At 60.8% G+C, this 56617-nt stretch carries 51 protein-coding genes and 1 pseudogene (2 of these 52 only partly in view); 30 read left to right on the forward strand and 22 right to left on the reverse strand.

Annotation, left to right across the window (positions count from 1 at the left end; all coding sequences use genetic code 11):
* Positions 1–344: the end of an enoyl-CoA hydratase gene (locus GVN17_RS06610; protein WP_166594434.1), read on the forward strand. It extends 430 nt beyond the left edge of the window; only the last 344 of its 774 coding nucleotides appear in the window; the start codon falls outside the window, past its left edge; it ends in the stop codon at positions 342–344.
* Between the two features lie 16 nt (positions 345–360).
* On the opposite strand, the gene GVN17_RS06615 is transcribed toward GVN17_RS06610, so the two are convergent.
* Positions 361–1944, reverse strand: a complete 1584-nt coding sequence (locus tag GVN17_RS06615; protein WP_166594435.1) for a type VI secretion system Vgr family protein — start codon at positions 1942–1944, stop codon at positions 361–363.
* 86 nt (positions 1945–2030) lie between these two features.
* Entirely contained in the window at positions 2031–2282 is a 252-nt protein-coding gene (locus GVN17_RS06620) for a hypothetical protein (RefSeq protein ID WP_166594436.1), read from the reverse strand.
* On the opposite strand from GVN17_RS06620, the gene GVN17_RS06625 reads away from it, so the two are divergent.
* Positions 2281–2982, forward strand: coding sequence for a YebC/PmpR family DNA-binding transcriptional regulator (locus GVN17_RS06625; protein WP_166594437.1), 702 nt, complete (start codon positions 2281–2283; stop codon positions 2980–2982). The two genes, GVN17_RS06620 and GVN17_RS06625, sit on opposite strands and share 2 nt — an antisense overlap.
* Positions 2983–3092: 110 nt before the next feature.
* Here the strand turns inward: GVN17_RS06625 and GVN17_RS06630 are convergent, their stop codons facing one another.
* Entirely contained in the window at positions 3093–4379 is a 1287-nt protein-coding gene (locus tag GVN17_RS06630) for a leucine-rich repeat-containing protein kinase family protein (protein ID WP_166594438.1), read from the reverse strand.
* A gap of 57 nt (positions 4380–4436) precedes the next feature.
* Positions 4437–4985, reverse strand: a complete 549-nt coding sequence (locus tag GVN17_RS06635) for a TetR/AcrR family transcriptional regulator (protein WP_166594439.1) — start codon at positions 4983–4985, stop codon at positions 4437–4439.
* Positions 4986–5103: 118 nt separating this feature from the next.
* On the opposite strand from GVN17_RS06635, the gene GVN17_RS06640 reads away from it, so the two are divergent.
* Positions 5104–6297 (forward strand): MFS transporter, encoded by a 1194-nt coding sequence (locus tag GVN17_RS06640; protein ID WP_256665140.1) that lies wholly within the window; start codon positions 5104–5106, stop codon positions 6295–6297.
* Positions 6298–6408: 111 nt separating this feature from the next.
* Positions 6409–8007: a lactate dehydrogenase gene (locus GVN17_RS06645; RefSeq protein WP_166594441.1), complete on the forward strand. Its 1599-nt coding sequence runs from the start codon at positions 6409–6411 to the stop codon at positions 8005–8007.
* Positions 8008–8053: 46 nt separating this feature from the next.
* Here the strand turns inward: GVN17_RS06645 and GVN17_RS06650 are convergent, their stop codons facing one another.
* Positions 8054–8812 carry an anti-sigma factor gene (locus GVN17_RS06650; RefSeq protein ID WP_166594442.1) on the reverse strand — a complete coding sequence of 253 codons (759 nt, stop codon included), beginning with the start codon at positions 8810–8812 and terminating at the stop codon, positions 8054–8056.
* Positions 8809–9321, reverse strand: coding sequence for a sigma-70 family RNA polymerase sigma factor (locus GVN17_RS06655; protein ID WP_166594443.1), 513 nt, complete (start codon positions 9319–9321; stop codon positions 8809–8811). The genes GVN17_RS06650 and GVN17_RS06655 overlap by 4 nt, the downstream gene beginning before the upstream one ends.
* Before the next feature lie 177 nt (positions 9322–9498).
* On the opposite strand from GVN17_RS06655, the gene GVN17_RS06660 reads away from it, so the two are divergent.
* The 3 genes from GVN17_RS06660 (at position 9499) to GVN17_RS06670 (ending at position 11751) form a co-directional block, all read left to right on the forward strand.
* Complete coding sequence (locus GVN17_RS06660) at positions 9499–10584, forward strand: catalase family peroxidase (RefSeq protein ID WP_166594444.1); 1086 nt, start codon at positions 9499–9501, stop codon at positions 10582–10584.
* Complete coding sequence (locus GVN17_RS06665; RefSeq protein ID WP_166594445.1) at positions 10581–11129, forward strand: cytochrome b; 549 nt, start codon at positions 10581–10583, stop codon at positions 11127–11129. The genes GVN17_RS06660 and GVN17_RS06665 overlap by 4 nt, the downstream gene beginning before the upstream one ends.
* Positions 11130–11205: 76 nt before the next feature.
* On the forward strand, positions 11206–11751 hold the full coding sequence (locus tag GVN17_RS06670) for an MgtC/SapB family protein (protein WP_166594446.1): 546 nt from the start codon (positions 11206–11208) through the stop codon (positions 11749–11751).
* A gap of 35 nt (positions 11752–11786) precedes the next feature.
* Here GVN17_RS06670 and GVN17_RS06675 read toward each other — a convergent pair whose 3' ends face one another.
* On the reverse strand, positions 11787–11963 hold the full coding sequence (locus GVN17_RS06675) for a hypothetical protein (protein WP_166594447.1): 177 nt from the start codon (positions 11961–11963) through the stop codon (positions 11787–11789).
* Between the two features lie 329 nt (positions 11964–12292).
* Here GVN17_RS06675 and GVN17_RS06680 point away from each other — a divergent pair, with 329 nt between their 5' ends.
* From GVN17_RS06680 to folE2, 6 genes are all read left to right on the forward strand, one after another.
* Positions 12293–14329: an alpha-1,4-glucan--maltose-1-phosphate maltosyltransferase gene (locus GVN17_RS06680; protein ID WP_166594448.1), complete on the forward strand. Its 2037-nt coding sequence runs from the start codon at positions 12293–12295 to the stop codon at positions 14327–14329.
* Positions 14330–14345: 16 nt separating this feature from the next.
* Positions 14346–17666, forward strand: coding sequence for a maltose alpha-D-glucosyltransferase (gene treS / locus GVN17_RS06685; protein WP_166594449.1), 3321 nt, complete (start codon positions 14346–14348; stop codon positions 17664–17666).
* Positions 17667–17668: 2 nt separating this feature from the next.
* Positions 17669–19903, forward strand: coding sequence for a 1,4-alpha-glucan branching protein GlgB (gene glgB, locus GVN17_RS06690; RefSeq protein ID WP_166594450.1), 2235 nt, complete (start codon positions 17669–17671; stop codon positions 19901–19903).
* A 353-nt stretch (positions 19904–20256) separates the two neighbouring features.
* Positions 20257–20937, forward strand: a complete 681-nt coding sequence (locus tag GVN17_RS06695) for a TIGR04211 family SH3 domain-containing protein (RefSeq protein ID WP_166594451.1) — start codon at positions 20257–20259, stop codon at positions 20935–20937.
* Positions 20938–21289: 352 nt separating this feature from the next.
* Positions 21290–23014: a gamma-glutamyltransferase gene (ggt, locus tag GVN17_RS06700; RefSeq protein ID WP_166594452.1), complete on the forward strand. Its 1725-nt coding sequence runs from the start codon at positions 21290–21292 to the stop codon at positions 23012–23014.
* 171 nt (positions 23015–23185) lie between these two features.
* The gene (gene folE2 / locus GVN17_RS06705; protein ID WP_166594453.1) at positions 23186–24082 is read left to right on the forward strand and encodes a GTP cyclohydrolase FolE2; all 897 of its coding nucleotides are present in this window, start codon (positions 23186–23188) and stop codon (positions 24080–24082) included.
* Positions 24083–24092: 10 nt separating this feature from the next.
* Here the strand turns inward: folE2 and GVN17_RS06710 are convergent, their stop codons facing one another.
* A complete protein-coding gene (locus GVN17_RS06710; RefSeq protein WP_166594454.1) occupies positions 24093–25238 on the reverse strand; it encodes a MalY/PatB family protein in 1146 nt (381 codons plus the stop codon).
* A gap of 79 nt (positions 25239–25317) precedes the next feature.
* Positions 25318–26475, reverse strand: a complete 1158-nt coding sequence (locus tag GVN17_RS06715; protein WP_166594455.1) for an aminotransferase class V-fold PLP-dependent enzyme — start codon at positions 26473–26475, stop codon at positions 25318–25320.
* A gap of 206 nt (positions 26476–26681) precedes the next feature.
* Between GVN17_RS06715 and GVN17_RS06720 the strand changes: the two genes are divergently transcribed.
* The 8 genes from GVN17_RS06720 (at position 26682) to GVN17_RS06755 (ending at position 33959) form a co-directional block, all read left to right on the forward strand.
* Positions 26682–27143: an Lrp/AsnC family transcriptional regulator gene (locus GVN17_RS06720; RefSeq protein ID WP_166594456.1), complete on the forward strand. Its 462-nt coding sequence runs from the start codon at positions 26682–26684 to the stop codon at positions 27141–27143.
* A 118-nt stretch (positions 27144–27261) separates the two neighbouring features.
* Positions 27262–28992: a fumarate reductase/succinate dehydrogenase flavoprotein subunit gene (locus tag GVN17_RS06725; protein WP_166594457.1), complete on the forward strand. Its 1731-nt coding sequence runs from the start codon at positions 27262–27264 to the stop codon at positions 28990–28992.
* A 59-nt stretch (positions 28993–29051) separates the two neighbouring features.
* The gene (locus GVN17_RS06730) at positions 29052–29297 is read left to right on the forward strand and encodes a ferredoxin family protein (RefSeq protein ID WP_110950700.1); all 246 of its coding nucleotides are present in this window, start codon (positions 29052–29054) and stop codon (positions 29295–29297) included.
* 218 nt (positions 29298–29515) lie between these two features.
* Positions 29516–30925: an ABC transporter substrate-binding protein gene (locus tag GVN17_RS06735; protein ID WP_166594458.1), complete on the forward strand. Its 1410-nt coding sequence runs from the start codon at positions 29516–29518 to the stop codon at positions 30923–30925.
* Between the two features lie 142 nt (positions 30926–31067).
* Positions 31068–31850 (forward strand): ABC transporter permease, encoded by a 783-nt coding sequence (locus GVN17_RS06740; protein ID WP_371928493.1) that lies wholly within the window; start codon positions 31068–31070, stop codon positions 31848–31850.
* On the forward strand, positions 31850–32698 hold the full coding sequence (locus GVN17_RS06745; protein ID WP_166594460.1) for an ABC transporter ATP-binding protein: 849 nt from the start codon (positions 31850–31852) through the stop codon (positions 32696–32698). The genes GVN17_RS06740 and GVN17_RS06745 overlap by 1 nt, the downstream gene beginning before the upstream one ends.
* Positions 32695–33666 carry a HEAT repeat domain-containing protein gene (locus tag GVN17_RS06750; protein ID WP_371928494.1) on the forward strand — a complete coding sequence of 324 codons (972 nt, stop codon included), beginning with the start codon at positions 32695–32697 and terminating at the stop codon, positions 33664–33666. The genes GVN17_RS06745 and GVN17_RS06750 overlap by 4 nt, the downstream gene beginning before the upstream one ends.
* On the forward strand, positions 33663–33959 hold the full coding sequence (locus tag GVN17_RS06755) for a gamma-butyrobetaine hydroxylase-like domain-containing protein (protein ID WP_166594461.1): 297 nt from the start codon (positions 33663–33665) through the stop codon (positions 33957–33959). The genes GVN17_RS06750 and GVN17_RS06755 overlap by 4 nt, the downstream gene beginning before the upstream one ends.
* Before the next feature lie 181 nt (positions 33960–34140).
* On the opposite strand, the gene pcsA is transcribed toward GVN17_RS06755, so the two are convergent.
* On the reverse strand, positions 34141–34860 hold the full coding sequence (pcsA, locus tag GVN17_RS06760) for a phosphatidylcholine synthase (RefSeq protein WP_166594462.1): 720 nt from the start codon (positions 34858–34860) through the stop codon (positions 34141–34143).
* Between the two features lie 295 nt (positions 34861–35155).
* Here pcsA and GVN17_RS06765 point away from each other — a divergent pair, with 295 nt between their 5' ends.
* Positions 35156–35485 carry a hypothetical protein gene (locus GVN17_RS06765; protein ID WP_166594463.1) on the forward strand — a complete coding sequence of 110 codons (330 nt, stop codon included), beginning with the start codon at positions 35156–35158 and terminating at the stop codon, positions 35483–35485.
* Positions 35486–35495: 10 nt separating this feature from the next.
* Here GVN17_RS06765 and GVN17_RS06770 read toward each other — a convergent pair whose 3' ends face one another.
* The 3 genes from GVN17_RS06770 to GVN17_RS06780 form a co-directional block, all read right to left on the reverse strand.
* Positions 35496–36065 carry a GNAT family N-acetyltransferase gene (locus GVN17_RS06770; RefSeq protein ID WP_166594464.1) on the reverse strand — a complete coding sequence of 190 codons (570 nt, stop codon included), beginning with the start codon at positions 36063–36065 and terminating at the stop codon, positions 35496–35498.
* Positions 36066–36232: 167 nt separating this feature from the next.
* On the reverse strand, positions 36233–38227 hold the full coding sequence (locus GVN17_RS06775; protein WP_166594465.1) for a U32 family peptidase: 1995 nt from the start codon (positions 38225–38227) through the stop codon (positions 36233–36235).
* A 263-nt stretch (positions 38228–38490) separates the two neighbouring features.
* Positions 38491–38871, reverse strand: coding sequence for a RidA family protein (locus GVN17_RS06780; RefSeq protein ID WP_166594466.1), 381 nt, complete (start codon positions 38869–38871; stop codon positions 38491–38493).
* A gap of 143 nt (positions 38872–39014) precedes the next feature.
* On the opposite strand from GVN17_RS06780, the gene GVN17_RS06785 reads away from it, so the two are divergent.
* The gene (locus tag GVN17_RS06785; RefSeq protein ID WP_166594467.1) at positions 39015–39785 is read left to right on the forward strand and encodes an SDR family oxidoreductase; all 771 of its coding nucleotides are present in this window, start codon (positions 39015–39017) and stop codon (positions 39783–39785) included.
* Positions 39786–40029: 244 nt separating this feature from the next.
* Here the strand turns inward: GVN17_RS06785 and GVN17_RS06790 are convergent, their stop codons facing one another.
* Positions 40030–40899, reverse strand: a complete 870-nt coding sequence (locus GVN17_RS06790) for an oxaloacetate decarboxylase (RefSeq protein ID WP_166594468.1) — start codon at positions 40897–40899, stop codon at positions 40030–40032.
* A gap of 481 nt (positions 40900–41380) precedes the next feature.
* On the opposite strand from GVN17_RS06790, the gene GVN17_RS06795 reads away from it, so the two are divergent.
* Positions 41381–41659 (forward strand): DUF2790 domain-containing protein, encoded by a 279-nt coding sequence (locus GVN17_RS06795; RefSeq protein ID WP_166594469.1) that lies wholly within the window; start codon positions 41381–41383, stop codon positions 41657–41659.
* A gap of 112 nt (positions 41660–41771) precedes the next feature.
* On the opposite strand, the gene GVN17_RS06800 is transcribed toward GVN17_RS06795, so the two are convergent.
* Both GVN17_RS06800 and GVN17_RS06805 read right to left on the reverse strand, forming a co-directional pair.
* On the reverse strand, positions 41772–42899 hold the full coding sequence (locus GVN17_RS06800) for a metallophosphoesterase (RefSeq protein WP_166594470.1): 1128 nt from the start codon (positions 42897–42899) through the stop codon (positions 41772–41774).
* A gap of 187 nt (positions 42900–43086) precedes the next feature.
* Complete coding sequence (locus GVN17_RS06805; RefSeq protein WP_166594471.1) at positions 43087–44145, reverse strand: NAD(P)-dependent alcohol dehydrogenase; 1059 nt, start codon at positions 44143–44145, stop codon at positions 43087–43089.
* Between the two features lie 294 nt (positions 44146–44439).
* Here GVN17_RS06805 and GVN17_RS06810 point away from each other — a divergent pair, with 294 nt between their 5' ends.
* The 5 genes from GVN17_RS06810 (at position 44440) to GVN17_RS06830 (ending at position 50786) form a co-directional block, all read left to right on the forward strand.
* Positions 44440–45384 carry an AraC family transcriptional regulator gene (locus GVN17_RS06810; protein ID WP_166594472.1) on the forward strand — a complete coding sequence of 315 codons (945 nt, stop codon included), beginning with the start codon at positions 44440–44442 and terminating at the stop codon, positions 45382–45384.
* 278 nt (positions 45385–45662) lie between these two features.
* Positions 45663–46127: a (2Fe-2S)-binding protein gene (locus GVN17_RS06815; RefSeq protein WP_166594473.1), complete on the forward strand. Its 465-nt coding sequence runs from the start codon at positions 45663–45665 to the stop codon at positions 46125–46127.
* Positions 46127–48373: a molybdopterin cofactor-binding domain-containing protein gene (locus GVN17_RS06820; protein ID WP_166594474.1), complete on the forward strand. Its 2247-nt coding sequence runs from the start codon at positions 46127–46129 to the stop codon at positions 48371–48373. The genes GVN17_RS06815 and GVN17_RS06820 overlap by 1 nt, the downstream gene beginning before the upstream one ends.
* Before the next feature lie 17 nt (positions 48374–48390).
* The gene (locus tag GVN17_RS06825) at positions 48391–49737 is read left to right on the forward strand and encodes a cytochrome c (RefSeq protein ID WP_166594475.1); all 1347 of its coding nucleotides are present in this window, start codon (positions 48391–48393) and stop codon (positions 49735–49737) included.
* An 11-nt stretch (positions 49738–49748) separates the two neighbouring features.
* Complete coding sequence (locus GVN17_RS06830) at positions 49749–50786, forward strand: XdhC family protein (protein WP_166594476.1); 1038 nt, start codon at positions 49749–49751, stop codon at positions 50784–50786.
* Positions 50787–50880: 94 nt separating this feature from the next.
* On the opposite strand, the gene GVN17_RS06835 is transcribed toward GVN17_RS06830, so the two are convergent.
* On the reverse strand, positions 50881–51807 hold the full coding sequence (locus GVN17_RS06835; protein WP_166594477.1) for a LysR substrate-binding domain-containing protein: 927 nt from the start codon (positions 51805–51807) through the stop codon (positions 50881–50883).
* 126 nt (positions 51808–51933) lie between these two features.
* On the opposite strand from GVN17_RS06835, the gene GVN17_RS06840 reads away from it, so the two are divergent.
* Positions 51934–53154 carry an MFS transporter gene (locus GVN17_RS06840; protein WP_166594478.1) on the forward strand — a complete coding sequence of 407 codons (1221 nt, stop codon included), beginning with the start codon at positions 51934–51936 and terminating at the stop codon, positions 53152–53154.
* Between the two features lie 10 nt (positions 53155–53164).
* On the opposite strand, the gene GVN17_RS06845 is transcribed toward GVN17_RS06840, so the two are convergent.
* The 5 genes and pseudogenes from GVN17_RS06845 to GVN17_RS06865 form a co-directional block, all read right to left on the reverse strand.
* Positions 53165–54469 carry a site-specific integrase gene (locus GVN17_RS06845; protein ID WP_178115707.1) on the reverse strand — a complete coding sequence of 435 codons (1305 nt, stop codon included), beginning with the start codon at positions 54467–54469 and terminating at the stop codon, positions 53165–53167.
* A gap of 215 nt (positions 54470–54684) precedes the next feature.
* Complete coding sequence (locus GVN17_RS06850; protein WP_256665114.1) at positions 54685–54957, reverse strand: hypothetical protein; 273 nt, start codon at positions 54955–54957, stop codon at positions 54685–54687.
* Positions 54958–55299: 342 nt separating this feature from the next.
* Positions 55300–56238 carry an AraC family transcriptional regulator gene (locus GVN17_RS06855; protein ID WP_166594479.1) on the reverse strand — a complete coding sequence of 313 codons (939 nt, stop codon included), beginning with the start codon at positions 56236–56238 and terminating at the stop codon, positions 55300–55302.
* Between the two features lie 24 nt (positions 56239–56262).
* Positions 56263–56376 (reverse strand): annotated as a pseudogene (locus GVN17_RS29590) (short-chain dehydrogenase/reductase); the annotation flags it as partial.
* Between the two features lie 52 nt (positions 56377–56428).
* A protein-coding gene (locus GVN17_RS06865; protein ID WP_371928495.1) for a LysR substrate-binding domain-containing protein crosses the window boundary here: on the reverse strand, positions 56429–56617 show its end. The gene runs 711 nt beyond the window's last position; 189 of the gene's 900 nt are visible here — the last part of the coding sequence; its start codon lies off the right edge, out of view; its stop codon occupies positions 56429–56431.

The following is a 56617-nucleotide window of genomic DNA, read 5'->3' on the forward strand; positions in this document are numbered from 1 at the left end:
AGCGCTTGACCCGCGCCGTTGGCAAGGCAAAGGCCATGGAAATGTGCCTGACCGGGCGCATGATCGACGCCGAGGAAGCGGAGCGTTCCGGACTGGTGGCGCGCATCGTGCCTCAAGCGCAATTGCTCGAAGAGGCGCTGAAGGTCGCTGAGAGCATCGCCGCCAAGTCGTTGCCGGTGGCGATGATGGTCAAGGAAAGTGTCAATCGCGCGTTCGAGGTCAGCTTGTCCGAGGGCATCCGCTTCGAACGTCGGGTGTTCCATTCGGCGTTTGCCAGCGCGGATCAGAAGGAAGGCATGGCGGCATTCATCGAGAAGCGTGAGCCAAGCTTCAAGCACCGCTGATCAGCGGCGGCTTACCTCACATGCCGTCGTCTCCCGTGGCGTGCGGCGTATACCGGATGCCCTGCGCGTTGATGTGCAAGGTGGCGCGGGCGCCGCGCAGGGTGAGGGGTACCTTGCTGTCGACGAGCACAGGCGCTGGCTCGGGCGGTTTCGTCGGTGGCGACGCACCGTCCCGTTCGGTGGCTTCAAGGACCGAAATCCGCTCAGGGCCCTCGGCCATGCCACAGACCAGCGGCTGGTCGGGGTCACCTTCGAAAAATTGAATACGCAACGCCATTCCAGCGCGCGGCTCGGTGAGGCTGGTGACGACGCGTGCCCAGCTGTCCCTGAATGGACTCGCCGGACCTTCGACCTGCCATCCATACCGAATCCTGACGCGACCGGCTTCGTCCGCTCGTCCGTCGATCAGGGTGGCGGTTTCCAGCGACGCCACGACGGGTTTCGGATGCTCCACGGACGGCCTGAACGGCATCGTCCACGGCAGCACGCTAAAACTGTTTTCGTAGCCCGCCAGCGCTGGCCGGTCTGCGCCCGGCTGGACAAGCAGCCATTGTGCAATGCCCATGTCGGCGGCGCCCGCTGACGCCATCGCCTGCAAAATATGGATGACGTCGTTGGAGGTGCAGCCCCTTAACGGCGCCAGTTGCCAGGCGCTGTGGCACACCTCCGTCAACAACGATTGATCATTGAGCAATGGGTCTGGCTGTCCGGCCACGCGCACGACCAGGCCTGCGCGAAACCAGGGCAAGCGGCTGCGGCCCCTGATTTCCCGCCGTTCACAGCGCAGCCGTTCCAGAAGGCGGACGCTGATCTGTTTCTGCTGCTGTTGTGCAAGGGGGCGATTGGCGTGCTGCACCGCGCAAAGGCGCTGATTGTCGGCATCGGAGGCGTGATGTTGAGGTGCAAAGGCCTGAGGCGTGTAATGCTCGCCCGCATGGCTGCTGTAGCTGGCCTGCACGGACAGTTGCTCGGCGAGGTGATCGATCGGGGCGGGCGCTGCCCCTTCCGGGAAACCCATCGGGTCGTCGGAAAACACCAGGGTATGCCGTTGTAGAGCGTGTTCATGGCGAAAGGCAATGCCTTCTTCTTCGCACAACCTCTGCAGGAAGTGCAGGTCGCTTTCGTCGTATTGCAGGCAGTGAGTTCGGCGGGGATACACGCCGATCAAGTGATCGAAGCGGAACGCGCCGTCAGTCAGCCCGTGGTCGTGCAGCAGCCGCGTGAGAATTTGCGGCACTGTCAGACCGTTGAATGCGCGACGCCGGGTCGGGCCGCACAGTTTCTGGAGGGCAGGGGTCAGGCGTAGCCGGTACACGCTGAGGTCAGCGCCGCGATACAGTTGTCGGGCGTCGCTGATCTGCCCATGCAAGCCATGCAAGCCATGCAAGCCATGCAGCGGGGCAGGCGTGCCGCCGATTTCCAATCCAGCGTTGCACTGCCGCAACGACGCCAGATCCAGCGCGGGATCAGGGCTCACAAGGTCGATGTCGAAGCAGAATGGCGCATTGAGTCGATCACGACCCTTGACGCCGACGACCAGCAGGTCGCTGGGGCGGCTGGCGATGGACAGGGTCATCGTCACTGGCGAGTCTTTGCGCATCGAGTGGGGCACCGTGAAATTTCGGGGTGCAGAGGGTACGAAAAGCGGCGCCACAAAGGGGCTAGTTCTGTATTTTCAGAAAGGGACTACAGGTCGCGTCGCCATATCCAGAGCCTTGTGTTGACGTTTTCCGGGAAACTTATCCGCGCTCGTTTGATCGACGGCAGCACGTCAGGGGTTTCATATGACGCCAGCGCGTATAAAATGCGGCGGGCGCCAGCGTTCTGTCCTGGCGCGTCATCATCGTTCACCTTTTCAGCATTCGCCGTCTTCGGTCCGACGCGCCACGCCGGATCGGCCCCGACGGTGTACTGCCACCGGAACAAGAGAGTAATCATGGGCGCACAGTGGAAGGTCAAACACAAAGAAGCAGCAGCCAATGCCAAGGGCAAGATTTTCGGCAAGCTGTCCAAGGAAATCATGATTGCCGCGCGTTCCGGCGCTGATCCCGACATGAATTCGCGCCTGCGTTTGGTGGTCGAGCAGGCGAAGAAAGCCTCGATGCCCCGGGAGACGCTGGAGCGCGCGATCAAAAAGGGCGCTGGCCTGCTGGGCGAGCACGTGCACTTCGAGAAAGTGACCTATGAAGGGTTCGCGCCGCACAAGGTGCCAGTGATCGTCGAATGCCTGACCGATAACGTCAACCGCACGGTTGCCGAGATCCGTGTGCTGTTCCGCAAGGGGCAAATGGGCGCTGCGGGTTCGATCACGTGGGATTTCGATCATCTGGGCATGATCGAAGCGGCGGGCGACGGCAAGGCCGACCCGGAAGAAGCCGCCATCGAAGCCGGGGCGCAGGACGTCGAGCCGGGCGACGAGGGCGTGACCCTGTTCTACACCGAAGTCACTGACCTGGACGCCGTGTGCAAGGCGCTGCCAGAACAAGGCTTCACTGTGGAATCCGCCAAGATCGGCTACCGCCCGAAAAACCCGGTGTCGGGCTTGAGCGACGAGCAGATGGCCGAGGTTGAAGCGTTTCTGGAAGCGATTGACGGCCACGATGACGTGCAGGACGTGTACGTCGGTCTGGCCGGTTGATACCACGGTGGGTCAGTGACTGATTGGAGTGATTGACCCACCGCATCGCTGCGGTCGCGCCTCCGGCATCCCCCAAGAGCCCGAGGCCGCCGCAAGCCAGTGATGTTTGCCTAGCGATCCAGTAGCGCCAGCACCTCGGCAAACCCCGGTCGTTTCATGACCTGTGGCTGAATGCAGCGCGCCGCAAGCCCCCGCAGCACAGCCGTTTCTTCGTCAGACCCGTCGCAACACGTCAGCAACTCATCCAGCAATATCCCGAACGCCCGCACCTCGATGCGCTCCAGGGTCTGGCCCGTCGTTTCATCGGGATAAAACGCGGCAGCGCCGAAATCCCCCAGCAGACTCTCGCCCTGTTCCGCCCAGAGAACGTTATGGGCGTACAGGTCGCCGTGATTGATGCCTTTGCGATGCAAATGCCCGCAGGCGTCGGCAAGGCCGTGGGCCATGCGCCGCACCGTCGCAAGGCTCAGGCGCGTACTGCCGTAGACGTCACGCGTGCAGGATTCGAGGCTGGGCGGGCGGGCCAGGGTGATGAATCGCGGGGAAATCAGCTCCATCATCAACCCTCTCGCCTGCTGCGGGTGATCGAACACTTGCCCCAGGACGGGAATCAGGTTCGGGTGCTGACCGGCGGCGATGCACGCAGCCATTTCATTCAATGGGGAGCCATCGCTGGTCAGCTCGCCCTTATAGAGCTTGACGGCCACCTCGTCGGTCACTCCGTCGTCGTGCTGCCATTCCGCCTGCTGAATCACCCCGGAAGCGCCTTCTCCCAGCACCTGATGCAAGGTCAGCGCTGACCAGGGAATCTGCCGGATGGGCTCCTCAATGTGAATGTCGTTCAGCGGGTTGCCGGAAAACGCCAGCCAGGCCAGCGCGGGCATCTGCAGCAGCCAATCCGGCAATCGGCGAATCTCGTTGGACGCTATGCGCACCAGCTCCAGCCGCTGACACGCCGCCAGTGACGGGGGCAGGGTGCGCAATCGGTTTCCGGCCAGCATCAGTTTTTGCAGGTGTTCGAACCGACCCAGCTCATCTGGCAGTGATTCCAGGCGGTTATCCGTCAATACGAGGGCGCGCAGACGGGGTGGCAGCGAGCGGGGCGATACGTCGGTGATCCGGCACGCCTTGAAGCCGACGAAAAACAACTGCTCGCACTGGCCCAACGCTTCGGGCAGGTGGGTGAACAGGTTGTTGGAACAGAACAGAATCTTGAGGTGTTTGAGCCGGTGCAGATCGGCCGGCAGCTCGCTGAGTTGATTGTCCGACAGGTTCAACACCTCCAGCGAATCGCTGAGGTTGAAAATCTCGTCGGGAAACGCCGTGAGGCCGCAGCTGAGGTCCAGCCGTTTGCTGCCCGCCAGTGTGCCGGCGCGCAGGTCTGCGAGAGTGTGCATGGGGAAAAGGCCCGTGGTTCAGGGCCAGTCATGATAGCGAGTTCGTGAGCGTCGCGCTCAACCGAGGCAGCGATCCAGCAGCTGATGCATGCGTTCGAGGGTAGGGGCCGACTCGGCGTAGAGAATCCGGTACACCATGGGCGCCACGACGGCATCGACCAGCTCATCGGCGGATGGGCTGCGCTCGCCGCGCAAGTGGGCACGGTCGATGATGATCTGCAACTGATCGCGGACCATGTTCAGGCACTTGCCCGAGCAGAGGGTTGCGCTGCTGGCGACCACGTCGCGCATCATTTCGCGGCCCGGTGCGGAATTGGTTTCTTCGAGGTAGACCTCGACCCAGGTACGCAGGTCTTCGCGCAGGCTGCCGCAATCCACCGGTTCATCGGGGCGCAACCGTTCCACTGCCGCATCGGCCAGCAGCGACGTCAAATCGCCCCAGCGACGGTAGATGGTCGAGGGCGTGACGCCCGCACGGGCAGCGATCATGGGCACGCTCAACGCGGAACGGTCCTGCTCTTCAAGCAAGTCGCGCACGGCGGCGTGGATCGATGTCTGCACCCGGGCGCTACGGCCGCCGGTACGAATGCCTTCTTTGATAGCCATGAATCGGACCTTAACACAAAGTATTTGCTTTAAGCGGTTTCTGCTCGCACACTCCCTAACGCAAATTAATAGCTTTTATGGTGTGCTTTTTCGGGAGAGTGTACGCGTGTCTGAATCGATGCAGAACCCGCAAGTCGATGGTCGGAGCCGAGGGCACCTCGGGTATTTCGCGTTTGTGATGCTGTGCTTCTTTGCCGCTTCCAGTGCACCGACGCCGCTCTACCATGTGTATCAGCAGGCGTGGGGCTTTTCTTCCGCGCTGCTGACGCTGATTTTTGCGGTGTACGCCTTGAGTTTGCTGGCGACGTTGTTGGTGTTCGGTTCGCTGTCAGACTATTTGGGTCGGCGTCCGGTGATCCTCGTCGCTCTGCTGCTGGAGGCCTTGTCGATGCTCTTGTTCATCGGCGCCAGCGACGTCAGTTGGCTGATAGCCGCCCGCGTCTTGCAGGGGGTGGCGACGGGGATCGCCAGCAGCGCATTGGGCGCGGCGATGCTCGACACCGATCAGAATCAGGGCCCGTTGATCAACAGCATTGCGCCGATGTTCGGCATGGCGTTGGGCGCGCTCGGCACCAGCGCGCTGGTGGAATACGCGCCGATGCCGTTGCTGCTGGCCTTCATTCTGCTGCTGGCGGCATTCGTGGCGCAGATTCTGTACCTCTGGCGCGTGCAGGAAACCGTCAGCCCGCAACCCGGTGTGTTGAAGACCCTGAAACCCAGGCTCTATGTGCCGCAGCGTGCGTGCAGTACCTTGCTGCTGGTGTTGCCAGCGGACATCGCCGCCTGGGCGCTGGGCGGGTTCTTCCTGTCGCTGGCACCTTCATTGCTCGCCGCCGCGACCGGCTCGAAATCCGTGCTTCACGGTGGTTTGGCGGTGGCGGCTCTGACGATCAGCGGGGCGATTTCCATCATGAACCTGCGCCTGCGCCCGCCGCAATTGGCGCTGTTGGTGGGGTGCAGCTTTTTGGCGTTGGGCGTGTCGGTGATTCTGCTGGCGGTCAACGTGGGCTGGCTGTGGCTGTTTTTCAGCGGCGCCGTGGTGGCGGGGATCGGGTTTGGCGCCAGCTTCCTGGGGGCGTTGCGGTTGCTGCTGCCGCTGGCTCACGCCCATGAACGGGCGGGGCTGATGTCGACGTTTCTGGCGTTGAGCTACCTGGCGTTCTGCGTCCCGGCGCTGCTTGCCGGGCTGGCGATCAAAAGCGAGGGGCTGGTGGTCACGACCAACGTGTATGGGGCCGTAGTGGTCGTGTTGGCGTTGCTGGCCTTGGGCGGGTTGCTGATGCAGCGCATGACCAAGGCGCGCGCGGCCTGACCCCGGATAGCACTGGAAATGGGCGCGGCGCCGCCCATTCCCTAAAGTCAGGGGCCGCAGTGCCGATAAACCGGCTGGGACACACTCGACTCAATTGAGCATGGATCAGCTATGACTTCGATTTCCTCTATCACCTCCACGCAGCCTCTGGTGGTCACCCCGACAGTGGCGACTCAGCCGGTGGCCACCTCAGCGGTGGGGACGACTCCGAGCACCGCATCGCCTTCGTCTGTCGTGATGCTGGGGCAGGACACCCTCGTCACTAACGCACAGACCTACACCGCCCGTGGTGTGATTGCCGACGCCGATGTGCCGCCCGCCTGGGAATACACGCGGCAGGATTCGGTGACCCTGGCGATGCAAGGCAACTTCAGCACGACGCATGGCGTGGGCCGTTTCCAGGGCCTTGGCGCCACGCTGCTTGCGCAACTGGCGCAGACGGGGAAGGGTGTTTCCCAGTCGGTGATCAGCTCGCCTTCCGGACGAACCCTTGAACCCTCCGAGCTGGCGGCCGCCCAGAACAAACTGCACAGCAGTGCCGCCGATAACAGCATCAGCCTGACCCTGAAGACCGCCAGCGGCAAGACCGTGCAATTGACCCTTTCCAGCAGCGAAAACGGGCTGGCGGTACAGGCACAGGTCAGCGGTGGCGACCTGAGCGACGACGAACTTGCCGCGCTGGGCAAGATGGCAGACGGTTTTCAATCGGCCATCGACGGGCTGACGGCGAAATCTCCTCAGCTCAAGCTGGACGCGTTGACGCAATATGACAGCAACGTGTTTTCGTCGGTGACGCTGAGCACCCGCATCAAACTGAATGACGGCAGCGTCCAGAGCCTGGATATGAATGCCGACGCCGACCAGCGTTCAGTGCGCATGAGCGGTGCGTCGGGCAATCTGGACATTTCCGTCGATCTGAAGAATGCCGCCATTATCGGCAACAGCGACCAGCAGGCGAAAGCCGTTAAAAACTACGTGAGTCAGATTGAAGCCGCCCGGACACGCGGTGACGGCGACGCACAATTGCTCTCCCTCTTCGAAGACGGGTTCAAGACGCTGCACAGCCAATACCCCGGAGCCCGGCCTTCCATTGCACCCCAGACCGTCAACTCCATCGACTTGACCGATACCGATCACGGCTTGCTGACGGGCCTGGCCGATTTCAAGGCGTCGGTCACCGAGAAGACCGAGGCCAGCAACCCGGCACGCCCTGATGAGCTGGACGCGTTCTCGTACAACCTGTCGCAATCGACGCAATCCAAAGGCCGGGATCAGTTGAACCGGACCCTCGTTCAGAACCAGCAATCGAGCCTGATTGCCAGTTACCACAAGGCGCTCACCGCAGGCCAGAAGCTGGACCTGAGCCGCGATCCGACGTCGCAGAATTATCTGTATTACCAGATCAACGATCAGGCCAGCAGCAAGACCAACATCGGTTACGACAAAGGGGCATTGGTGCAGGCGTCGGTCAGCCAGTCCGCAAGCCAGTCGACGCGTATTTCCAAATACGTGATGGGGCACCTGGAGAGCGACACGCGGACGCCGTTGTCATCGTCAAAAACCCAGAATTTCCTGAGCGTGCTGCAACAGGCGCTGCAGCAGGACAAGGACGCGAAACAAGGCCGTGGCGTTTCGACGCTCAAGGACACCTTGGCAGGTATTCAGGACAAGGTATTGTTGCGAGCCAGTGCGAGCGACCGGGAGGGTTGAGCGGTGGATCTGTGACAGACCGGCTGTCTGACCCACCGCTCTCTGTTCAAATCGGCTGACGCAACGCCTGTCGCGCAGCCTTGACAGCAGGGTCATCGGCAGGGCTGACCACGGCGTAGTTGTAACCACCTCCTGACCAATAATCGGCTTCCAGCTCGCCGTCCCGTCGCGTGCCGGGGGCCAGCAAATGATTGTTCGGCCCTGGTGGACGGATGTAGAAACTCAGCGTCCGTCCTTCGTCATCCTTGTACACCACCATCGCGGCGGCACCTTGTTCGGTGCTGGTCAGGCGCCCACTCACGGGTTTGAACCCGGCTGACGCCAGATCGGGCAGGCGGTTGGCCTGGGCGAAATGCTTGTCCAGCCAGACCTGCGCGTTGTTCGGCTTGTCGGTGTTCCAGTCGCTGGCCATGCTGTCGTTGACCGCGAACATCCGATAGGCCTGCACGGCGTCGGCCATGGGCTGAACGCCGCTGACGAGGGTCATTTCCCGGGCCTGCCAGCCACTCATTCCGCCGACACCGACCGCGATCAACAGCACTGCCGCGGTGGCGAACTGGCGGCTGCGGCTGCGACGCACGCGCTGGCGGATGAACGCCGGGTCCAGGTCTGGGTTGGCCGGGCGATGCAGCTCGCCACTCAAGCTGGCGCGCAGGTTCTGGGCATCCCGTTGCCAGGCCAGCAGTTGCTGGGCCAGCTCGGGCTGCGTGGCCAGATACGTCTCCATCGTCTGCCGGTCGGCGTCGCTGAGCTGCCCATCGACGTAGGCGTGCAAGTCGCGTTCACTGGGAGGCAATGTCATCATTTCAATATCCGCAGAGCAGGGGTGGTGATTTCGCCTTCGCTGAGCAGGCGCAAGGCCTGGCGCGCGCGAGACAAGCGGGACATGACGGTGCCCACGGGGACGCCGAGGATTTCCGCCACTTCGTTATAACTCAAGCCTTCGACAGACACCCAGAGCAACAGGGCACGTTGTTCGGTGTTCAGCCGTTCGAACGCCTGCAGCGTGGTTTGCGCAACCACGGTGCGCTCCACGGAAGGCTCATGGTGATCTTCCTTGCCGCCGGTAAACAGCTCCAGCATGCGACTGTATCGGCGCGAACGTCGATGGGCGTCGAGAAATTGCCTATAAAGAATGGAGAACAGCCAGGCGCGGAGGTCGCCTTCCGGCCGTTTGCTGCTCCAGGCAGACAAGGCTTTTTCAAGGCTCGACTGCACCAGATCATCGGCCGCGCTGTGGTCACGGGTGAGCGATGCGGCAAACCGACGCATTCGTGGCAGCAGCTCTCGTAATTGATCGTCGACATCATGCATAGGGTGATTTCCTGATCGATCGGCGGGATCGCTCGGATCGTATGACCAGAAAGACGCACGCCCGTGCAAGTTATTCCACCGCACACAAAATAAATATCACGCCATGGAATAAAGGCGTTTATGCCGCGTCCTACCGCTACATGAATGCAGAGAGGCCCCAGGCCCGGAGTGTGACCGATGATTGACCGTGAGCCGCCGTACCCCCGCAAACCACCCTTGACCCCCTCGGAGAAATTCGTTCGCCTCGCCGGTATTGGCCTGGTGGTGGCCATCGCCGTCGGCGCATTCGCCTACGTGAATGGCAGCCTTGACCCACAACGCTTGACGCCTGCACGGGTTGTCGACGTGTTCGAACACAGTAACGGCGTTCACCCCGGCTACCGTCGCAACCACCCCAAAGGCATCTGCGTCGCCGGGTATTTCGAGAGCAATGGCGCGGCGGCGACGCTGTCCAAAGCCGAAGTGTTCGCCAGTGGCCGCACCCCGGTGGTCGGACGGCTCGCGCTGCCCACCGGCAATCCGTATTCACCTGACAGCGCGGCGCCCATCCGCAGCTTCGCGGTGCAGTTCACCCAACCCAACGGCCAGCAATGGCGCACCGGGATGAACAGCATGCCGGTGTTCCCGGTGGGCACGCCTGAAGCGTTCGTCGACCTGCAAAAAGCCACCGCGCCTGATCCCAAAACCGGCAAGCCTGATCCGTCCAAGCCTCCAGCGTTCTTTGCCGCGCACCCCGAGGCCCAGCCGTTTCTGGCCTGGGTCAAGACGGCCAAGCCGTCCGCCAGCTTTGTGACCGAGACCTACAACAGCGTCAACGCGTTTGTGCTGGTAGATGCGCAGGGCAAGCGGCAACCGGTGCGCTGGAGTCTGGTCCCTGAAGCGAAAGGCGATGCACCGGCCCCGGACGCCAAGGATTACTTGCAGCAAGACCTGAGCGACAAACTGGCCAGCGGGCCACAGCGCTGGAATCTGGTGCTGACCCTTGCTAACCCGCAAGACCCGACCAACGATGCGTCCAAGGCGTGGTCCGGGGAGCACAAGACCGTGACGGCGGGAACGTTGGTGGTTGAAAGCGACAGCGCCCAGCTGGATGGCGCGTGCCGGGACATCAACTACGACCCGCTGGTGTTGCCGAGCGGCATCGAAGGGTCAGACGATCCGTTGCTGGCGGCTCGGTCTGCTGCCTACGCGTCGTCATACCTGCGCCGCACAGGTGAAGTCGATCAACTGAAAGCCGCGCCTGCCCAGGAGAAACAGCCATGAGTACGCCCACCTTGCATTTTTCGCCTCTGGCGCGCGCGCTGCACTGGTTGATGGCCGTGATGGTGATCGCCATGTTGTTCATCGGCGCGGGCATGGTGGCCTCGGTGTCCGAACGCCATGAGTGGTTATTGAACATCCATAAACCGCTGGGGATTGCGATTCTGGCATTGGTCATCGTGCGTTTGATCGTGCGCTTCACCACGCAAACGCCGCCGTTGCCAGCGGATTTGCCTGCGGTGCAAGCGTTGGCGGCGAAGCTCTCTCACTACCTGCTCTATGCGTTGATGCTGGCGATGCCGCTGATTGGCTGGGCGATGATCTCGGCAGCGGGCGACCCGGTGATGCTCGGCAGCTCAATCCGTCTGCCTTCCATCGTGGCGGCCCATGCCGAGACGTTTGCGTTTCTGCGCAAAGCCCATCGCTATCTGGCGTATCTGTTTTTCCTGACCATCCTCGCGCACCTCGCGGCCGCGTTGTTTCATGGCTGGATTCGCCGCGATGAAGTGCTGGACAGCATGTTGCGAGGGAAAACGCGGGGGTCATGACGCTGCTCGTCCGGTCGCACTCTTGTCCGTCGCCGTGGTCCATTGATCACCGCATCCCAAGCAAGGAAGACCCTTCATGAACGGCTGGTGGCAGGAAGTCGTCGAGACGTTGCGTTCCGAGTTTTCAGACATCACTGATGCGTCCCAACTGACGCGGGTGAGTGTGCGGCTGGTGATCGCGGCCGTACTGGGCGGGATTCTTGGTTTCGAACGCGAGCACAAAGGCAAGGCGGCGGGGGTGCGCACCCACATGCTGGTCTGCATGGGCGCGGCGCTGTTTGTTCTGGTGCCGCGACTGGCGGGGGCGGATGACGCGGCGTTGAGCCGCGTGGTGCAAGGCATCGTCGCCGGGATCGGCTTTCTCGGCGCGGGCACCATCCTCAAGGGCGACAAACTCAACACCCATCAAGTGAAGGGCCTGACCACTGCAGCGGGGTTGTGGATGACGGCGGCCATTGGCATCGCCGCTGGCATGGGCCGGGAAGCCACTGCCGTGCTGAGCACGCTCTTGGCGCTGGGGATATTCAGTCTGATGCCGCTGATCGTTGATCGCTTCGACCCGCCCGAGGAGCGGGACAAAGACCCGGCCCGCAACACCGGCGGGGATTCGCACCAACCCTGAGCGCGGCGGCGCGCGCTCAGGGCTTCTTCATTCAATCATTCTGGAAACCTTTCACCCAGTACCGCAGGCGGCTCCTGACTGGGCGGGTCGCCCTTGGGCGGCTCGATGACCGGTGGCATGGTCGGTGGAGGCGGTTCTTCAGGTTTCGGCACCGGCAATTCCGGATCATCGATATTTGGATCGGGCGTTTCAGCGGGAACGGGAATGGTCATTGCTTCACCTTCCTTAGGCGCAGGTCGCAAGAGGCAATCGTGCCGGTTTTTTTCTGCGCGCTCGCTGCTTCGACAGTGAGTCGGATTGAATGATTCAGCGGAATTTCCCGGTGGTTTGCCAGCCCGCGACTAAGCTGCCAACGGATCGATTTTTGCCGCGCAAGCTCTTTGAACTTTTCCCCGAAACTGGCGTTCGGAACCTATGCGGCCAGATTCGGGCACACCTGCCCTGAGGTCGGACGCATGCAGCTCAAGGATGAAGTGTCGACGAAATGGACTATTACGGACTTGTACAAGGAGCGTCCCTGGGGCGTGAGGAGTGATGCTCGATGAATGTGACTGCTGATCAGCCATACGGCCCGGATTCCCTGGCCACCGATGTTCCACACCCAATCCAGCCTTTATCCCTGACCCAGGCCTTGCAACTGCCGCGGATCGTCATCGAAGACACGCAGCCGGTGATCGAGCATGGGCAGTTGGCGGCCAAAGCCATCACCGGGCAACCCGTAACCGTCACCAGCAAGGTGTTCGCCGATGGCCACGACAAAATGGCCGTGCGCATCCGTTACCGCGCTGCCGACGAGCAGGAATGGCATCAGGCGCCGATGCGCGAACTGGGCAATGACAGCTGGATCGGTGAGTTCACCCCAACCTCAGTCAGCCGCTACCTGTTTCGCCTGGAAGCCTGGATCGATCAATTCGCCAGCTATCGCTATGAGCTGGAGAAAAAATACGCCGCCGGTGTGCCGGTCGGTCTGGAGCTGGAAGAAGGGCGTTTGCACCTCGTGCATGCCAGCGAACGCAGCCAGAACGAACTCAAAGGGCAGATCGATAGCCTGCTGAAACGTCTCGGCGAGAACACTGAACACGAAGCGCAGGTCACCTTGCTGCTGCACAGTGAAACCGCCGCGATCATGGCGCAGGCCGACAATCATGCGTTCCTCAGCCGCAGCCTCGAATTCCCGCTGGATGTGGAACGTGAACTGGCGCAGTTCGCCAGCTGGTACGAGCTGTTTCCTCGCTCGATCACCGACGATAAACATCGCCACGGCACCTTCAACGACGTGCACAGCCGCTTGCCGATGATTCGCGACATGGGTTTCGACGTGCTGTATTTCCCACCGATTCACCCGATTGGCCGCGCGCACCGAAAAGGCCCGAATAACTCGCTGAAAGCCGGTCCTGACGATCCGGGCAGCCCGTACGCCATCGGCAGTGCAGATGGCGGTCATGACGCGATCCACCCGCAATTGGGCACCCGTGAAGACTTCCGCAATCTGGTGGCTGCGGCTGCCGAGCACGGCCTGGAAATCGCCCTCGATTTCGCGATTCAGTGCTCCCAGGATCATCTGTGGCTCAAGGAGCATCCGGGCTGGTTCTCGTGGCGCCCGGACGGCACGATCCGTTACGCGGAAAACCCACCGAAGAAATACCAGGACATCGTCAACGTCGATTTCTACGCGCCGGATGCGATCCCTAGCCTCTGGCTGGAACTGCGCGATGTGGTCCTTGGCTGGGTCGAGGAGGGCGTGAAGATCTTCCGCGTCGACAACCCGCACACCAAGCCGCTGCCGTTCTGGCAATGGATGATCGCCGACATTCGTGCGCAGCATCCGGACGTGATGTTCCTCGCCGAGGCCTTCACCAAACCGGCAATGATGGCGCGTCTGGGCAAGGTCGGGTACTCCCAGAGCTACACCTATTTCACCTGGCGTAACACCAAGGCCGAGCTGGCTGAGTATTTCACCCAGCTCAATGAGTCGCCGTGGCGCGAATGCTACCGGCCCAACTTTTTCGTCAATACGCCGGACATCAACCCGCACTTCCTGCACGACTCAGGGCGTCCGGGCTTCCTGATCCGCGCCGCGCTGGCGACCATGGGGTCGGGGCTGTGGGGCATGTATTCCGGGTTTGAACTCTGTGAGTCGGCCCCGGTGCCGGGCAAAGAGGAATACCTGGATTCCGAGAAGTACGAGATTCGCCCTCGGGACTACACCGCACCCGGCAACATCATTGCCGAGATCGCACAGCTGAACCGCATTCGTCACCAGAACCCGGCACTGCAGACTCACTTGGGCCTGCGCATCTACAACGCCTGGAACGACAACATTCTGTATTTCGGCAAACGCAGCGCGGACGGCAGTAATTTCGTGCTCGTGGCCGTCAGCCTCGATCCGCGCAACGCGCAGGAAGCGTATTTCGAGCTGCCGTTGTGGGAAATGGGCTTGGCGGATGACGCGGCGACCTTGGGTGAAGACCTGATGACCGGCCACTCCTGGACCTGGTACGGCAAAACGCAGTTCATGCGCATCGACCCGAACTATCAGCCGTTTGGCATCTGGCGCATCAAGGCGCCAAACCAATAATTCAAGGGACGTGGTCATGGCAAAGAAACCCCGCAACGCTGCCTTTATCGAAGACCCGCTCTGGTACAAGGATGCGGTGATTTACCAGGTGCACGTGAAGTCGTATTTCGATTCCAACGATGATGGAATCGGCGACTTTCCGGGCCTGATCGCCAAGCTCGACTACATCGCCGAACTGGGCGTGAATACCATCTGGCTGCTGCCGTTTTACCCGTCGCCCAGGCGCGACGACGGATACGACATCTCCGACTATCGCGGGATTCACAGCGATTACGGCAACATGTCGGACGCCAAGAAATTCATCGCCGAAGCCCACAAGCGCGGGCTGCGGGTGATTACCGAGCTGGTCATCAACCACACGTCGGATCAGCACCCGTGGTTCCAGAAGGCACGGCACGCGAAGAAGGGCTCCAAGGCCCGAGATTTCTACGTCTGGTCCGACGACGACCAGAAATACGACGGCACCCGCATCATCTTTCTCGACACCGAAAAGTCCAACTGGACCTGGGACCCAGTCGCCGGTCAGTACTTCTGGCACCGCTTCTATTCCCACCAGCCGGACCTGAATTTTGACAACCCGCAAGTGATGAAAGCGGTGCTGGAAGTCATGCGCTACTGGCTGGACATGGGTATCGACGGCCTCCGTTTGGACGCGATTCCCTATTTGATCGAGCGCGACGGCACCAACAACGAAAACCTGCAAGAGACCCATAACGTTCTCAAGCAGATTCGTGCCGAGATCGACGCCAATTACCCCGACCGCATGCTGCTGGCCGAGGCCAATCAATGGCCGGAAGACACGCAGCTGTATTTTGGGGATCGCAAAGGCAAGGACGGTGACGAATGCCACATGGCCTTTCACTTCCCGCTGATGCCGCGCATGTACATGGCCGTGGCGCAGGAAGACCGTTTCCCGATCACCGACATCCTGCGCCAGACCCCGGAAATCCCGGAAAACTGCCAGTGGGCGATTTTCCTGCGCAACCACGATGAGCTGACCTTGGAAATGGTCACCGACCGCGAGCGCGACTATCTGTGGAACTACTACGCCTCCGACCGCCGCGCGCGGATCAACCTGGGCATTCGCCGTCGTCTGGCCCCGCTGCTGGAACGCGACCGCCGCCGCGTTGAGCTCCTTAACAGCATGTTGTTGTCCATGCCAGGAACGCCGACCCTGTATTACGGCGACGAAATCGGCATGGGTGACAACATTTACCTCGGCGACCGCGACGGTGTGCGCACGCCGATGCAGTGGTCCATCGACCGCAATGGCGGCTTCTCCCGGGCCAACCCGGCGAGTCTGGTGCTGCCGCCGATCATGGACCCGCTGTACGGCTATCAGTCGGTCAACGTCGAAGCTCAGGACCACGACCCGCATTCATTGCTCAACTGGACCCGGCGCATGCTCGCCGTGCGCAAACAGCAGAAAGCGTTCGGCCGGGGCACGCTGAAAATGCTCTCGCCGAGCAACCGCCGAATTCTGGCCTACACCCGGGAATACACCGGGCCGGACGGCAAGACTGAAATCATCCTGTGTGTCGCCAACGTCTCCGCCGCGTCCCAGGCGGCCGAACTGGAACTGTCCCATTACGCGGGCACCGTGCCGGTCGAGATGTTGGGCGGCAGCGCCTTTCCACCCATTGGCCAGCTCAATTACCTGCTGACGTTGCCGCCGTATGGCTTCTACTGGTTCGTGCTGGCCGCGGAGAATCAAATGCCCAGCTGGCACGTCGAACCGGCCGAAAGCATGCCGGATTTCCCCACCCTGGTGCTCAAGCAACGTCTGGAAGAACTGCTGGACGAACCGCTGCGCCAGACCATGGAACAGACCTCGTTGTCGGTCTACTTGCCCAAACGTCGCTGGTTCGCGGGCAAGGGCACGGCCATCGACAACGTGCACATCGCTTACGCCGTACGCTTCGGCACGGCCGAACGCCCGGTGCTGCTCAGCGAAATCGAAGTCACGTCGGGCAACGATGTGGCGCGGTATCAACTGCCGTTCGGCTTCCTCGCCGAAGATGATTTCAGCAGCGCGCTGCCGCAGCAATTGGCCCTGGCCCGTGTGCGCCGTGGCCGTCAGGTTGGCCTGATTACCGATGCGTTCACCCTGGAGCCGTTCATTCGTGCCGTGATCAAGGGCATGCAGGACAAGACTGCATTGCCCACCGACGATGGCGAGCTGCGTTTTCAGCAAACCTCGAAACTGACGGCCCTGGGCCTGAACGACGAATCTGAAGTGCGCTATCTGTCCGCCGAGCAATCCAATAGCTCGGTCGTGGTCGGCAACGCGCTGGTGCTGAAGATGATCCGTCGCGTGGCGGCCGGGACGCACCCTGAACTGGAAATGGGCGCGTACCTCACCGAAGCCGGCTACGAACACATCTCGCCGCTGCTGGGCGCTGTGGTGCGGGTCGACAAGGTGGGCGAGAGTAATCTGCTGATGATCGCTCAGGGGTATCTGAGCAATCAGGGCGACGCGTGGGAATGGACTCAGAACAACCTCGAACGTGCTGTGCGCGATCACATGGCCCATGGCTCGTCATCGGCTGAACAGCACGCCAATGCCTTGTTGGAACTCAAGGATTTCGCCGGTTTGCTAGGACAGCGGTTGGGTGAAATGCACGTGGTGCTGGGCGCGCCGACCGACAATCCCGACTTCAAGACCGAACTCACCAGCGTCAAGGACAGTCAAGCGTCGGCGAAAAGTGTGGGGGCGCAAATCGAACGTGCGCTGGACTTGCTCGAACAGCATCGCAATACCCTTGAACCCGGCGATCAGCAATTGGTCAGTGAACTGCTGGGTAAACGCAAACCGCTGCTGGCACAGGTGCAGAGCCTGGCGAAACAGTCGGTGGGCGGCCTGCGCATGCGGGTTCACGGTGACTTGCACTTGGGCCAGATGCTGGTGGTGAAAGGCGATGCGTACCTGATCGACTTTGAGGGTGAACCGGCGCGACCGCTGCAGGAGCGTCGCGCGAAGTACAGCCCGTTCAAGGACGTCAGCGGCGTGTTGCGATCTTTCGACTACGCTGCCGCCATGGCGGTACGCAATGCCCAGAGTGCGGATAGCTCGCCTCAGGCAGAGGCCGCGCGCAAGCATGTGGCCGAAACGTATTTGACACAGGCGCGGGACGCGTTCCTCGGGGCTTACAAAACAGCTACCGTCGACGTTGCCCACGCCTGGAAAGACACCGAAGGGGAGGCGGCCGCACTGGCGCTGTTCACTTTGGAAAAAGCGGCTTATGAAGTGGCCTATGAGGCTGAGAATCGGCCGACCTGGTTGTCGGTACCGCTTCAAGGTCTACGTGGGCTGCTGGACTTGTCTGATGGAGAATGAAAATGAGTGCGTCTGACCCATTCGGTAAAGGCAACCAAAATGTGCTGCCCAACGCCGGCGACATGGACGCGTTGATCCGCGCCGAACACCGCGACCCGTTCTCCATGCTCGGCCCCCACAGCGACGGCAAGGAAGGCCAGGTGATTCGCGCCTACCTCCCCAATGCATTAGGCGTGCGCGTGCTGTCCCGTGACGGTGAACGCGATCTGGGCGAACTGAGCATGAGCGACAAACCCGGCTTTTTCGCCGGGCACTTTCCGGTGCGAGAGCCTTACCTGTTGAAGATCAACTGGGCCACCGGCGAGCAGATCACCGAAGACCCGTACAGCTTTGGCCAACTCCTCGGCGAGATGGACTTGTACCTGTTTGCTGAAGGTAATCACCGCGATCTGAGCAGCGCGCTGGGCGCACAGGTCACGTCCGTCGATGGCGTGAATGGCGTGCGTTTTTCGGTGTGGGCGCCGAACGCCCGTCGGGTGTCCGTCGTGGGTGACTTCAACAGCTGGGATGGCCGCCGTCACCCGATGCGTGTGCGTTACCCGTCCGGTGTGTGGGAAATTTTCATCCCGCGCCTTGGCCCCGGCGAAGCCTACAAATATGAAATCCTCGGCCAGCACGGCGTCCTGCCACTCAAGGCCGACCCGATGGCGCTGGCCACCAAGCTGCCGCCGGACACCGCCTCGAAGGTCGCTGCGCCCCTGAGCTTCGACTGGCAGGACAACGACTGGATGCAGGCCCGTGGCGACAAGCAGGATGTGCATCAGCCGCTGTCGATCTATGAATTGCACGCCGGGTCCTGGAAATGGCACCACGGCGGCGATGACGAGCCGGATCGTCCGTTCAATTGGCAAGAGCTGGCGCGGGAGCTGATTCCGTACATCAAAGGTCTGGGCTTCACCCACATCGAATTGATGCCGATCATGGAACACCCGTTCGGCGGTTCCTGGGGGTATCAACTGCTCTCGCAATTCGCGCCGAGCGCCCGTTATGGCTCTCCAGAGGATTTCGCGGCCTTCGTCAACGCCTGTCACCAGAACGACATCGGCGTGATTCTCGACTGGGTGCCTGCGCATTTCCCGACCGACACCCACGGCCTGGCGCAATTCGACGGCACGGCGCTGTACGAATACGGCAACCCGCAGGAGGGGTTCCATCAGGACTGGGACACGCTGATCTACAACCTGGGCCGCACCGAAGTGCACGGGTTCATGATCGCCTCCGGCCTGCACTGGCTGAAGAAATTCCACATCGACGGCCTGCGGGTGGATGCCGTGGCATCGATGCTGTATCGCGACTATTCACGTAAAGCCGGGGAGTGGGTGCCGAACCGTTACGGCGGTCGTGAAAATCTGGAAGCCATCGATTTTCTGCGTCACCTGAACGACGTGGTCGCGCTGGAAGCGCCGGGGGCGTTGGTCATCGCTGAGGAATCCACGGCGTGGCCGGGCGTCAGTCAACCGACTCAACAGGGCGGCCTGGGCTTCGCTTACAAATGGAACATGGGCTGGATGCACGACACGCTCAAGTACATTGAGCAGGACCCGATCCATCGTCAGCATCACCACGACCGCCTGAGTTTCGGCCTGGTGTATGCGTGGTCCGAGCGTTTTATCCTGCCGATTTCTCACGATGAAGTGGTCCACGGCAAGCATTCGCTGATTGACAAGATGCCGGGGGATCGCTGGCAAAAATTCGCCAACCTGCGGGCGTACTTGACCTTCATGTGGACCCATCCTGGCAAGAAGCTGCTGTTCATGGGCTGCGAATTCGGGCAGTGGCGCGAGTGGAACCACGATACCGAGCTGGACTGGCACTTCCTCAACTACGCGGACCACAAAGGCGTGCACACGCTGGTGGGCGACCTGAACCGGCTGTATCGGTCCGAGAAGGCGTTGTACGAGCAGGATTGCCAGCCGCAAGGTTTCCAATGGGTCATCGGTGACGATGCGGGCAACAGCGTGTACGCGTATTTGCGCTGGAGCAAGGACGGCGAGCCGCTGCTGGTGGTGGCGAACCTGACGCCCGTGCCCCGTGAGCATTACCGCGTAGGCGTGCCGTTTGGTGGCAAATGGGCCGAGTTGCTCAACACCGACGCCGAGGTGTATGCGGGGTCGAACATCGGCAATGGCGGGGGCGTGATGGCCGAGGAGATCAAAAACCACGGGCAGGCGTATTCGGTGGCCTTGAACCTGCCACCGTTGGCGGTGGTGGTCTTGAAACCGGTGAGCGACCAGTAAAGTCATCGGCTAAAGCAATCGGCGGTACGCCGCCCAACCGATGGGAGCCGTCGGGGGAACGACGGCAGCGAGTGCGGTTCATCAGTCACAGCGAGGTTGACTGATACGCCACCTTCGCTGCCGTCGCGCTCTCCGCGCCTCCCACGCTGTTTTTCAGGTATTTGGACGGCGTGATTCCCGCCGTGTCCCCATCCAAACCTCTACGTCGCTTCGACGGATTCACCCCAGCGCTCGGACGAACGTCACCCCCACGCAGTGAACCTGACACGCTTTCAATGGTCTGTTGACCACGTCTCGTCTATCGCATGCGGCCTGTCCACCCGGCCATTCTTTTTATTTGTCGAAGATTCCCCATGTCACTATCTCGCCTCGTTTCCACCCCCAATTCCCTGATTTCCCCACTGCCGGGTGCTCGACGCCGTTTGCTCAGCGCCGGTTTGATGGGCACGCTGTTTGTCGTCGGACTCGCCGGTCAGGCTCACGCTGAAGGCAAAGACCGTTGGGTCAGCGACACCCTCAGCACCTATGTCCGCAGCGGCCCCACCGACGGTTATCGCATCGTTGGCACCCTCAAATCCGGGCAGAAAGTCGAGCTGATCAACACCCAGGGCGATTACAGCCAGGTGCGCGGCAATTCCGGGGATACCGTCTGGATTCCCTCCAACGATCTTCAAGAAGTCCCCGGCCAGACCGAACGGCTGCCGCAACTGACCCAGCAGGTCACCGACCTCAGCGGCCAACTCAAAACCATCGATGATGACTGGAAAACCAAAGTCCAGGGCATGCAGGAGACCCTCGACTCCCGCAAGAAACTCGTCGACGAGCTCGAAGCCCGCACCAAAGACCTCAACGCCCAGTTGACCGACGCCCAGTCGGAACTGCGCTCTACCCAAGCCAAGCTGGGGGACGAGAACAACCAGGTGTTAATGCGTTACATGGTCTACGGCGGCAGCATCGCCGGGGCGGGCCTGTTACTGGGCCTGATCCTCCCAGCGCTGACCCGTGGCCGCAAACGCAACGATCGCTGGTTCTGACCTGATTGTCCTGTGGGAGCGAATTCATTCGCGAGAGGCGAGTGCATCCAGCACAGGTCTATCGACTGAACTGACGTCTCGCGAATGAATTCGCTCCTACAGGTCAGATTTTGCAACGGTTCTACTGATTCTTTGAAATAACCTGTCATTGGCTCTAGGTTGATTCTTCTGGCTGCGCTATTTTGGTGCGGCTTCCCGGTACTGTCGTGGGCCGGGGTGGCTAGCAACAGCGCTCCAACAAATGTGCATCTGCAGTCGCAAGGATGCCGGGCGAGTCGTGAGAGGGCATGTCCCCATCCGGCTCGACCCGCCAATGCTGTTCCACATTCAAAAGAAGAAAGAGAGTCGACTCATGAAGTTTGAACCCTTGGCCAAGTCGCTCATTGCGACCTCGCTCACCCTCGCGTTTTCCTCCACTTACGCCGCCTCCGTCGCCCCCGTTGCCGCTGAAAACGGCATGGTCGTCACCGCTCAGCATCTGGCCACTCACGTCGGCGTCGATGTGCTGAAGTCCGGCGGTAACGCGGTGGACGCTGCCGTTGCCGTAGGTTATGCGCTGGCAGTGGTTTACCCGGCTGCGGGTAACCTCGGCGGCGGTGGTTTCATGACCATCCAGCTGGCGGACGGCCGCAAGACCTTCCTCGATTTCCGCGAAAAAGCCCCGCAGGCCGCCACCGCCAACATGTACCTGGACAAGGACGGCAACGTCGTTCCGGACCTCAGCTCCAAGGGCCATCTGGCCGTGGGCGTACCGGGCACGGTGTCCGGCATGGAAATGGCGCTGAGCAAATACGGCACCAAGAAGCGCGCCGAGGTCATTGCACCGGCGATCAAACTCGCCGAAAACGGCTTCCCGCTTGAGCAGGGCGACATCGATCTGCTGCACACCGCGACCGACGAGTTCAAGGCTGACAAGGACCTGACCCCGATCTTTCTGAACAAAGGCCAGCCGATGCAGGTTGGCGACAAGCTGGTGCAGAAGGACCTGGCGAAAACCCTCAAGGAAATCTCTGCCAAGGGTACCGACGGTTTCTACAAGGGCTGGGTCGCCAAGGCTATCGTCGATTCGAGCAAGGCGGGCAAGGGCATCATCGTTCAGGCCGACCTCGATAAGTACAAAACCCGCGAACTGGCGCCCATCGAGTGCGATTACCGGGGCTACCACGTGGTCTCCGCGCCGCCGCCAAGCTCGGGTGGTGTGGTGATCTGCGAGATCATGAACATCCTCGAAGGCTACCCGATGAAGGAGCTGGGCTATCACTCGGCTCAGGGCATGCACTACCAGATCGAAGCCATGCGTCACGCCTACGTGGACCGCAACAGCTACCTCGGCGACCCGGATTTCGTGAAGAACCCGATCGCGCACCTGCTGGACCGTGACTACGCCACCAAACTGCGCGCCGCCATCGAACCGCAAAAAGCCGGCGATTCCCAGGCCATCAAACCGGGCGTTTCGCCTCACGAAGGCAACAACACCACGCACTATTCCATCGTCGATAAGTGGGGCAACGCGGTTTCCGTGACCTACACCCTGAACGACTGGTTCGGCGCGGGCGTGATGGCGAGCAAGACCGGCGTGATCCTCAACGACGAAATGGATGACTTCACTTCCAAGGTCGGCGTGCCGAACATGTACGGTCTGGTGCAGGGCGAAGCCAACGCCATCGCCCCGGGCAAGACGCCGTTGTCGTCGATGAGCCCGACCATCGTCACCAAGGATGGCAAAGCGGTAATGGTCGTCGGTACGCCGGGCGGCAGCCGCATCATCACGGCGACTTTGCTGACCATGCTGAACGTCATCGACTACGGCATGAACATCCAGGAAGCGGTAGATGCGCCACGTTTCCACCAGCAATGGATGCCGGAAACCACCAACCTCGAAAACTTCGCCGTCAGCCCTGACACGCAGAAGATTCTCGAAAGCTGGGGCCACAAATTTGGCGCGCCACAGGACGCCAACCACCTGGCCGCCATTCTGGTCGGTGCACCTTCGCTGGGTGGCAAGCCGGTGGGCAACAACCGCTTCTACGGTGCCAACGACCCACGTCGCAATACCGGGCTTTCGCTGGGGTATTGAGGTGTAAGGGTCACACAGTAAATACGGGCGAGGCAGCGCAGTTGCCTCGCCCGTTTTTTTGATGCACAGATTTTGGTTGCCATCGGGCATGTCGCGGGTGTTATGTTATAACTCTTTGCGGCGAGCCTTCTCCGGTTCGCGTTGTCCTGATGCTGCGAGAACCTGCCTTACATGAACACTCCGCTTCCCGACGTTGCCTCCTCCGAATTCTCTCAATCGCTGCTGCCGCTGGACTGGGTCGGCATGCGAGGCATCGATATTCCCCTGATCCTCGATGAACCTGGCGTTGACGCGCCGATTCATGCCCGTGCGGATTTGCAGGTGGATTTGCCAATGCCACAGATCAAGGGCATTCACATGTCACGGCTGTACACGCTGCTCGACCGGTTTGCCGAGCACCACGCCGTCAGCCCGGCGAGCCTCGCCGCGCTTTTGCAGTTGATGGTGTCCAGTCATGCTGATTGCCATTCCTCGCAGGCGAGCGTGTGTCTGTCCTTCGAATTACTGAGCAAACGGCCTGCCTTGATCACGCAGGGGTTGAGCGGCTGGAAGTCCTATCCGGTGGTGGTTGAGGCGCAGTGGAGGGAAGGGCGGCTCGCGCTGACGGTCAGTGTGGACGTCACCTATTCTTCGACCTGCCCGTGCTCGGCGGCGCTGTCGCGGCAATTGCTGGAGCAGGCGTTCACCGGGCATTTCGGTTCAGGATCAGTGGATGCCGACGCCGTGGCGACCTGGCTTCGCCGGAATGGCTCCCACGCAACACCGCACAGCCAGCGCAGCGTGGCGCGGGTTCGGGTGGATGTCGATGAGGACGCTGAGCGCCTGGAGCTGCTTGGGTTGATCGACGTCATCGAAGACGCCTTGGGCACGCCGGTGCAGACCGCCGTGAAGCGCGCCGACGAGCAAGCCTTCGCCCGTCTCAACGGGCAGAACCTGATGTACGTCGAAGATGCCGCGCGAAAGGTTCAGCAGGCGCTGACGGGGCGCTTTCCCGCCAGCAGCGTCTCAGTGCGCCACTTCGAAAGCCTGCATCCTCACGATGCCGTCGCGTTCTCGTCCAGCCGATAGCCGTCGAAGGTCACGCGGGTGGCTGAAGACTGCGCTCCATGCGCGCCAACGCTTCTTCCAGCATCGGCCGAGGGCAGCCGAAGTTCAGGCGCACGAACTGGCCGCAGTCCTCGCCAAACTCCAGGCCGTCACTGAGCGCCACTTTCGCCTCGCGCAAAAAGAATGCCTGCGGGTGCTGGATGTCCAGCGCCGAGCAGTCGAGCCAGGCCAGATAGGTGCTCTGCGGCAGGTGCATGCGAACGCCGGGGAAGCGGTTTTTGATGGCGTGGGCCAGGTAATCGCGGTTGTCCTGCAAATACGCGTTGACCTGCTGGAGCCACGCTTCGCCCTGGCTGTAGGCCGCGTGCGTCGCTTCGAGCCCCAAGGCGTTGACGCTGTCCACTAGCCCCAGCCGACCGGCATTGAAGCGCTCGCGCAGATCGGCGTTCTGGATGATGGCGAAGGCGGTTTTCATCCCGGCGATGTTCCACGCCTTGCTGGCCGACATCAGCGTCACCGAGCGATCAGCGATTTCCGCGCTCAGGGACGCAACAGGCGTGTGGCGACGCCCGTCGAACAGGATATCGGCATGAATTTCATCGGAGACGATCAGTACGTCGTGCCGCACACAGGCGTCACCGATAGCTTGAAGTTCTTCGCGGTCGAAGACCTTGCCCATGGGGTTGTGCGGGTTGCTGAGCAAAAAAGTACGGGCACTGAGCAGGGCGTGTTGCAATGCCGCGATGTCAGTCGGATATTCGCCGTTCGCATCGGCCTGCAAAGGCAGGTCTACCCGTGGCAGTTTCCAGTTCGCCGGAGCACTGAGCAGCGGCGAATAATTGGGCGTCTGCACCACTACGCCACTGCCCGGAGGCGCCAGTGTATTCAAGGCCATGTTCACGCCCGGCTCGACACCGGGCAAAAACACCAGATCCTGCGGCTGAACGTGCCAGCCGTACCGACGCGCCAAGTGCTCGACCAGCGTCTGACGCAAGGTGTCCTGCGCCACTGAATACCCCAACAGCGGGTGTTCCAGCCGGTTCTTCAGCGCCTGCATGATGGGTGGGGCCACCGGGAAATCCATGTCTGCCACCCACATCGGCAACACGTCTTCAGGGTACTGGCTCCACTTCTTGCTGCCGGTGTTCAGGCGCTGATAAACGCTGTTCAGGTCCATGCTCGTGACGGTCTCGACTAAAACGATGGGCGATTGTGCCAGAGACGAGGGCGCGAAGGCATGGCCGTGGCGCAAAGTCTTACCAGAACGTCGTCGCCTGACTGTTGACCCGCCCGGCAATGACCGCGATGGCTTTGTCGACGTCGGCTGCGTCGGTGTAGCGACCGAGGCTCAGGCGCAAGCTGCTGCTGGCGAGCGCAGGCGATAAGCCCATGGCCAGCAGGACGTGAGACGCGCCGCTGCTTGCCGAATTGCAGGCAGAGGTCGACGAGACTGCAAGGTCGCTCGACAGGCTCAGGGCGTTGAAGCCGGGTTTGTCGACGCACACGTTGAGCGTGTGCGGGACCCGTTGATGCGGATCACCATTCAGGCTGACGCCGGGCAATTGCAGCAGGCCGTCGCGCAGGCGATCGGAGAGCGCAGTGATGCGTGCGACTTCTTCGTGCATTTCAGCGGCCGCCAACGCGTAGGCCGCGCCCATGCCGACGATTTGGTGGGTGGCCAGCGTCCCGGAGCGGAAACCCTGTTCGTGCCCGCCGCCGTGAATCTGCGCTTCGAGCAACGGACGGGCACGCTCGCCGACGTACAGCGCGCCAATGCCTTTCGGGCCGTAGATTTTGTGAGCGGAGAACGACATCAGGTCCACAGGCAGTGCGTTGAGATCAATGGCCACCTTGCCTGCGCCTTGTGCGGCGTCGACGTGGAAAAGCACGCCCTGAGCGCGGAGCATCTCGCCGATGGTGGCGATGTCGGTCAGCGTGCCGAGTTCGTTATTCACCAGCATCAGCGACACCAGCAGCGTGTCGTCCCGCAGGGCATTGCGAACGGCGTCGGGGCGGATCAAACCGGCGCTGTCGGGTTCAAGCCATGTCACGGGAAACCCCGCCTGTTCCAGTTGGCGTACGGTATCGACCACGGCTTTATGCTCGATGCAGCTGGTGATCAGGTGACGGCGCTGACCCTGCGCACGTTGCGCAATCCCTTTGATCGCGAGGTTGTTGGATTCGGTGGCCCCGGACGTCCAGATGATTGAATCGGCCGAGCAGCCGACGAGCTCAGCGACCTGACGGCGAGCGAGTTCGACTGACTGGCGGGCGAGATTGCCATAGGCGTGGGAGTTGGAGGCGGGGTTGCCGAAGGTGCCTTCGCGACCGAGGCAGGTGACCATCGCCTGGATGACACGGTCATCGACAGGGGTGGTGGCGGCGTAATCGAAGTAACAAGGAAGTGTGCTCATGGGGAGAAATCCGCGCTGTCCGTAATGGGAAAAATATTACCTGCGCGGACCTGAAAAAAAATTGATTACTGAACACTGATTGGGCGGCTGGTTAGATTATTTTTCGCACCTTCCCGCACTTTGGAGAATAGGATTCCGTCCGCTGCAGGTTTTGGCTTATCTTTATCGCCATCGGTCATAACCTTCACACGAGTCGACACCTTACGATGGATAAATTCGATCAAGCCATTCTCGGGATTCTTCAGGCCGACTGTACCCGTCCCATTGCAGAAATCGCCGACGCCATTGGCTTGGGCAGCACCGCGTGTTGGCGGCGGGTTCAGAAGCTGGAAGAGCAGGGGATGATCAGGGGGCGCGTTGCATTGCTGGACCCCGGCCAATTGAACGTCAACGTCACCGTATTCGCTGCGATACGTACCAACCAGCACAACGCTGAGTGGCTAGGGCGCTTTCACGACTTGATATCTACGCTGCCTGAAGTGGTGGAATGCTATCGAATGGCAGGAGATACAGATTACATGTTACGTATCGTTGTCCCGGACATTGCCGGTTATGACGCCGTCTATAAGAAGCTGATCCAACTGTCCGGGATCACCGACATCAGCTCGAGCTTCGCCATGGAGCAGATCAAATCCACCACGCAACTGCCGTTGACCTACACCGGCTGACGGCACGCATATCCTTATAGCCAAACGGTATTTCTCGACCCGCGCTTAAGCTCATTATCCTTCCGCCATAACTCGTTATGACAAGTGATGCGAATATGCATCACCCGGAGGCTCAGTGATGACGCGCCAAGTGCTGGAACAGGAATACGACATCGTGGTGATCGGCGGCGGTACAGCCGGACCGATGGCGGCGATCAAAGCCAAGGAACGCAATCGCGACCTGCGCGTGCTGCTGATCGACAAGGCCAACGTCAAGCGCAGCGGCGCGATCAGCATGGGCATGGACGGCTTGAACAACGCCGTGATTCCCGGCCACGCCACGCCTGAGCAATACACCAAGGAAATCACCATCGCCAACGACGGCATCGTCAATCAGGCGGCGGTGCACGCTTATGCGACCCACAGCTACGAAACCATCGAGCAACTGGACCGCTGGGGCGTGAAGTTCGAGAAGGACGAGACCGGCGATTACGCCGTCAAAAAAGTCCACCACATGGGCGCCTACGTGTTGCCGATGCCTGAAGGCCACGACATCAAGAAAGTGCTGTACCGCCAGTTGAAACGGGCGAGGGTGACCATCACCAACCGCGTGGTCTGCACCCGTTTGCTCACCGATGACGAAGGCGCGGTGAACGGCGTCATGGGGTTCGACTGCCGCACCGCCGATTTCTACGTGATCAAAGCCAAGGCCGTGATCCTCTGTTGCGGCGCCGCCGGCCGTCTGGGCCTGCCGTCGTCGGGTTACCTGATGGGCACCTACGAAAACCCGACCAACGCAGGCGACGGTTACGCGATGGCCTATCACGCCGGTGCAGAACTGGCAAACCTGGAGTGTTTCCAGATCAACCCGCTGATCAAGGATTACAACGGCCCCGCTTGCGCGTACGTGACCGGCCCCTTGGGCGGCTACACCGCCAACAACAAGGGCGAACGCTTCATCGAGTGCGACTACTGGAGCGGCCAGATGATGTGGGAGTTCCACCAGGAACTGGAAAGCGGTAACGGTCCGGTGTTTCTCAAGCTCGATCACCTGGCTGAAGAAACCATCCAGAACATCGAGGAAATCCTGCACAGCAACGAGCGCCCGAGTCGTGGGCAGTTTCACGCCAATCGCGGCACCGATTACCGCAGCCAGATGGTGGAGATGCACATCTCGGAAATCGGCTTTTGCAGCGGGCATTCCGCCTCGGGGGTGTGGGTCAACGAGCGTGCGGAAACGTCGGTCAAGGGCCTGTATTCGGCGGGCGACATGGCAGCGGTGCCGCACAATTACATGCTCGGCGCGTTCACGTATGGCTGGTTCGCCGGCAACAACGCGGCGGATTACGTCGCGGAGCGGGACTTCAGCAGCGTGAATGCGCAACAGATCGAACGCGAAAAGGCGCGAGTCTATGCGCCTCTGGATCGCGAGCACGGCCTGCCACCGGCGCAGGTCGAATACAAGCTGCGGCGTTTTGTGAACGACTATCTGCAACCGCCAAAAGTGACCAAAAAGATGCAGATCGGCTTGCAGCGCTTTGATGACATCGAGCGCGATCTCGACCAAGTGAAAGCCAACAATGCTCACGAACTGATGCGGGCCATGGAAGTCAGCGTGATCCGTGACTGCGCCGAGATGGCCGCCCGCGCTTCGCTGTATCGCACCGAAAGTCGTTGGGGTCTGTACCACCATCGCGTCGATCATCCACTGCGCAACGACCGCGACTGGTTCTGCCATGCGCACCTGAAGAAAGACGAAGACGGCCGCATGGTCAGTTTCAAGAAGCCGGTCGAGCCTTACATCGTGGCGTTGGACGCCGACGAAATGCTCGCCTATGACCGCCTGCGCGTGGGGGCTGACGCTGCCTGATCCAGCGTCGCCTGCACCTTTTAGACAGAGAGCGCGATACGCGCCAAGGACACCGTGACATGGCTTACCAGCCCCAGGAAATCTTCTTCCGCTCCAACGCCCCGGTCACCGTGGACGAGGACAAGTGCATCGCCGACAAGGGCTGCACGGTGTGCGTCGACGTCTGCCCGATGGACCTGTTGGCGATCAATCCCGCGACCCAGAAGGCTTACATGGCGTTCGACGAGTGCTGGTATTGCATGCCCTGCGAGAAGGACTGCCCGACCGGTGCCGTGAAGGTCGAGATTCCGTACCTGCTGCGCTGATACGTAAACTTTGTAGGAGTGAGCTTGCTCGCGATTGCGTCAGGTCAGACACCGTTATGCGTCTGATCCATCTCATCGCGCGCAGGCTCACTCCTACACGTGAACCTAAAGCCATCCGCCAACCCCGGACGCTGATTCACGCAGCACCCCTCGTTTCCCACCGCGCCCGATCGCGGCGGAGACGACACTTCCTATAAATGATGCGAGGGGATACATCCATGTTATTACGCGCCACGCTGGCCGGTTTCGTACTGGCTTCGTTGAGTCTGTCGGTTCAGGCCGAGACCATCCGGATTGCCATCGGCACCCAAGACACCACCATCAATTGCGCGGCCGGCGGGCTGCTGATTCGCGAGCTCGGGCTGCTCGACAAATACCTGCCCCATGACGGCAAATACAAAGACGCGCAGTACCAGGTCGAGTGGAAAAACTTCACCAGTGGGGCGCCGCTGACCAATGAGATGGTGGCGGGCAAACTGGATTTTGGCGCGATGGCCGATTTCCCCGGCGCCTTCAACGGCGTCGCGTTCGAAACCGCAGGCAAGCACAGCCTGTTCATCAGCGTGCTGTCGGGCAACATCAAGGGCAGCGGCAACGGCATCGTCGTACCGACCGCGTCCACGGCGCAGTCGTTGGCCGACTTGAAGGGCAAAACGATCTCCGTGCCGTTCGCGTCCACTGCCCACGGCATGCTGCTGCGCGCCGTCGCGGCTCAGGGCTGGGACCCGCTGAAAGACGTCAACATCATCGCCCAAGCGCCGGAAGTCGCAGGTTCTGCGCTGCAAGCCGACAAGATAGACGCCCACGCCGACTTCGTGCCGTTTGGAGAACTGTTCCCGAACCGTGGCTTCGCCCGCAAAATCTATGACGGTTCCCAATCCAACACCCCGACATTCCACGGCGCGCTGGTGGACGAAAGCTACGCGAAGAAATACCCGGAAATCGTCGTCGCCTACCTGCGCGCCGGAATCGAGGCCAATCAGTTGCTGGCGGCCGAGCCCGAGAAATACAGCGAGTTGATCGAAAAAGTCACCGGCATCGAGGCCGAAGTCAATTACCTGTTCCACGGCCCTTTGGGCTTGCAGACCCGGGATCAGACCTGGAAACCCGAATACCGCCAGGCCGTCGGCACCGCCATCGACACGCTCAAACTGATGAAGAAAGCCGACCGCGGGCTGGACCTGAACACCTTCATCGACGACCAATACGTCCGTGCGGCGTACAAGGCATCGGGCGTGGACTACAACGCGCAATTGGCCAACTACGCCCAGTCGCCGCTCAAGGCCAACGACGCGCTGACGGGCAAGCTGATCACCGACTTCAGCCACGTCGCCGAAATCTGGGTCAAGGGTGAGCCGAAAGTGCGCCATTACGCCTCGGCCGAATCGGCATTCACGGCCTTGCAGGCGCTGAACAAGGACGGCAAGCCGATCCGCGCTGTGTACGCCCAGGCCGAAGACAGCGGGATCAAGCTGTTGGCCAGTCAGGCGTGGTTTGCCAGTGACAGCAAAGGTCGGTTGAGTGCCTTCCTTCTCAAAGGCCAGGCGCAGCAATTCGCTCAGGCGCAGGGGGGCAAGGTGTTGAACTTCCAGAACGCCAGCACTCAAGTTGCTGTGGCCAGCCGCTGACCCTTTGTAGGAGTGAGCGTGCTCGCGATAAGGGTGGGCGGCATGAAACCGATTCCGCTGACCGGACGCTATCGCGAGCAAGCTCACTCCTACAGTGATAGCTGCGTCGTTTTGAAAGACTTGCACACACATGGAGAACGCTGTGACTTCACCTTTGCTGCGATGGTTGCCGAGAAGCGCATCCATTCTGCTCTGCCTGCTGTTCTGGCAACTGGCAGCGAGCAACCACTGGAATCTAGGGCTGGTGACCTTCGCCAACGTCCCGACGCCGCTGTCGGTGATCGAGGCTGCGGCCGGACTGGTGGATTCGGGTCGGCTGACGCAGCACCTGACGGCCAGTCTCAGCCGAGTGTTCGCGGGGTATCTGGCCGCCTTGATCATCGGCGTTGGCCTGGGCGTCATCATTGGCCGTTCGCGCTGGGCGGAAGACGTGCTACTGCCGCCACTAGAAGTGCTGCGACCGATTCCGGCCGTGGCGTGGATTCCGCTGGCGATCCTGATGTTTCCGTCTTCCGAACTGTCGATGGTGTTCATCACCTTCACCGGCGCGCTGTTTCCGATCCTGCTCAACACCGTGCACGGTGTCGAAGGCGTCGATCCGCGACTGATCGCGTCGGCAAAAAGCCTGGGGGCAGGGCGGCGGGCGATTCTGTTGGAAGTCGTTCTGCCGGGCGCCGCGCCGAGCATCATTACCGGCCTGGCCATCGGCATGGGCACCTCGTGGTTTTGCCTGGTGACGGCCGAGATGATTTCCGGGCAGTTCGGCATCGGCTATTACACCTGGGAGTCGTACACCATCCAGAACTACGCCGACATCGTCGTCGGCATGCTGCTGATCGGCCTGCTGGGCATGGGCAGCAGCCTGTTGATCAAGCGTTTGGGGCAGTTGTTCACCCCTTGGCACCGACCACGAGGAAAAGCCTGATGACTGTCGCGACCCACCCCGCAGGCCGCGTGGACATACACGGCCTCACGATATCCCTGGGCGAAGGGCAGAACGCCTTTCAAGCCGTGCAGGCGCTGGATTGCCAGATCGAGTCGGGGCAGTTCGTCTGCATTCTCGGGCCGTCCGGCTGTGGCAAGTCGACCCTGCTCGGCGCGCTGGCCGGGCACCTGCAGCCGGTCGCTGGCAACCTCAGTGTCGATGGCGCTTCGGTCAATGGGCCGTCGCCGCAACGGGGCATGGTCTTTCAGCAACACACGTTGTTTCCCTGGCGCACCGTTCGCGAGAACGTCGCCTTTGGCTTGAAGATGAGCGGGGTGGGCAAGGCCGAGCGCCTGTCGGCCGCAGATGAAATGCTCGCCCTGGTGGGCCTCGAAGGGTTTGCCGGGCACTGGCCGAATCAGCTGTCGGGCGGCATGCAGCAGCGGGTGGAAATCGCTCGTGTGCTGATCAACCGCCCGCGTCTGCTGCTGATGGACGAGCCCTTTGGTGCGCTGGACGCCTTGACCCGCATGAAGATGCAGGCGCTGTTGCTGGACATCTGGACGCGGATTCGCACCACCGTGGTGTTCGTGACCCATGACATCGACGAGGCGCTGTTCCTGGCTGACCGGATTCTGGTCATGAGTCCACGGCCAGGGCGTTTCATCGAAGACCTGCAACTGGATTTTCCGCGCCCGAGAAGCACTGAGCTGGTGACCCGCCCGGAATTTTCGCGCCTGAAACGGCATTGCCTCGAACTGCTGCACCACGAGGACGGTCGGCAGCTGCCACGGCTGAACCCCCTCGGGCTTCCTAACGAACACGACGGACTGCGACTGGCCTTATGACTGACCTGACGAGCTATTTTGAAGACATCGACCACCCGGAGATTCTCGCCCTGCGAAGCCGTCTCGAACATACGGACGCTGGCGTGCGACGCATCGCGCTGATCGAACTGGCGGACCTTGAAGAGCCGGAGGGGTTGGACTGGTTGGCAAACCGGCTGGCGTCTGACCCGGCAACCGATGTGCGTGCGCAAGCTGCAGCACTGCTGGAAGCCTGGGAAGAGCCGGACGTGGTGCAGGCCCTGTGTGAAGCCTTGACCGACGCCGAGCCTGCGGTGCGTGACGCGGCCGCTCAGAGCCTGAGCGTGTTGAAGACGGTGGAGGCGGGCCGGGTGATTCTGCCGTGGGCGGACCACGCTGACGTCAGTGTGCGGACCGCGGCGTTTCGGGCGCTGCGTGAATTGCGCCTTGAAGACGCCGCACCTGCCGCGCTTCATGCGTTGGCCGACGAGGACGCTGGCGTGCGTCGAGAGGCCGTTGGGGTGCTGGGCTGGCTGAAGAACACCGATGCGCTGGCTGCCTTGGCCACCCTGGCCAGCCAGGACCCTGACAGTGAAGTGCGTCGCGCAGCGACCGGGGCGCTGGGGCTGGCCAGCAACGCCGACGTGTTGCCTGCTTTGCGTAAAGCCTTGCAGGACGACGCCTGGCAAGTGCGCGAAGAGGCGGCCACGACGTTGGGCAAGGTGGGGCAACAGGACGCCGGACCGGCGCTGATCGACGCCTTGGCGGATGAGTACTGGCAAGTGCGGTTGCGTGCCACCCGCAGCCTGGGGCGTTTGCGTCACGTCGAGGCGCTGTGGCCGTTGGTGGAAGTCTTGACCCACGGCATCAGCAACCTGCGCAAAGAAGCGGCCTTGGCCCTTGGTGAACTGCGCGACGGCCGCGCGCGACCGGCGCTGTTGCAGCTGGAACACGACGGCGATCCCGAGGTGCGCAAGGCCGTGCGCATCGCCTTGGCGCAACTGCCATGATCCCGGCCCCGGTCTCCATCGGCAATTCCACGGAGCGGCAGCGCCTGAGGTTGAGCTGGCAGGGTGGGCGTGAGCAGTACATTGACCATGTGCTGCTGCGACAGCAATGTCCGTGCTCGCAATGCCGGGCGTTTCGTTTGAAGGGGATGAAACCGGTGGTTGCGTCTTCGTTATGTCTGATTGAGATCAACCCACAGGGCTACGGGTTGCAACTGGTGTTCAGCGACGGGCATCAGCGCGGGATTTACCCGTGGGCGTATTTGGCGGGGTTGGGTCCGGAAAGCACCGCCTGAAGACTGAAATGCAATATCCCTGTAGGAGCGAATTCATTCGCGATTGGCCGGTACAGCCCATGTATCTCCACCGTCTGATACATCATTTCGCGAATGAATTCGCTCCCACAGAAAACCGTGCCAAGCGCCCACAAAAAAGCAGCCTCAGGAGGCTGCTTTTTTCATGACGCCAGCACCTGGATCAATACCGCGCTTTATCAATCCATTCCAGCGACGTGCGCCAGATACAAATCCCCAGGAAGTACGCCGACATCACCAGCCATACGCTCAGCACCCACGAGCCGTTGTAGGGATGGTTGATCACCATCAAAAAGCTGCACAAGAACCACACGCTGGTCACCGCGATGTTGAGCGGCATGAAGCGGCGCACGCGGAACGGGTGGAGGAACTTCATGCGGGTGACGGTCAGCAGCGCCAGGCAGATCACCGTGATGAACGTCAGCCACGGCGCGGGCGACAGGATGTACACACACAACGCAACCACGTTCCAGGCCGCCGGGAAGCCCACAAAATAATTGTCCTTGCTCTTCATCTCGGTGTTGCAGAAGCAGAACAGCGACGACACCAGAATGATCGAAATCGTCAGCAGCAGGGTGTAGTCGGGGAGGGGAATGTAGCGGTAGATAAACAGGGCAGGGATAAAGACGTAGGTCAGATAGTCGATCACCAGATCCAACACCGAACCGTCAAAATGCGGCAGGACCGACTGCACGTTGACCTTGCGCGCCAGCGAGCCGTCCAGGCCATCCACGATCAGCGCGATGCCCAGCCACAGCAGGCAAGCCTTGGGCTGGTTATCGAACAGCGCGATGGTCGCGAGGAACGCGAGGACGACGCCGGTCGCCGTAAAACCATGGGCACCCCACGCTTTGAGCCAGGCGATACGTTGAATTGGAATCATGGACGGTCCTTCTGAAAATAAAGCTGGCCCGATCGATTCACCGTGGCGGTGACCGTAGACCTGGCCAGAGGTGCAACTATCGACCGGTTGTCGGTCCATAAGGTTCACCTGTCACCTCTACACGGTAGCAGGCGGCGCGGGGTTTCGTGACGCAATTGTCACATCCCGGCTCGGGATTTACACCCCTTACCGGTCATTGGTCGGCTGCGGGCCTAAAGAGGCACTATGCTGGCCCCTTTTGCAGAAAAGTCTCGGCAGAATCCACGCCTGATCAGTGACTTAGCCAGGGATTTGCATGCGGATTATCAAGTGGTTTGTGACGTTCTGTGTTCTTTCAGCCGCTTCCAGCCACGTATTTGCACGGGATTTGAGCAAAAACGAACGTGATCTCTGCACGTGGGGCGCAGGCATCGCCAGCACGGCACAGCAATACAAACTGGCGGGGCTGACGTTGTACGGGGCCCGGAAAAAGTTTCAGGCCCGGCACTTCCCCCAGCAATGGATGCGCATGAGCGCGTTGGGCATCACCGAACAGACCTACAACAGCGATTCGCGCATGCGCCCCGAAGGCGTTCGGCAGGTGTACTACGAAGGGTGCACCCGGCACGAACTGGCGCGCCGGTAATTTGGACCGATCAGCTCAAAAGCTGCATCAGATACGCTTCGCCGGTGACCCTGATCATCGGGTGAGGCGTGATCTGGCAGGTCTTCACCACACTGAAACCGTGACGTTCGTAAAAGCGTCGAGCGCCGGTGTTCTCGGCGTAATCGATCAGGCTCAATCCCTTCAGCCCCATGGCGGCGGCGCGGGCCTGGGCGCTTTCCAGAAACCGCAAACCGAGTCCCTTGCTGCGCCAGCCTTCGTGCAACGCCAGGCTCGAAATGTACAGCGTGTCAGGGATTTCCATGTCTGCGTAAGGCGCCAGCACCGGATCGGTCGCCGGTGTCGGGTTCGGGTCTTCGCGCATGGCATAGCTGTGCATCATGCCAATGACCTCGCCATGGGCCTCGGCGATCAGGCAGTTCTGAAAGGAAAAGTCCACGCCCTCCCTGGCATAACGCCGAGTCCCTACGTCCAGCAACGCCTCACCGGGCTCCGCCAACTGACTCCAGATGTAATCCGAAGCCCCCTCCGACGTGATCTGAAACAAACGGGCAATCTCACGGGCATCCGCCGCCGTGGCCGGACGAAACTCGACAGTCATTCACAAGGCTCCACAAGACATTGGGCGCCTGTTATAGCGTGGATATTGAAAGGCTCGCCAATGGCCGCGGTGGGCGCGTCGCAGGCAGGCTGACGACTGTCGCTATTGGTGGGCGAGAGGTGGGGGAGAAGCGGTCGGGCGCGCCGTTGCGGCGCGCCCGTGCTGACTCAGTGCGGTGCTCGAGGGATGGTTTTCATCAGGTCGGCGGGGCTGATGTGGCCCACGACCGGTGCGCTGCCGGGTTGTGGCAGGTTGAGGATGTGACCTTTCATCTTGCCGATGATGTGCATTTCGCATGGCTTGCAGTCGAATTTCAGGGTCAGGACTTCGTCGCCGTGGATCAGCTGCATCGGTGCCACTTTAGTCTTGACGCCCGTGACGCCCTTGGCCTGTTTCGGGCACAAGTTGAAGGAGAAACGCAGGCAATGTTTGGTGATCATCACCGGCACTTCGCCTGCTTCTTCGTGGGCTTCGTACGCAGCGTCGATCAGCTTGACGCCGTGGCGGTGGTAGAAGTCGCGCGCCTTCTGGTTGTATACGTTGGCCAGGAACGACAGGTGCGCTTCCGGGTAGACCGGCGGCGGACTGGTTTCGGCCTTGCGACCGCCTCGTGGGTGGGCAGCGACGCGGGCGACGGTGAGGGCTTCGATGACTTCGCGGCGCAAGGCCTTGAGCTGCGAGTTCGGGATGAAGAACGCCTCGGGCGCGTCGAATTTGACGTCGACGGCGTGGTACTGGGTGGTGCCGAGCTGGCAGAGCAGGTCGCGCAGTTGATCCAGTGCCTGTTCCGGTTTGTTGGCCACGCCGAATGGGCCGTCCAGCGAGACGCTGGCGCTGATGCCTTCCTCACTGGTGGCGGTGATGTCCAGACGCGATTCACGCAGCTGCGCCTGCCACGACACACCAATCCGGCGCTCGGCAGAGGTCTTCTGCAGGGCTTGTTGCCAGTTGTGGTCGAGGTTGCGATTCAGCGGATGATTCGGACGGGCTTTATGCAAGTCGGCTGGCATTTCGTTGGGTTCGACGCGATAGCGGTAGCGCTTTTCGCCGTCTTCTTCGAATTCGCCTTTTGGCTCGGCGATGTTGGCGCGGAAGCCGACCACTTCGCGCTTGATCAGCACGTTGAGGCCGTCGCCGTTGGTCAACGGGTCATGGGTCACGACTTGGAGGTCGCGCTTGCCGACTTTTTCGACGATGCCCACAGGCAGGCCCGTGAAGGTCGGGGTGTCGAAGGCGCCGATGTCGATCTTGCGGTCGGTGACGAAATAGTCAGTGCTGCCGCGGTGGAAGGTTTTTTCCGGGTCGGGCAGGAAGAAATGCGCGGTGCGGCCGCTGGAGGCGCGGGCCAAGTCCGGGCGGTCTTCAAGCACGTCGTCCAGGCGCTGGCGGTAATAGGCCGTGATGTTCTTCACGTAGCCCATGTCCTTGTAGCGGCCTTCGATTTTGAACGAGCGCACGCCGGCTTCGACGAGGGCGCGGATGTTGGCGCTCTGATTGTTGTCCTTCATCGACAGCAGGTGTTTCTCAAAGGCCACGACGCGGCCCTGATCGTCTTTCAATGTGTAGGGCAGGCGGCAGGCCTGGGAGCAGTCGCCACGGTTGGCGCTGCGGCCGGTGTGGGCGTGGGAAATGTTGCACTGGCCGGAAAACGCCACGCACAGTGCGCCATGAATGAAGAACTCGATGGCGGCGTCGGTTTCGTCGGCGATGGCGCGAATCTCTTGAAGATTCAGCTCACGGGCCAGTACCAACTGCGAGAAACCGGCCTGGTCGAGGAACTTGGCTCGCTCCAGTGTACGAATGTCGGTCTGGGTGCTGGCGTGCAGCTCGATGGGCGGAATATCCAGCTCCATGACGCCCAGGTCCTGAACGATCAACGCGTCCACGCCTGCGTCGTACAACTGGTGGATCAGCTTGCGCGCTGGCTCCAGTTCGTTGTCATGCAGGATCGTGTTGATCGTGGTGAAAACCCGCGCGTGATAGCGACGGGCGAATTCGACCAGCTCGGCGATGTCGCTGACTTCGTTGGCAGCGTTATGGCGTGCGCCGAAGCTCGGGCCACCGATATAAATGGCGTCAGCGCCGTGCAGAATGGCCTCGCGGGCAATCGCCACATCGCGGGCCGGGCTGAGCAATTCCAGGTGATGCTTGGGTAGGGACATGTTTTTTTAGTCGGATCGTCACGGTCAAGGCGCGCATTGTAGCGGCGAAACGCCCGAGGGGCATCCATGGACTGCCCGATGGCGGAAAACAGAACGCCCCGGCGGACCCAATTTTCTGTAGGAGCGAATTCATTCGCGAAAAATGGGTCAGGCGACAGAAATGTATGGACTGTGCCGGCCCTTCGTCGGAATGCCGCCCAGAATGAATTCGCTCCTACAGGGATGCCGGTTCGCCCGGGAAGGATGAATCCTGCCTCGAAACGTTAGCCCTTGGCCGCCATCGCCGTCACTTCCACGCGCATGCCTTCCACGGCAAGCGCCGCAACGCCTACCGCTGCACGCACGGGCCAGGGCTTCGCGAAGAAGCGCTTGTACACCTCATTGAACGCAGCCCGGTCGGCCATGTCGGTCAAGTAGATGGTCAGGTGCATCACACGGTCCATCGAACTGCCCGCACGTTCCAGCGCGACTTTCAGCGCCTGAAGGGTGCATTCGCTCTGAGCCGTGATCGTGCCCAGTTCCAGGCTGCCGTCAGCACGGGTCGGGATCTGCGTGGAGACCATAATGCCGCCGAACGTCGCAACGTCAGAAGAAATGGAATCCGCGTCTGGATCGGGCAGGAAGGTAACGTGTTGGCTGGACATGAGCGCTCTCTGATGAGGAAACGAAACGGCACGCCTGAGGCAGCGCAGCCGTTGTGAAGGGGGCGATGATAAAGCAGTCGCGAAATGGTGTAACGTCGCCCGTTTCGATCAGCACTCAAACGCCCACCCCCAGGGAGACAGCAATGAAAGAATTCGACGGCAAGATCGTTCTCGTCACCGGCGGCTCCAAAGGCATTGGCCTGGCCTGCGCGCAGCAGTTCGCGGCTCAGGGCGCCCGGGTCGTGATCAGCTCCCGCGCCCAGGCCAATATCGACGCGGCGCTGAAGACACTGCCGGGGGCGGTGGGTTTCGCGGCCGATGTTTCCGACGAGGCTTTCGCGGCCGCCTTGGTCCAACGCGTGGTGCTGGAAGTGGGACCTATTGACGTGCTGGTCAATTCGGCCGGCGCGGCAAAACGCTCTCCGCCGCAAGAGCTCACACCGACGTTCTGGCGCGAGGCCATGAACGCCAAGTTCTTTTCCACGATCAATGTCGTCGATCCGGTGGTCAAGCTCATGGCCGAACGAGGGCAGGGCGTGATCGTCAACATCATCGGCGTCGGCGGAAAAGTCGCCAAGCCGATTCACCTGGCAGGCGGTTCGGCGAATGCGGCGTTGATGCTGGCGACGTCTGGATTAGGCAATGCTTACGCCGGGACTGGCGTTCGGGTGGTGGGCATCAACCCGGGCCTCACCGAAACGGGCCGCGTGGCTGAAGGCATGGCAGCGGACGCCGCCCACGCCGGTATTTCCATGGACGCCGCCATCGCCCGCAGCGTGCAGAAAATTCCGATGGGACGCATGGCCAAGCCGGAAGAAATCGCCGATCTGGCGCTGTTCCTGGCGTCGGACAAGGCGCGCTATATCACCGGCACCGTGATCGCCATGGACGGTGCGGAATTTCCGGTCATCTGAGCGGGGTATAGCCAAAGGCTTACACGCAGTTCAGCGAAAGTGCCGTATACGCCAATCAGGGAAAGCCGTACATTGGATTCATCGACTGAAGTACAGGAAGTACTTCAGAGGTCACGGATGATCTGCCATTTGCCCGGAACGCAACCGACAGGACGTTGGAATGGTCTTGATAGAAAAGAACCCGCCCAGGCGGGTTTTTTATTGCCTGCGATTTACTGCTGGCCGTGTCGAGTGAAGACGTCGATCACTCCTTGACGTCCATGAACTCCTCGGCCCAGGCCACGTAGCTTTCCGGCAGGGTATAGGTGTGAGTCAGTTCGGTGGCACTGAGGTTTTCGGTGCTGTGCGTGACCTTGCGCTGCGCACGCAAGCTGTCATAGGTCGCCTTGATCGACGCGAAGTACGCGGCATGCCCGGCTACGACGATACGCACGCCCAGCTTGGCCAGACGGTCACTGTCGCTGAGTTTTGGATTGCCGTAGGTCACCAGCATCAGCGGCACGGTGAGTTTTTCCGAAATCTGTTCGAGGTGGTCGAAGTCCTTGATGCCCACCATGCAGATGCCGTCCGCACCGGCTTTTTCATACGCCTGGGTTCGCTCGATGATGTCTTGCACAGGCAATACACCCGCATTGGTCCGGGCGATGATCGACAGTTCCGGATCAACCCGCGCTTCCAGTGCAGCCTTGACCTTGCCGATGCCTTCCTCAATGGTGATCAGGTCGGTGGACTTGCGACCGAATTGCGCAGGCAGCAAGGTGTCTTCGATGGTCAATGCCGCAACGCCCGCGCGTTCCAGCTCTTCAACGGTGCGCATGACGTTCAGCGCGTTGCCATAGCCGTGGTCGGCGTCGGCGATAAAAGGAAGTTGAGCGACACGGCCAATACGCGTGGCCTGTTCAACGAACTCGCTCAGGGTGATCAACGCAAAGTCCGGTGCCGCCAGGACCTGCAGCGAAGCGACCGAACCGCCGAGAATCCCGACTTCGAACCCCAGGTCAGCGGCAATACGGGCTGACATCGGGTCAAACACGGAAGCGGTTTCGAAGCTGGTGCTGGACGCCAACAGTTCACGGAAATTACGGCGCAGCGCGGAGTGAGAGATTCTGGACATTGACGTTTCCTGGTGCTGGCCATCATCGATGAAACGATCTACGCCAATTTAAAATGAGCGGCGAGACTAACATGCCGAAAAACCGCAGGTTATGTCGTTTGAGCATGGGCCATGCCTAAGATACATATCTCCCACCGCGCCGAGAAGCGCGAGCTGGCGCTTTCGACCCCCGTAACCGAGAGGCCAGACGCTTCCTGATGGGCATACCAGGCGTTATTTGCTGCGTTGATTAAGGCAAAGTTAACGCAATAGTTAAATTAAACGTTAATAAGTCGATGAACTTACTTTAATGATGACTTCATGCGTAAAAGACCGTTGCAGGATATAAGATAATACACATCATCGATTTCAGTAATGTCGCCTATCGATGCTGAGTATTTATCTTCTCATCGTTATTCGGGAAGAATGATCCCAACAGCAAACGAAACCACCGCTTTGCTAATGACGACTTAATGATCCTTACCCACTTTTGGAGAATCACATGAAATACGTAGCCTTCGCCGCACTCTCGCTGTTCAGTGTCTTCGCCTCGGCCAATGAGCTGTCGAACACCCAGGCCAGCGCACAGCCAGTGTCTCAAACCGAACAGTACAACCGTCACAAAGGCCTCGACGTCGCCAAGGTCACCAGCGTTAAAACCGCTCAAGACCCTGAGAAGTTTGACGGCCTGGTAAAAACTGATCTGACGTATGTTGATAGCAACGGCGTCACCCATAACTTGGAATACACCACCATGGGTTATGGCCGTCAGAACGGCTGATCTCGCTGGGCGATGTTTATATGCTCATAGGCAATAAGAAAAACGCTGCGCTAATGACGCAGCGTTTTTGTGTGCGTTATATAAACTTCCTCTGTTATGGCTATCGTCTTGATCATCCCGGCTCGGCTGCCCGCCTGAGCGTGATGCGTGTCAGTTCCGAAGGCACGCCGAGTCGCAGGGCGAAGCCTGGCCAGAGCGCGGTGCCGTTGTTGACGTAAAGCTGCAGGCCGTCAACGTCATAGAACCCTGACACAAAACCTTCGTTGGCCCGAGCGATGATCAGGTCAAGCGGACGAATCATGCCGCCGTGGGTATGTCCCGACAACTGCAACGCCACGCCTTGACTCGCGGCGAGCCGAGCGTTGCGCGGCTGGTGGTCCAGCAAAATGATCGGCGTGTGGTCGGGCGCGCCTGCCAGCGCCTGCTTAAGGTCCGGCCCCGGCAAACCGGCCCGTGGAGCGCTCAGGTCGGTGACGCCAGCGAGGACTAAACGAGCGCCGTTGCGCTCGATGAGTGCATGGCTGTTGTTCAGACGGATCATGCCCAGAGACGCGAAGTAGTGCATCCACGTTTCGTGATCGAAAAAATACTCGTGATTGCCGGGAATCACATACACCCCGTCGGGAGCGTGCAGATTGCGCAGCGGTTCGACGTCTTGTCTTCGTACGCTGAGCGGGCCGTCGATGAGGTCGCCGGTGACCACGATCAGATCAACCCCCAGCGCGTTGGAACGATCAACCACCGCGTGCGCCCACGGCTGATTAAAGAGGCGACTGATGTGCATATCGGTCAATTGCAGAACGGTATAGCCGTCGAATTGCGGCGGCAGGTCTTTAATGGCCACATCGATGTCCTTGACCGGCGGGACCCGTATCGCCTGGTGCACGCCGACAGCCGCCAGTAACAGCGCCGCAGTCCCTATCCCATAGCGCAGCGTGACGGGAATCTCCAGCCAGCGGCGACGAACCAGCAGGGTGAGCAGGGCGCCCAGATCAACGACGAGCTGCAACACCGCGATCAGCAGAATCGCGCCGAATGCCCAGTTGAAAAGAATAATCACCCCACGGGGAAACTCCGGCGAGAACACGCTGCCGGAGGAAAATTTCGCGTACAGGTGGTACTGCGACGCCAGCAACAGGACCAGCGAGGCCCCGACTCTGACGGGCAAGGGCCATGGCAGGGGCCAGACGAATCGAACGATCACATACAGGCAAGGCGTGCTGAACATAAGATGAAACATCAGGTGGCTCCTGTGTCCGTAATAGCCTGTGCGCCGACCTCGATAAATGCCGTGAAAGCGCCAGCCCAGAGAGGTTGAGATCAACGGCCAAGGCGATACGTTCAGAAGCCCCTGTTTTATTTCATGGCCTGCGTTTCTTGCTGCAAGAGGAGGTACGCAACATCATGCGTGTCCTCGCAGTGCAGGATCAGGCCGCGGTCAGTGAGGCCATGTCGATCACGAACCGGTAACGGACGTCGCCGCGCTCCATACGTTCGAAGGCGTGATTAATGTCTTGGATCGCGATGGTTTCGCAGTCCGGAACGATGCCTTTACGCGCACAGAAATCGAGCATTTCCTGGGTTTGGGCAATGCCGCCGGAGGGCGACCCGGTGATGCGTCGGCGCCCCATGATCAACGGCAAGGTGCTAAAGCCGTCCATGTCACCCAGATTGCCGACGATGACCAGCGCGCCGGCCACGTCCAGCAGCCCCAGATAAGGCGACAGGTCGTGGGCGACGGGAATCGTGTCGATGATCACATCAAAGGCTGACGCGGCGCTGGCCATGGCCTCGTCCGAGGTGGACAGCAGCACATTGTCAGCGCCCAATGCGTACGCCTCGTCGGCCTTCCCGGACGTGCGAGTGAGGACCGTTACGTTGGCGCCCATCGCTGCGGCGAAACGCCCGGCCAGATGCCCCAGCCCGCCGATGCCGATGACGCCTACGCGGCTGCCGGGGCCGACGTTCCATGTGCGCAGCGGGGAGTAAACGGTGATCCCGGCACACAGCAGCGGGCCCGCGAGGGCTGGATCGAGCTTTTCGGGAAGCGCGAGCACGAAATGGTCTTTGACGACAGTGTGCTTGGCGTAACCGCCCAAGGTGATGTCGTGGGTGATCCGGTCCTGCCCGTTATAGGTCACGGTCGGGTACTCGCGGCACATTTGCTCTTCGCCGAGTCGGCACTGATCGCAGTGCGAGCAGCTGTCGATGATGGTCCCGACCGCCACGTGCTGCCCAACGCTGAACCGGCTGACGTGGCGGCCCGTTTCGACCACTTTGCCAATGATCTCGTGGCCCGGCACGCAGGGGTAGTGCGTCTTTTGGAAGGCGCTCCAATCGCCGCGTGCCTGATGCAGGTCGCTATGGCACACCCCGCAGTAGAGGATTTCAATGGCAACGTCATCCGGCCGCAATTCGCGGCGTTCGAAGGAAAAATGAGTCAGTGGGCTGTTGGCATTGTGTGCAGCGTATCCATAAGTCTTCATCGGTCGAATGTCCTGGTAGGGAGGAGCAATGACCATACGGCTGAATGTCGGCCGCCGGTCAGCCCGATACTCCCGGGTCATTGCCCGATCCGCTTGGATGACGGGGCTGGAAGAGGGAGGTGACAGAGTGCGCTGGCGGGAAACAGGGAACGCGCCGTTATCTCCTCGCAATGGCAAGCCAGAGAATCAGGCAATCCCTCGATAGAAATGGGCTAACTTGAAAACGGCGCATGCCTCTACAGTCGTCATGAACGCAACGTCTCCCCATGAACACTGTGATTCAGGTCCCTCATCATGATTGAATTGAACGAGGCGGATGATCTCCGGCGTGCCGAAACCGCCGGCATTCGCGAGGAACTGGCAAACCGCATTGAAAGGTTTCTGAAAAACGATGCCGAGCGCATGACCTCGTTGCCCGGTCTCAGCGTTGCCACGGTTCTGAGGCCGACCGTGCCCAGCTCATATGTCTACGAACCGAGCATTTCCCTGATCCTTCGGGGGCGCAAGCGCCTGCACCTCGGGAAAACCACCTACATCTATAACGAGTCCCGATTCCTGCTCACCGCTGTCAACCTGCCAACGGTGACCGAAGTGCTGGACGCGACCCCCGAAGCCCCTTACGTCTCGCTGTTGATGCGACTCGACTTGCAGACGGCGCGCCAGGTCATGGCCGATGTGGGAACCACCGGTTCAGGCGGCGCTGCCACCGGTATCGGCATGGCCCTCGGACCGGCGACGGTCGAGCTGTTCGATGCTGTGGGGCGGCTGATCAAGCTGATCGACAACCCCCAGGATTTGCTCCATGTCGGGCCGCTCATACAGCGCGAGATCATTTATCGGATTCTGGTGAGTTCGGCGGGGCTTCGCTTTCGAGACACGATCATCGCCGGAACACAGAGTCAGCGCATCGCCAAGGCCATCGCCTGGCTGCGGGACCACTATATGCAGCCACTGCGGATCGAAGACCTCGCGACGCTGGCGGGAATGGGCGTGTCGACGTTGCATCACCATTTTCGGGTCATGACCGCCATGAGCCCGTTGCAGTACCAGAAACACCTTCGTCTTCACGAGGCTCGCCGGATTCTGTTGACCGAAGCCGTGGATGCCACGACCGCTGCCGTGCGTGTCGGCTACGAAAGCGCCACCCAGTTCAACCGGGAATACAAACGCAGTTTCGGCGCGCCACCTATGCGCGATATCCAATCATGTCTGGCGGCGGGGAGCCGCGCGACGGAGTGAATCAGGCCCACCCGCGCGCCTCTGAAGTGCAATCCTCCTGAATACTTGCCTAATCCTCCGACCTTTCACGGCATGGATAGAAAACGTCAGAACCAAGGGCTAAAGTTGGGCCACCGGGAGCCTGTTTCAAAAAGCCTCCTCCCTGCCAGGCATCGCACCTGGCGCCGGCCTTCGACACGCGTCTACGCAGCCGGGAGACCCCGCCTGTCATCGCTGCCCGCAGCGCCGCCGTTTAAAAAATCAAAAAGCATAATCAACCGATGATGAGCGGGTGAGCCATGGAATTACGCATTAATCAGAAGACCTATCAAGTTGATGCCGACGCCGATACGCCCTTGCTGTGGGTGATTCGCGACGATCTGGGCATGACGGGCACCAAATACGGTTGCGGCCTCGCACAGTGCGGCGCGTGCTCGGTGCTGGTGGATGGCAACGTCGTGCGTTCCTGCGTGACTCCGGTGGCCGGTGTGGTGGGCCGTGAGGTGACGACCATCGAGGCGATTGAGTCCGATGAAGTCGGTAAGCGTGTGGTCGCCACGTGGGTCGAGCATCAAGTCGCTCAGTGCGGCTATTGCCAGTCCGGTCAAGTGATGGCCGCCACCGCGCTGCTCAAACACACGGCCAGACCCAGCGACGCGCAGATCGAGGCCGCGATGGTCAATCTGTGCCGCTGCGGCACCTATAACGCGATTCATGCCGCTGTCCATGACCTCGCCGGACAAACCGTGAAGGGGGATGCCTGATGAACGTTCGTTTCGATGCCGTCGCCCATCTCATGGGGCAACCCCTGACCGAGCCCGTCAACTTTTCCCGCCGACGCTTCCTGACCGGCACCGCCGTGGGCGCGTTGGTGTTGGGTTTTGGCTTGCCACTCGGTTCGTCTCGCGTACAGGCCGCCACCGCCGCCGCAGAACGCGGGACCCAGGTGCCTGCGTTTCTTGAAATTCGCCCGGACAACACAGTACGGCTGCTGTCGCCGTTCATTGAGGGCGGGCAGGGTACGTTCACGGCCATGGCGCAGATCGTCGGCGAAGAGCTCGATGCCGACCCTGCCACCTTTGTCGTGGAGTGCGCTCCGCCGGGTGAAGCGTATTACGTGATGGAAAACGGCATCCGCATCACGGGCGGCAGCATGTCGATCCGGATGAGCTACCCGACCATGCGCCGTATGGGCGCGTTGGCCCGCGCCATGCTGCTTCAGGCAGGGGCTGAGGCGCTCAACGCGCCCGTCAGCGAACTGACCACCGAGCCCGGTAAAGTGGTGCACGCGGCCTCGGGTCGGTCCATTCCTTATGGTGAACTGGCGGGCCGCGCACTGGACTTGCCGGTGCCGGACCCCGCCAGCGTCACGCTGCGCGACCCGAGCCAGTTCCGCTGGATCGGCAAACCCGTCAAACGCCTCGATGCCTACGACAAATCCACCGGCAAGGCGCTCTACACCATCGATCTCAAAGTCGACGGCATGCTCCACGCTGCGGTGCAACACGCGCCGCGCCTGGGCATGACCGTGGGCACCCTGCGCAACGAAGACCAGGTCAAGGCCATGAAAGGCGTGCATTCGGTGCACCGTCTGCCCGGCGCCGTGGCGGTGGTCGCCGAGCGTTGGTGGCATGCCAAGCGCGCCGTGGAAGCGATTCAGGTGGACTGGCAGGAAGCACCCGCCGATTCGACGATGCGCGTGATGCCCGCCGATTTCTCGACCGACGCCTATTTCAAACGACTGGCCGCTGAGAAAGGCCCGGCTCGCGATGACGAAAACGAAGGCGATGTGGCCGGTACGCTGGCCAACGCCAAGAGCAAAATCGAAGCGACCTACAACAATCAGTACCTGCACCATGCCCAGTTGGAGCCGCCGTCGGCCCTGGCCCGGTTCAACCCGGACGGGTCGCTGGAAATCTGGCTGCCCAACCAGGCCCCTGAAATGTTCCAGGCCGACATTGCCAAGCGCTTCGGGCTGGACCCGTCGCGTATCACCCTGCATTCGCCGTTGCTGGGCGGCTTTTTCGGTCGGCATTTCCTGTACGACTCGGCCAGTCCGTACCCGCAGGCTATCGAACTGGCGAAAGCGGTCGGGCGTCCGGTGAAAATGATCTGGAGCCGAGAAGAAGAGTTTTTGCGTGACGTCTTGAGACCCGGCGCAGCAGTCAATTTCCGCGGCGCTCTGGACAATGACGGTTGGCCTGTTGCAATCGAAGCGATCAGCGCGACGGAAGGGCCGACCGAGGGACTGGCCGGCAAGCAGGGCGACAAGATCGACCCGACGGCCCTTGAAGGGTTGTCTGGCAAGTCCTACGCGATTCCCAACAAGCGCATTGCCCAGATCTACGTCAAAGGCTCGGTCACGTTGGGCTACTGGCGCTCGGTGGGTAATTCGCTCAACGACTTCTTCTATGAGTCCTTTCTCGACGAGCTGGCGGACAAAGGCGGCAAAGATCCGTTCGAACTGCGCCTGCACCTGTTGCGCGACAACAAACGCCTGACGACCTTGCTCAACGCTGTCGGCGAACTCTCGGGAGGCTGGAAGCGCGGCCCGTTCACTGCAGAGGACGGCAGCAAACGCGCTCGCGGCGTGGCCATGGCATCGCCGTTCGGCACGCAGACAGCCGTGATCGCCGAGGTGTCCATCGAGCATGGGCAGGTCAAGGTGCACGACATCTGGCAAGCCATCGACCCGGGCAGCATCGTCAACCCGGCGATTGTCGAGGCGCAGGTCAACGGCGCGGTGTCGTTGGGGTTGTCTCAGGTATTGGTGGAGGAGGCGGTGTACGTCGACGGTAAACCCCGTGCGCGCAACTACGACTTATATCCGATTCTGCCGCCGTCGCGGATGGCACGGGTGCATGTGAAGGTGGTCGAAAGCGGGGAAAAAATGGGCGGCATCGGTGAACCGCCGCTGCCTGCGGTGGCGCCTGCCGTGGCCAACGCGGTCGCGGCATTGACGGGGCAACGGCCTCGCAGCATGCCCTTGAGCCGATACACCTTTACCTGACCTGCGCCGGAGCCTTTATGAATAACAGCCGATTCGCAAGAACCGCTGGCTGGCTGGCGCTGCCGTGCCTGGTCGCGGCGGGCCTGCTGGCCTGGTACGTTACCCGCGAGCCCGCCTCGCATGTGCAAGCTGATCAGACCGCTGACACGGCACCCGCGCTGGTGACCCGAGGTGAGTATGTCGCCCGGCTCAGTGATTGCGTGGCGTGTCACAGCGTGCCTGGGGGTGCGCCGTTTGCCGGAGGCCTGGAAATGGCCACGCCACTGGGCGCGATTCATACCACCAACATCACCCCGGACCGGGACACCGGCATTGGCGGCTACAGCCTGGCGGACTTTGACAGGGCCGTTCGACATGGCGTCGCCCCCGGCGGACGTCGTCTGTACCCGGCCATGCCGTATCCGTCTTACGCCAAGCTCACGGACGATGACGTCCGCGCGTTATATGCGTTTTTCATGAAAGGGATAGCGCCGGTCAACCAGGCCAACATCGCGAGCGCGATTCCCTGGCCGCTGAACATGCGTTGGCCCATCGCGTTGTGGAACGGCGTGTTCACCGACGCCTCGCCGTATGCGGCCAAGGCGGGTAAGGACGAGCTATGGAATCGCGGTGCGTACATCGTTCAAGGCCCGGGCCACTGCGGCAGTTGCCACACGCCGCGCGGACTGGCGTTCAATGAGAAGGCGCTCGACGATTCCGGCACACCGTTCCTGGCGGGTGCGTTGCTCGACGGCTGGTACGCGCCGAGTTTGCGCAACGATCACAACACCGGGCTGGGTCGCTGGGACGAGCCGGAAATCGTGCAGTTCCTCAAGACCGGCCGCAACAAACACGCTGTAGTCTTCGGTTCGATGACCGAGGCCTTCAACAACTCCACGCAGTTCATGAGCGACGGGGACCTGTCGGCGATTGCGCGTTATCTGAAGTCATTGCCCGGCGACGGCCAACGCGACGGCGCACCCTGGCAGTATCAAGCAGTGTCTGCCGCTGCCCGGCTGGACGTTCCCGGCGCCCACACGTATGTGACCCGCTGTGCGTCGTGTCATGGGGACGATGGAAAAGGGCAGTCGGAGTGGATGCCACCTTTGGCCGGGGCGACGTCGGCGCTGGCGAAAGAAAACGCTTCGGCCATCAACATCACCCTGAACGGTTCCCAACGGGTCGTCGCGGCTGGCGTCCCGGATGCCTATCGCATGCCGGCGTTCCGCGAACAGCTGTCGGATCAGCAAATCGCCGAAGTCCTGTCTTTCGTGCGCAGCACGTGGGGCAATCAGAGTGAACCCGTGGACGCGCAGGCAGTCAGCAAACTACGTGAACACACAGACCCGGCGAGTAGCAGCCCGATCATTCTGCAAATGCGGTAAGGAGACGCCTGATGGAAAGCATTGACCTTTTGGTGTTGCGCACCGCCCGTGACTGGCTCGCGGCAGGAGAACACGTGCTGTTGGCGACCGTGTCCCGGACCTGGGGCTCCTCGCCGAGGCCCGTCGGCTCGATGATGGCCCTGCGTAACGACGGTCGCGTGGTGGGCAGCGTGTCGGGGGGCTGTATCGAAGACGATCTCATCCACCGCTATACCACCGCCTACGGAGGTGAGGGTTTAAGGGGAGGGCACCCGGAAGTGGTGCGTTACGGCGTCACGGCCGACGAAGCCCATCGTTTCGGATTGCCGTGTGGCGGAACCCTGGAGCTGGTCTTCGAGTTCAACCCTTCCTGGCAATCGCTGGATGAAGTGTTGGGCCAGCTCGACTCGGGGCATTTGGTGCGTCGGCGCCTGGTGTTGGCGAGCAACGAAGTAAGCCTCGAACACAGCCCTGCACCTGAGCAGTTCAGCTTTGACGGCCTACAGATGCTCAACACCTTGGGCCCAGGGTACCGCCTGCTCATGATCGGCGCCGGTGCGCTGGCCGAGTACCTGGCCACGATGGCGTTGTTCAACGGCTTCAAAGTCACGGTCTGTGATCCGCGCTCCGAGTACGTCGAGACCTGGTCGGTCAACGGTGTCCAGCGCATCGTTGGCATGCCGGATGACGTCGTCCGGGATTTCTCGGTTGACCTCAGGACTTGCGTCGTCGCCTTGAGCCACGATCCCAAGCTCGACGACCTGGCCTTGCTGGAGGCCTTGCAGAGTCCGGCGTTTTACATCGGCGCCATCGGTTCGCGCCGCAACAGCCAACAGCGTCGCGAGCGCTTGATCGAACACTTTGGCGAAACCGAAGCGTCACTTCAGCGACTGCGCGGCCCCATTGGCATTTATATCGGCAGCAAGACCCCGGCGGAAATCGCCGTCAGCGTCATGGCCGAAATCCTCGCCGCCAAAAACGGCGTCGTCCTGCCTCGGGACGTCAGCGTGACCGAGGCCAAGGCGCTGGAAGACCGGGTGACGCTGGAGTTGGAGAAAGAACTGGTGTGAGGGGCTTCACGCGCGAGCGACGACACCCGCCTCTCACGGTGTCTCGAAGCCTGTCCAGATTGCGTCGCTGAACAAGCGTGCGTGTCGCGCCGGGTCAATCTGCCGATGCAGTGTCAGGGTTGTCAGCCTCTCTGCTTTCTGCCTTGAGCCAGTCAAGCACGGCGCGAATCTCAGGCGAGCTCTGTTTGCCTGGGGCACAGAGAAAGTGATAACCCGTGTCACTTTCCATTTCCTCATCGAGCAGCTTGCGAAGCGTGCCGGTGCGCAGTTCATCAGAAATGTGCGATGTCCTGGCCATCGCGACGCCCAGCCCTCGAATCGCCGCCGAGACGGCCATGTTCGAGTGAGGCACGACCAGCACGCAATTGAGCGAGGAGGGTGCCAGTGCGTGTTTCTCAAGCCAGTAATCCCAGGAAGGCGTCGATATCTGCTCGCCATTGGCCATGTTCCGGGAACGCAGAATGACCGGGAACTTGATCACGTCTGCGGGGGTTGCGGGAGGGCCGATTCGGTCAATCAGGGCAGGGCTGCAAACCGGGAAAATCCGTTCGGGAAGCACGAACTCGGCGTAAAAGCCCGGCCATGTGGCGTCGCGGGTTTCCAGGCGTATGGCGGCTTGTCCGCTGGCATTATCGAATCGCGAGAAATCCTCGGTGTTGAGTTGAATACGGATGTCGGGATGCCTGGCGTAGAAGGCGGGCAGGCGAGGGATCAACCAGGTGTTGGCGAACGAGTCGTGTACGAACAGCTCGATCAGCGATGTGCCCTGAGCATTTCGCTCGAAGCGCGTGGCGAGGGCGGCAAAATCCTTCAGGAATTGGCGCACGACAGGAAGCAGTTCGATGCCAGCCTGCGTCACGACCATCGCACCTGCAGTGCGGTCAAACAGCTCGGCGCCCAGTATCTCCTCCAGTTGCCTGACCTGGTGGCTGATCGCGCTTTGCGTGACATGCAACTCCAACGCCGCCTGCGAAAAATTAAGGTGCCGAACGCAGGCCTCAAAACCTCTGAGCGCAGCCATCGAGGGGAATTTCCTAGCGGCCATTGCCGAGCCTCAACTGGACATTCATAGGGCATAAAATCCTTTCATTAACGACCGTTTCCCGCGTCGGGACAGAATAGCTTTTCCCTGCCGCGAACACTCACCATGACCTCATCAGCTCCCGCGCCTGACGTCCCGCATACTAAACGAACATCACGTAAAAATGCGCTCACCGCCGCCTGCGCGGCCCATGCCACGCACGATGGTTTGTGCGATCTGGTGTATGTGTTCCTCCCCGTCTGGCAGGACATGTTCATGCTCGGCTATGTGTGGCTCAGTGTGCTCAGAAGCGCTTATGCCTTGACGTTGGCTGCGTTGCAGATACCGGTCACCTCGTTGACATCGAACGTTCGTCCGGTCCATTTGCTCGTCGGGTCAACCGCTGTCACCGCGCTCGGCTGGTTACTGGCGGGCCTGGCCGGGAGCGCCGTCGGGCTGGGTGCCGCACTGGTGGTCGCCGGGATCGGCGCGAGCGTGCAACACCCCGTGGCGTCCGCCATGGTGTCTCGGGCATACGGCAGCGGGGCCAAGCGGCCGCTGGGGATCTACAACTTCGCGGGGGATGTCGGCAAATCGGTGCTGCCCGCTTCAGCGGCGGTACTGCTCACCTATGGCTCGTATCGTAATGTGATCTTTGTATACGCAGGCGTGGGCGTGCTCGCGGCGTTATTGATCGGAGCGCTCCTTAAAAGGACTGACACCGTTCACGCGTCGCCTGAGCGGAGTCGTCCGGCAAGGGATATCAACGGAGTGACCGAGACACCGGGCGCCTTTCGGGCACTGCTCGCCACAGCGATACTGGACAGTGCTGTGCGCATGGGATTTCTCACCTTTCTTCCGTTCATCATCAAGTCCAGCGGCGGCTCGTTGGCTCAAACGGGCGTTGGCCTGACGCTGGTCTTCATCGGCGGCGCAGTCGGCAAGTTTTGTTGCGGCTGGATGGCGGACTCACTCGGCAGCACCAGGGCAATCATGCTGACGGAGGTGGCGACCGCACTGCTTATCGTGCTGGTTCTGACGACACCGCTGACGATCGCCATGCTGACACTGCCGTTCCTGGGAGTGGTGTTGAACGGCACATCTTCCGTGTTGTACGGCGCGGTCACCGACGTGGTCGACACGCCCGGGCACGCCCGAGCTTTTTCAGTGTTTTACACCGGGACCATTGGCGCCGGCGCGCTGGCCCCGGTGCTGTACGGTTACGTGGGTGATCACGCAGGTATCGCAGCGGCGGTCATCGTCATAGCGGTCACGGCGGCCGTATCGTTTTTGCCGGTCACCATTGCGGCCCTCCGGCATCCTGAAGAGGTGGGTGATTCGCGATGAATATAAAGGCTCAATCACGCTCCCTCATGGGCAGCCGTTTTGCCGAATACGCGCGCTTTTCGTCCTCGGAATTGTAGTAGACGTTCTGGGTCGTGCTGAGGCTGTTGTGCCGCAAATCGACCTGAAGGTCTTTCATGTCGCGATGGGGCGCATCGAACGTCGCCGAGGTGTGCCTCAACCAATGCAAAGATGCCGCACGCAGGCGTCCAACGTCTTCATCTGCCCAGTTTTCCGCCTGCATCCGCTCCAGTGCCCGGTCGAATACCTCTTGGAGCAACACCCGGATATGTCGATCCGACAACCCGGCGCGCCCTCGTTGCGTCGCGATCAACGGGGTGGTTTCGCGGAAACCGGGCAACGGCGACAGGCCCTGATGCACCCGCCAACGCTTGAGGTAGTTCTCGACGTAGTCGTCCCGCACGCTGATTTTCCCGGCCTTGTTGCCTTTGCCAACCACGTGATACCACCAGTTGCCCGCGCCATCCTTGCGCATGTCGCCCATGCTCGGCGTCCAGTTCTCACGCCCGACCAGATCGGAAACCCGCAAATACATCGCAAAAATCGTCGCCACGATGAACAGCGTGCGTTCATATCTAGCATCCTGGGAGGCCAGCAACTCGGCTGTTTCCAGCACAAAGTCCCACTGCAATGAGGTCAGAATGCGCGTGTCGGCGTCGCCCGTGGTGCGCTGCTTGTACTTGCTCTTCTGTTTAACGGCCTTGAACGGGTTGTGCTCACAGAAACCCTCATCGATGGCATGCTGAAAAAAGCTGCCGCAGACCGCAAATATCTGCGCGATCGAGCCTTGCGCAGGTTTGTAATGGTCCTGAAGGAGAGGGCGGTTGTCCTCGCTGGCGCGCTTGCGATCCTCTTTCGAAGCTGACTGACTGAAAGGCCGCCAATCAGGGTTCAACACAGACGTATCACTCGCCAGCTTCTTGCGACCACCGACCCGCAAGAAGCGAGATTTCACGACAGGGCCGACCCAGGCGGGGTCGGGTGCGAGGCAGAACTCCAGAAACGATTCGGCATGAGTACGGCGCATGTCCAGAAGGGAAACGCGAGACTTGAGCAGGGTCCATAGCAACAGGCGCTCGACGTGCGTGCGGTAGGAATTGAACGTAGACTCGTTACCAGCATAGGACTTCAAAAAACCCCGCACGGCACGATAGCCCTCAAGGGCCTGCAATTCAGCGGGAAACTGCTCCAGATAGCCGGTGACGGCGGGCAGTTCCTCCTTGAGCGAACTGAAATTCAGCTCGACGAAACGGGCAAAAGTCTCGAATAACGGGTGCGGTGTCGAAGGCGTGGACATTTTTGAAAATCGCTTGCAGAAGGCTCTGGAATGGTCGTGATAATCCTATGTGGAGCAGTATTGTGCAATATCCGGGTCTGACAGTTATCGGATATTGCAAACGCGTCAATCCGGCTACCTGAATGCTGAATCCAGCGAATTCTCGCAATATCTGCCCAGCCTATCGGCGTGCGCCGTCGCATCCAATAAGCAATCACTGTGTGCTCAAATCCCTTTCATGCATTTCCGGACATCGTCATCAATGACGTCCTCTGGCTTGATGCAGTCCTTAAGCGACTTGCGGTCTTGAAGCTCATCGAACTCGGTCCGTTGTCTATTTCGGCATTGTCCATTGCCAGGCCGAACCGAGAATGATCACCCTTGAGGGATTCGCACAGCGTTGCGTTGGCGAACGTTGACGCCTGACTGGCGACGGTGTGTGCGATGGAAACCACAGAGCCCGCGTTGAAGCTTGCGCAGATGAGCACCGCGGCGAGTAAGCGATTCATGGTGCATCTTTAATCTGGGCGTGAGCGTTGGTGCTGAGTCGATGTTGCTCAGCTTGATGCGAGGTGTGGAGGCATTCGTGATGGAGAATGAGCGTGGTGTTGATGATAGACGCCGAGGTAGCGATTTGAGGACTGGACGCCCAAGGATGGAATTTGGGGGTTCTGAGCGTTGCAAAGCGTCACACTCACCACCCAGTGCTGACACAGACTGTTACGTATAATGTATATTATGTTAAATCGTGTAACTGGAATGGACGTTGCCGGTCCATCACACGGGTTCCAGGCAGATATGTTGAGGCTATTACTCGCTTACTACGAAACATCGTCCCCCCGCCGTCACCTCTAATGCGAAGAGACGAAGATCGACGGTGTACTGGACTCAGGTAATGCATATGTCGCTTTCATCCACACGACCTCTGCATGAGGCGTGCGACCGAAAAAGCGTTTGAATTCCCGACTGAATTGCGAGGCGCTTTCGTAGCCGACATCGAACGCCGCGGCTGCCACCGAAACATCGTTACGCAACATCAGTAAACGTGCCTGGTGCAGACGCGTCGACTTCAGGTACTGCATGGGCGAAGAGTCAGTAACCGTTCTGAAGTGCAGATGGAAATTGGGGACGTTCATGCTAGCCTCCTGCGCCAGCGCTTCCACGTTCAACTGCTCCTGATAAGAGCTGTGGATTTTGCGGATGGCGCGAGTGACTTTGCCGAAGTGCCCCTGCTTACTGAGTGCAGCACGCATGGAGCCGCCCTGCTCGCCGGCGATGATCCGATAATAAATCTCGCGAAGCAGCGACGGGCCGAGGATCTGCGCATCGACCGGGTGACTCATGGCGGCGAGAAAGCGCAGGGTGGACTCACGCAAACGGTCGTCCATCGGTGAGGAATACATGCCCTTTGGGGGAGCTGCCGTCGGGCCGAATGTCTCGTCGATCTCCAGAATCAGCTCGCCTGCCAGCTTGAAATCCAGTCGCATGTATACAGCGAACATGGGTTCTTCTTCGCTGGCGTCGGTTTCCATCGTGAACGGCACCGGCACCGACACCACCAGATAGTGCTGGGCGTCGTAAATGTAGACGTCGTCCCCCAGGTAACCGCGCTTGCGGCCCTGACACAAGATCACAATGCCAGGCTCATAGAGCACGGGTGTGCGGGTCAGCGGCCTGTTTGAACGCAAAAAACGTATGTCATCCAGGGGACTCAGGTTGTAGCCTTCGAGCGGTGCCAGTTGCTCCATCAACTGGACCATGCGCTCAGTCGTTTGTGCATCATTACTCATGTTCGATCCTCCTGCTCGCCGCGTTCAGCTATCGGTAGAGCGGGTCGAGGCTTCCCATTGTTCGAGATATTTCAACGACTGCTCAAGCTTGCCACGAACCAGCCCCAGCGCATCGCTACCTAGCAAGAGATGGGCCGGGCCGCCGCTGCCGAATCACCGGCACGGGCATCTGCGCTGCGATGGGTGAGCTTCATTCAGCCCGCTGGCTGAGCCATTCACGAAACGTGCTGAGCGCCGTCGATTCGGGTTTGTTCACTGGCCAGGCGAAGTAATACGAAAAGCTTTGCCGATCGATAACCAGGTCAAAGGGCATGCGCAGCAATCCGGCCTCAAGCTCTTTATTCACCAGCGACTTCTGAGCGATGGCCACACCGTGGCC

This window comes from Pseudomonas sp. SLFW, assembly GCF_009905615.1.
In the GTDB taxonomy this organism is placed as follows: Bacteria; Pseudomonadota; Gammaproteobacteria; order Pseudomonadales; family Pseudomonadaceae; genus Aquipseudomonas; species Aquipseudomonas bambusae.

What these genes read in the sequence shown, in the direction of transcription:
- GVN17_RS06615 (WP_166594435.1), bottom strand. Translation starts at nt 1,944, where the DNA reads ATGCGCAAAGACTCGCCAGTGACGATGACCCTGTCCATCGCCAGCCGC.
- GVN17_RS06625 (WP_166594437.1), top strand. Translation starts at nt 2,281, where the DNA reads ATGGGCGCACAGTGGAAGGTCAAACACAAAGAAGCAGCAGCCAATGCC.
- GVN17_RS06620 (WP_166594436.1), bottom strand. Translation starts at nt 2,282, where the DNA reads ATGATTACTCTCTTGTTCCGGTGGCAGTACACCGTCGGGGCCGATCCG.
- GVN17_RS06630 (WP_166594438.1), bottom strand. Translation starts at nt 4,379, where the DNA reads ATGCACACTCTCGCAGACCTGCGCGCCGGCACACTGGCGGGCAGCAAA.
- GVN17_RS06635 (WP_166594439.1), bottom strand. Translation starts at nt 4,985, where the DNA reads ATGGCTATCAAAGAAGGCATTCGTACCGGCGGCCGTAGCGCCCGGGTG.
- GVN17_RS06640 (WP_256665140.1), top strand. Translation starts at nt 5,104, where the DNA reads ATGCAGAACCCGCAAGTCGATGGTCGGAGCCGAGGGCACCTCGGGTAT.
- GVN17_RS06645 (WP_166594441.1), top strand. Translation starts at nt 6,409, where the DNA reads ATGACTTCGATTTCCTCTATCACCTCCACGCAGCCTCTGGTGGTCACC.
- GVN17_RS06650 (WP_166594442.1), bottom strand. Translation starts at nt 8,812, where the DNA reads ATGATGACATTGCCTCCCAGTGAACGCGACTTGCACGCCTACGTCGAT.
- GVN17_RS06655 (WP_166594443.1), bottom strand. Translation starts at nt 9,321, where the DNA reads ATGCATGATGTCGACGATCAATTACGAGAGCTGCTGCCACGAATGCGT.
- GVN17_RS06660 (WP_166594444.1), top strand. Translation starts at nt 9,499, where the DNA reads ATGATTGACCGTGAGCCGCCGTACCCCCGCAAACCACCCTTGACCCCC.
- GVN17_RS06665 (WP_166594445.1), top strand. Translation starts at nt 10,581, where the DNA reads ATGAGTACGCCCACCTTGCATTTTTCGCCTCTGGCGCGCGCGCTGCAC.
- GVN17_RS06670 (WP_166594446.1), top strand. Translation starts at nt 11,206, where the DNA reads ATGAACGGCTGGTGGCAGGAAGTCGTCGAGACGTTGCGTTCCGAGTTT.
- GVN17_RS06675 (WP_166594447.1), bottom strand. Translation starts at nt 11,963, where the DNA reads ATGACCATTCCCGTTCCCGCTGAAACGCCCGATCCAAATATCGATGAT.
- GVN17_RS06680 (WP_166594448.1), top strand. Translation starts at nt 12,293, where the DNA reads ATGAATGTGACTGCTGATCAGCCATACGGCCCGGATTCCCTGGCCACC.
- treS (WP_166594449.1), top strand. Translation starts at nt 14,346, where the DNA reads ATGGCAAAGAAACCCCGCAACGCTGCCTTTATCGAAGACCCGCTCTGG.
- glgB (WP_166594450.1), top strand. Translation starts at nt 17,669, where the DNA reads ATGAGTGCGTCTGACCCATTCGGTAAAGGCAACCAAAATGTGCTGCCC.
- GVN17_RS06695 (WP_166594451.1), top strand. Translation starts at nt 20,257, where the DNA reads ATGTCACTATCTCGCCTCGTTTCCACCCCCAATTCCCTGATTTCCCCA.
- ggt (WP_166594452.1), top strand. Translation starts at nt 21,290, where the DNA reads ATGAAGTTTGAACCCTTGGCCAAGTCGCTCATTGCGACCTCGCTCACC.
- folE2 (WP_166594453.1), top strand. Translation starts at nt 23,186, where the DNA reads ATGAACACTCCGCTTCCCGACGTTGCCTCCTCCGAATTCTCTCAATCG.
- GVN17_RS06710 (WP_166594454.1), bottom strand. Translation starts at nt 25,238, where the DNA reads ATGGACCTGAACAGCGTTTATCAGCGCCTGAACACCGGCAGCAAGAAG.
- GVN17_RS06715 (WP_166594455.1), bottom strand. Translation starts at nt 26,475, where the DNA reads ATGAGCACACTTCCTTGTTACTTCGATTACGCCGCCACCACCCCTGTC.
- GVN17_RS06720 (WP_166594456.1), top strand. Translation starts at nt 26,682, where the DNA reads ATGGATAAATTCGATCAAGCCATTCTCGGGATTCTTCAGGCCGACTGT.
- GVN17_RS06725 (WP_166594457.1), top strand. Translation starts at nt 27,262, where the DNA reads ATGACGCGCCAAGTGCTGGAACAGGAATACGACATCGTGGTGATCGGC.
- GVN17_RS06730 (WP_110950700.1), top strand. Translation starts at nt 29,052, where the DNA reads ATGGCTTACCAGCCCCAGGAAATCTTCTTCCGCTCCAACGCCCCGGTC.
- GVN17_RS06735 (WP_166594458.1), top strand. Translation starts at nt 29,516, where the DNA reads ATGTTATTACGCGCCACGCTGGCCGGTTTCGTACTGGCTTCGTTGAGT.
- GVN17_RS06745 (WP_166594460.1), top strand. Translation starts at nt 31,850, where the DNA reads ATGACTGTCGCGACCCACCCCGCAGGCCGCGTGGACATACACGGCCTC.
- GVN17_RS06750 (WP_371928494.1), top strand. Translation starts at nt 32,695, where the DNA reads ATGACTGACCTGACGAGCTATTTTGAAGACATCGACCACCCGGAGATT.
- GVN17_RS06755 (WP_166594461.1), top strand. Translation starts at nt 33,663, where the DNA reads ATGATCCCGGCCCCGGTCTCCATCGGCAATTCCACGGAGCGGCAGCGC.
- pcsA (WP_166594462.1), bottom strand. Translation starts at nt 34,860, where the DNA reads ATGATTCCAATTCAACGTATCGCCTGGCTCAAAGCGTGGGGTGCCCAT.
- GVN17_RS06765 (WP_166594463.1), top strand. Translation starts at nt 35,156, where the DNA reads ATGCGGATTATCAAGTGGTTTGTGACGTTCTGTGTTCTTTCAGCCGCT.
- GVN17_RS06770 (WP_166594464.1), bottom strand. Translation starts at nt 36,065, where the DNA reads ATGACTGTCGAGTTTCGTCCGGCCACGGCGGCGGATGCCCGTGAGATT.
- GVN17_RS06775 (WP_166594465.1), bottom strand. Translation starts at nt 38,227, where the DNA reads ATGTCCCTACCCAAGCATCACCTGGAATTGCTCAGCCCGGCCCGCGAT.
- GVN17_RS06780 (WP_166594466.1), bottom strand. Translation starts at nt 38,871, where the DNA reads ATGTCCAGCCAACACGTTACCTTCCTGCCCGATCCAGACGCGGATTCC.
- GVN17_RS06785 (WP_166594467.1), top strand. Translation starts at nt 39,015, where the DNA reads ATGAAAGAATTCGACGGCAAGATCGTTCTCGTCACCGGCGGCTCCAAA.
- GVN17_RS06790 (WP_166594468.1), bottom strand. Translation starts at nt 40,899, where the DNA reads ATGTCCAGAATCTCTCACTCCGCGCTGCGCCGTAATTTCCGTGAACTG.
- GVN17_RS06795 (WP_166594469.1), top strand. Translation starts at nt 41,381, where the DNA reads ATGAAATACGTAGCCTTCGCCGCACTCTCGCTGTTCAGTGTCTTCGCC.
- GVN17_RS06800 (WP_166594470.1), bottom strand. Translation starts at nt 42,899, where the DNA reads ATGTTTCATCTTATGTTCAGCACGCCTTGCCTGTATGTGATCGTTCGA.
- GVN17_RS06805 (WP_166594471.1), bottom strand. Translation starts at nt 44,145, where the DNA reads ATGAAGACTTATGGATACGCTGCACACAATGCCAACAGCCCACTGACT.
- GVN17_RS06810 (WP_166594472.1), top strand. Translation starts at nt 44,440, where the DNA reads ATGATTGAATTGAACGAGGCGGATGATCTCCGGCGTGCCGAAACCGCC.
- GVN17_RS06815 (WP_166594473.1), top strand. Translation starts at nt 45,663, where the DNA reads ATGGAATTACGCATTAATCAGAAGACCTATCAAGTTGATGCCGACGCC.
- GVN17_RS06820 (WP_166594474.1), top strand. Translation starts at nt 46,127, where the DNA reads ATGAACGTTCGTTTCGATGCCGTCGCCCATCTCATGGGGCAACCCCTG.
- GVN17_RS06825 (WP_166594475.1), top strand. Translation starts at nt 48,391, where the DNA reads ATGAATAACAGCCGATTCGCAAGAACCGCTGGCTGGCTGGCGCTGCCG.
- GVN17_RS06830 (WP_166594476.1), top strand. Translation starts at nt 49,749, where the DNA reads ATGGAAAGCATTGACCTTTTGGTGTTGCGCACCGCCCGTGACTGGCTC.
- GVN17_RS06835 (WP_166594477.1), bottom strand. Translation starts at nt 51,807, where the DNA reads ATGGCTGCGCTCAGAGGTTTTGAGGCCTGCGTTCGGCACCTTAATTTT.
- GVN17_RS06840 (WP_166594478.1), top strand. Translation starts at nt 51,934, where the DNA reads ATGACCTCATCAGCTCCCGCGCCTGACGTCCCGCATACTAAACGAACA.
- GVN17_RS06845 (WP_178115707.1), bottom strand. Translation starts at nt 54,469, where the DNA reads ATGTCCACGCCTTCGACACCGCACCCGTTATTCGAGACTTTTGCCCGT.
- GVN17_RS06850 (WP_256665114.1), bottom strand. Translation starts at nt 54,957, where the DNA reads ATGAATCGCTTACTCGCCGCGGTGCTCATCTGCGCAAGCTTCAACGCG.
- GVN17_RS06855 (WP_166594479.1), bottom strand. Translation starts at nt 56,238, where the DNA reads ATGAGTAATGATGCACAAACGACTGAGCGCATGGTCCAGTTGATGGAG.